56 protein-coding genes and 1 rRNA gene (1 of these 57 cut by a window edge) are annotated in these 55,384 nt (G+C 68.6%); 35 read left to right on the plus strand and 22 right to left on the minus strand.

Annotated elements, in window-relative coordinates:
* Nucleotides 1-24: 24 nt before the first annotated feature.
* A 5S ribosomal RNA gene (rrf, locus tag AB4070_RS16935) occupies nt 25-141 on the plus strand.
* 132 nt (nt 142-273) lie between these two features.
* On the opposite strand, the gene AB4070_RS16940 is transcribed toward rrf, so the two are convergent.
* Nucleotides 274-1,047: an IclR family transcriptional regulator gene (locus AB4070_RS16940; RefSeq protein WP_441981128.1), complete on the minus strand. Its 774-nt coding sequence runs from the start codon at nt 1,045-1,047 to the stop codon at nt 274-276.
* Between the two features lie 52 nt (nt 1,048-1,099).
* Between AB4070_RS16940 and hutH the strand changes: the two genes are divergently transcribed.
* From hutH to hutI, 3 genes are read left to right on the plus strand one after another with little or no spacing between them, the layout of a single operon-like run.
* Nucleotides 1,100-2,641 carry a histidine ammonia-lyase gene (gene hutH, locus AB4070_RS16945; RefSeq protein WP_441981129.1) on the plus strand — a complete coding sequence of 514 codons (1,542 nt, stop codon included), beginning with the start codon at nt 1,100-1,102 and terminating at the stop codon, nt 2,639-2,641.
* The gene (gene hutU, locus AB4070_RS16950) at nt 2,634-4,331 is read left to right on the plus strand and encodes a urocanate hydratase (protein WP_441981130.1); all 1,698 of its coding nucleotides are present in this window, start codon (nt 2,634-2,636) and stop codon (nt 4,329-4,331) included. The genes hutH and hutU overlap by 8 nt, the downstream gene beginning before the upstream one ends.
* A 12-nt stretch (nt 4,332-4,343) precedes the next feature.
* Nucleotides 4,344-5,507 carry an imidazolonepropionase gene (hutI, locus tag AB4070_RS16955; protein ID WP_441981131.1) on the plus strand — a complete coding sequence of 388 codons (1,164 nt, stop codon included), beginning with the start codon at nt 4,344-4,346 and terminating at the stop codon, nt 5,505-5,507.
* A gap of 43 nt (nt 5,508-5,550) precedes the next feature.
* On the opposite strand, the gene AB4070_RS16960 is transcribed toward hutI, so the two are convergent.
* The 4 genes from AB4070_RS16960 to AB4070_RS16975 are packed head-to-tail and all read right to left on the minus strand — an operon-like array spanning nt 5,551 to nt 10,599.
* On the minus strand, nt 5,551-7,416 hold the full coding sequence (locus AB4070_RS16960; protein WP_441981132.1) for a glycogen debranching N-terminal domain-containing protein: 1,866 nt from the start codon (nt 7,414-7,416) through the stop codon (nt 5,551-5,553).
* Complete coding sequence (locus AB4070_RS16965; RefSeq protein WP_113680247.1) at nt 7,413-8,255, minus strand: carbohydrate ABC transporter permease; 843 nt, start codon at nt 8,253-8,255, stop codon at nt 7,413-7,415. The genes AB4070_RS16960 and AB4070_RS16965 overlap by 4 nt, the downstream gene beginning before the upstream one ends.
* Nucleotides 8,252-9,346 (minus strand): carbohydrate ABC transporter permease, encoded by a 1,095-nt coding sequence (locus AB4070_RS16970; RefSeq protein ID WP_441981133.1) that lies wholly within the window; start codon nt 9,344-9,346, stop codon nt 8,252-8,254. Before AB4070_RS16970 ends, AB4070_RS16965 begins: the two co-directional genes overlap by 4 nt.
* A 2-nt stretch (nt 9,347-9,348) precedes the next feature.
* Complete coding sequence (locus AB4070_RS16975; protein ID WP_441981134.1) at nt 9,349-10,599, minus strand: sugar ABC transporter substrate-binding protein; 1,251 nt, start codon at nt 10,597-10,599, stop codon at nt 9,349-9,351.
* A 181-nt stretch (nt 10,600-10,780) separates the two neighbouring features.
* Between AB4070_RS16975 and AB4070_RS16980 the strand changes: the two genes are divergently transcribed.
* Nucleotides 10,781-11,785 (plus strand): LacI family DNA-binding transcriptional regulator, encoded by a 1,005-nt coding sequence (locus tag AB4070_RS16980; RefSeq protein WP_441981135.1) that lies wholly within the window; start codon nt 10,781-10,783, stop codon nt 11,783-11,785.
* A 14-nt stretch (nt 11,786-11,799) separates the two neighbouring features.
* Here AB4070_RS16980 and AB4070_RS16985 read toward each other — a convergent pair whose 3' ends face one another.
* Entirely contained in the window at nt 11,800-13,020 is a 1,221-nt protein-coding gene (locus AB4070_RS16985) for an MFS transporter (protein ID WP_441981136.1), read from the minus strand.
* A gap of 82 nt (nt 13,021-13,102) precedes the next feature.
* Between AB4070_RS16985 and AB4070_RS16990 the strand changes: the two genes are divergently transcribed.
* The 7 genes from AB4070_RS16990 to AB4070_RS17020 all read left to right on the plus strand — a co-directional run bounded on the left by AB4070_RS16990 (nt 13,103) and on the right by AB4070_RS17020 (nt 19,678).
* Nucleotides 13,103-13,408: an ArsR/SmtB family transcription factor gene (locus AB4070_RS16990; RefSeq protein ID WP_045262331.1), complete on the plus strand. Its 306-nt coding sequence runs from the start codon at nt 13,103-13,105 to the stop codon at nt 13,406-13,408.
* Between the two features lie 60 nt (nt 13,409-13,468).
* Nucleotides 13,469-14,035, plus strand: coding sequence for a TetR/AcrR family transcriptional regulator (locus tag AB4070_RS16995; RefSeq protein ID WP_441981137.1), 567 nt, complete (start codon nt 13,469-13,471; stop codon nt 14,033-14,035).
* 109 nt (nt 14,036-14,144) lie between these two features.
* A complete protein-coding gene (locus AB4070_RS17000; RefSeq protein WP_441981138.1) occupies nt 14,145-15,569 on the plus strand; it encodes an MFS transporter in 1,425 nt (474 codons plus the stop codon).
* Nucleotides 15,570-15,784: 215 nt separating this feature from the next.
* Nucleotides 15,785-16,561, plus strand: coding sequence for a DUF2520 domain-containing protein (locus tag AB4070_RS17005; RefSeq protein ID WP_441981139.1), 777 nt, complete (start codon nt 15,785-15,787; stop codon nt 16,559-16,561).
* Nucleotides 16,558-17,442 (plus strand): pantoate--beta-alanine ligase, encoded by an 885-nt coding sequence (gene panC, locus AB4070_RS17010; RefSeq protein WP_441981140.1) that lies wholly within the window; start codon nt 16,558-16,560, stop codon nt 17,440-17,442. Before AB4070_RS17005 ends, panC begins: the two co-directional genes overlap by 4 nt.
* Nucleotides 17,439-18,308, plus strand: coding sequence for a 3-methyl-2-oxobutanoate hydroxymethyltransferase (gene panB / locus AB4070_RS17015; RefSeq protein ID WP_441981141.1), 870 nt, complete (start codon nt 17,439-17,441; stop codon nt 18,306-18,308). The genes panC and panB overlap by 4 nt, the downstream gene beginning before the upstream one ends.
* Nucleotides 18,309-18,430: 122 nt before the next feature.
* Complete coding sequence (locus tag AB4070_RS17020; protein WP_441981142.1) at nt 18,431-19,678, plus strand: hypothetical protein; 1,248 nt, start codon at nt 18,431-18,433, stop codon at nt 19,676-19,678.
* 89 nt (nt 19,679-19,767) lie between these two features.
* Here AB4070_RS17020 and AB4070_RS17025 read toward each other — a convergent pair whose 3' ends face one another.
* Nucleotides 19,768-21,411, minus strand: a complete 1,644-nt coding sequence (locus tag AB4070_RS17025) for a glycosyltransferase family 2 protein (RefSeq protein WP_441981143.1) — start codon at nt 21,409-21,411, stop codon at nt 19,768-19,770.
* Between the two features lie 130 nt (nt 21,412-21,541).
* Complete coding sequence (locus tag AB4070_RS17030; protein WP_441981392.1) at nt 21,542-21,820, minus strand: helix-turn-helix domain-containing protein; 279 nt, start codon at nt 21,818-21,820, stop codon at nt 21,542-21,544.
* Nucleotides 21,821-21,886: 66 nt separating this feature from the next.
* On the opposite strand from AB4070_RS17030, the gene map reads away from it, so the two are divergent.
* From map to AB4070_RS17045, 3 genes are all read left to right on the plus strand, one after another.
* Nucleotides 21,887-22,660 (plus strand): type I methionyl aminopeptidase, encoded by a 774-nt coding sequence (gene map / locus AB4070_RS17035; protein ID WP_441981144.1) that lies wholly within the window; start codon nt 21,887-21,889, stop codon nt 22,658-22,660.
* Nucleotides 22,661-22,749: 89 nt separating this feature from the next.
* Nucleotides 22,750-23,385 carry a PadR family transcriptional regulator gene (locus tag AB4070_RS17040; RefSeq protein WP_282847414.1) on the plus strand — a complete coding sequence of 212 codons (636 nt, stop codon included), beginning with the start codon at nt 22,750-22,752 and terminating at the stop codon, nt 23,383-23,385.
* 45 nt (nt 23,386-23,430) lie between these two features.
* Nucleotides 23,431-25,125, plus strand: coding sequence for an ABC1 kinase family protein (locus AB4070_RS17045; RefSeq protein ID WP_441981145.1), 1,695 nt, complete (start codon nt 23,431-23,433; stop codon nt 25,123-25,125).
* Between the two features lie 3 nt (nt 25,126-25,128).
* Here AB4070_RS17045 and AB4070_RS17050 read toward each other — a convergent pair whose 3' ends face one another.
* The gene (locus AB4070_RS17050; protein ID WP_441981146.1) at nt 25,129-26,073 is read right to left on the minus strand and encodes a hypothetical protein; all 945 of its coding nucleotides are present in this window, start codon (nt 26,071-26,073) and stop codon (nt 25,129-25,131) included.
* 194 nt (nt 26,074-26,267) lie between these two features.
* Between AB4070_RS17050 and AB4070_RS17055 the strand changes: the two genes are divergently transcribed.
* Nucleotides 26,268-28,259: a BCCT family transporter gene (locus AB4070_RS17055; RefSeq protein ID WP_441981147.1), complete on the plus strand. Its 1,992-nt coding sequence runs from the start codon at nt 26,268-26,270 to the stop codon at nt 28,257-28,259.
* Nucleotides 28,260-28,304: 45 nt separating this feature from the next.
* Here AB4070_RS17055 and AB4070_RS17060 read toward each other — a convergent pair whose 3' ends face one another.
* The gene (locus AB4070_RS17060) at nt 28,305-29,945 is read right to left on the minus strand and encodes an SDR family oxidoreductase (protein ID WP_441981148.1); all 1,641 of its coding nucleotides are present in this window, start codon (nt 29,943-29,945) and stop codon (nt 28,305-28,307) included.
* A 169-nt stretch (nt 29,946-30,114) separates the two neighbouring features.
* Between AB4070_RS17060 and AB4070_RS17065 the strand changes: the two genes are divergently transcribed.
* The 3 genes from AB4070_RS17065 (at nt 30,115) to AB4070_RS17075 (ending at nt 32,428) form a co-directional block, all read left to right on the plus strand.
* Complete coding sequence (locus AB4070_RS17065) at nt 30,115-31,338, plus strand: MFS transporter (protein ID WP_441981149.1); 1,224 nt, start codon at nt 30,115-30,117, stop codon at nt 31,336-31,338.
* Between the two features lie 293 nt (nt 31,339-31,631).
* Nucleotides 31,632-32,114 carry an SRPBCC domain-containing protein gene (locus tag AB4070_RS17070; RefSeq protein WP_441981150.1) on the plus strand — a complete coding sequence of 161 codons (483 nt, stop codon included), beginning with the start codon at nt 31,632-31,634 and terminating at the stop codon, nt 32,112-32,114.
* On the plus strand, nt 32,111-32,428 hold the full coding sequence (locus AB4070_RS17075; protein ID WP_045262318.1) for an ArsR/SmtB family transcription factor: 318 nt from the start codon (nt 32,111-32,113) through the stop codon (nt 32,426-32,428). The genes AB4070_RS17070 and AB4070_RS17075 overlap by 4 nt, the downstream gene beginning before the upstream one ends.
* A 9-nt stretch (nt 32,429-32,437) precedes the next feature.
* Here AB4070_RS17075 and AB4070_RS17080 read toward each other — a convergent pair whose 3' ends face one another.
* On the minus strand, nt 32,438-32,992 hold the full coding sequence (locus tag AB4070_RS17080) for a MarR family winged helix-turn-helix transcriptional regulator (protein ID WP_045262317.1): 555 nt from the start codon (nt 32,990-32,992) through the stop codon (nt 32,438-32,440).
* The gene (locus tag AB4070_RS17085) at nt 32,992-33,231 is read right to left on the minus strand and encodes a hypothetical protein (protein WP_441981151.1); all 240 of its coding nucleotides are present in this window, start codon (nt 33,229-33,231) and stop codon (nt 32,992-32,994) included. Before AB4070_RS17085 ends, AB4070_RS17080 begins: the two co-directional genes overlap by 1 nt.
* Nucleotides 33,232-33,380: 149 nt before the next feature.
* On the opposite strand from AB4070_RS17085, the gene AB4070_RS17090 reads away from it, so the two are divergent.
* Together AB4070_RS17090 and AB4070_RS17095 are read left to right on the plus strand one after the other, a co-directional pair.
* Nucleotides 33,381-33,803 carry a MarR family transcriptional regulator gene (locus AB4070_RS17090; protein ID WP_441981152.1) on the plus strand — a complete coding sequence of 141 codons (423 nt, stop codon included), beginning with the start codon at nt 33,381-33,383 and terminating at the stop codon, nt 33,801-33,803.
* Nucleotides 33,804-33,874: 71 nt separating this feature from the next.
* Entirely contained in the window at nt 33,875-34,201 is a 327-nt protein-coding gene (locus tag AB4070_RS17095) for a DUF7882 family protein (RefSeq protein WP_282847437.1), read from the plus strand.
* Between the two features lie 144 nt (nt 34,202-34,345).
* Here AB4070_RS17095 and AB4070_RS17100 read toward each other — a convergent pair whose 3' ends face one another.
* Both AB4070_RS17100 and AB4070_RS17105 read right to left on the minus strand, forming a co-directional pair.
* Nucleotides 34,346-35,098 carry an SDR family NAD(P)-dependent oxidoreductase gene (locus tag AB4070_RS17100; protein WP_441981153.1) on the minus strand — a complete coding sequence of 251 codons (753 nt, stop codon included), beginning with the start codon at nt 35,096-35,098 and terminating at the stop codon, nt 34,346-34,348.
* Between the two features lie 123 nt (nt 35,099-35,221).
* Nucleotides 35,222-36,256, minus strand: coding sequence for a LacI family DNA-binding transcriptional regulator (locus tag AB4070_RS17105; RefSeq protein WP_441981154.1), 1,035 nt, complete (start codon nt 36,254-36,256; stop codon nt 35,222-35,224).
* Between the two features lie 198 nt (nt 36,257-36,454).
* Here AB4070_RS17105 and AB4070_RS17110 point away from each other — a divergent pair, with 198 nt between their 5' ends.
* Genes AB4070_RS17110 through AB4070_RS17130 form a run of 5 tightly spaced genes read left to right on the plus strand, consistent with a single transcriptional unit; the run spans nt 36,455 to nt 42,092 of the window.
* The gene (locus AB4070_RS17110; protein WP_441981155.1) at nt 36,455-37,837 is read left to right on the plus strand and encodes an extracellular solute-binding protein; all 1,383 of its coding nucleotides are present in this window, start codon (nt 36,455-36,457) and stop codon (nt 37,835-37,837) included.
* Nucleotides 37,837-38,772: a carbohydrate ABC transporter permease gene (locus AB4070_RS17115; protein ID WP_441981393.1), complete on the plus strand. Its 936-nt coding sequence runs from the start codon at nt 37,837-37,839 to the stop codon at nt 38,770-38,772. Before AB4070_RS17110 ends, AB4070_RS17115 begins: the two co-directional genes overlap by 1 nt.
* A 7-nt stretch (nt 38,773-38,779) precedes the next feature.
* The gene (locus AB4070_RS17120; RefSeq protein WP_441981156.1) at nt 38,780-39,613 is read left to right on the plus strand and encodes a carbohydrate ABC transporter permease; all 834 of its coding nucleotides are present in this window, start codon (nt 38,780-38,782) and stop codon (nt 39,611-39,613) included.
* A gap of 35 nt (nt 39,614-39,648) precedes the next feature.
* Nucleotides 39,649-41,160, plus strand: a complete 1,512-nt coding sequence (locus tag AB4070_RS17125) for a glycoside hydrolase family 32 protein (protein ID WP_441981157.1) — start codon at nt 39,649-39,651, stop codon at nt 41,158-41,160.
* On the plus strand, nt 41,154-42,092 hold the full coding sequence (locus tag AB4070_RS17130) for a PfkB family carbohydrate kinase (protein ID WP_441981158.1): 939 nt from the start codon (nt 41,154-41,156) through the stop codon (nt 42,090-42,092). The genes AB4070_RS17125 and AB4070_RS17130 overlap by 7 nt, the downstream gene beginning before the upstream one ends.
* 112 nt (nt 42,093-42,204) lie before the next feature.
* Here AB4070_RS17130 and AB4070_RS17135 read toward each other — a convergent pair whose 3' ends face one another.
* From AB4070_RS17135 to AB4070_RS17145, 3 genes are read right to left on the minus strand one after another with little or no spacing between them, the layout of a single operon-like run.
* Nucleotides 42,205-43,440, minus strand: a complete 1,236-nt coding sequence (locus AB4070_RS17135; RefSeq protein ID WP_441981159.1) for an RNA polymerase sigma factor — start codon at nt 43,438-43,440, stop codon at nt 42,205-42,207.
* Nucleotides 43,437-43,805, minus strand: a complete 369-nt coding sequence (locus AB4070_RS17140; RefSeq protein WP_282847441.1) for a YciI family protein — start codon at nt 43,803-43,805, stop codon at nt 43,437-43,439. The genes AB4070_RS17135 and AB4070_RS17140 overlap by 4 nt, the downstream gene beginning before the upstream one ends.
* 33 nt (nt 43,806-43,838) lie before the next feature.
* Complete coding sequence (locus AB4070_RS17145) at nt 43,839-44,510, minus strand: DUF998 domain-containing protein (protein ID WP_441981160.1); 672 nt, start codon at nt 44,508-44,510, stop codon at nt 43,839-43,841.
* 214 nt (nt 44,511-44,724) lie between these two features.
* Between AB4070_RS17145 and AB4070_RS17150 the strand changes: the two genes are divergently transcribed.
* The 6 genes from AB4070_RS17150 (at nt 44,725) to AB4070_RS17175 (ending at nt 49,266) form a co-directional block, all read left to right on the plus strand.
* Nucleotides 44,725-45,204, plus strand: a complete 480-nt coding sequence (locus AB4070_RS17150; protein WP_441981161.1) for a hypothetical protein — start codon at nt 44,725-44,727, stop codon at nt 45,202-45,204.
* A gap of 31 nt (nt 45,205-45,235) precedes the next feature.
* Nucleotides 45,236-46,078: an alpha/beta fold hydrolase gene (locus AB4070_RS17155; protein WP_441981162.1), complete on the plus strand. Its 843-nt coding sequence runs from the start codon at nt 45,236-45,238 to the stop codon at nt 46,076-46,078.
* A complete protein-coding gene (locus tag AB4070_RS17160; protein ID WP_441981163.1) occupies nt 46,075-46,374 on the plus strand; it encodes an ArsR/SmtB family transcription factor in 300 nt (99 codons plus the stop codon). Before AB4070_RS17155 ends, AB4070_RS17160 begins: the two co-directional genes overlap by 4 nt.
* Before the next feature lie 11 nt (nt 46,375-46,385).
* Nucleotides 46,386-46,775, plus strand: coding sequence for an ArsR/SmtB family transcription factor (locus tag AB4070_RS17165; protein ID WP_282847449.1), 390 nt, complete (start codon nt 46,386-46,388; stop codon nt 46,773-46,775).
* A 2-nt stretch (nt 46,776-46,777) separates the two neighbouring features.
* Nucleotides 46,778-47,755 (plus strand): SRPBCC family protein, encoded by a 978-nt coding sequence (locus AB4070_RS17170; RefSeq protein ID WP_441981164.1) that lies wholly within the window; start codon nt 46,778-46,780, stop codon nt 47,753-47,755.
* A gap of 158 nt (nt 47,756-47,913) precedes the next feature.
* Complete coding sequence (locus AB4070_RS17175) at nt 47,914-49,266, plus strand: FAD-dependent oxidoreductase (RefSeq protein ID WP_441981165.1); 1,353 nt, start codon at nt 47,914-47,916, stop codon at nt 49,264-49,266.
* On the opposite strand, the gene AB4070_RS17180 is transcribed toward AB4070_RS17175, so the two are convergent.
* The 5 genes from AB4070_RS17180 to AB4070_RS17200 form a co-directional block, all read right to left on the minus strand.
* Nucleotides 49,257-49,982 (minus strand): Pr6Pr family membrane protein, encoded by a 726-nt coding sequence (locus tag AB4070_RS17180; protein WP_441981166.1) that lies wholly within the window; start codon nt 49,980-49,982, stop codon nt 49,257-49,259. The genes AB4070_RS17175 and AB4070_RS17180 overlap by 10 nt on opposite strands.
* A gap of 81 nt (nt 49,983-50,063) precedes the next feature.
* Complete coding sequence (locus tag AB4070_RS17185) at nt 50,064-50,453, minus strand: DoxX family protein (protein ID WP_046746984.1); 390 nt, start codon at nt 50,451-50,453, stop codon at nt 50,064-50,066.
* 29 nt (nt 50,454-50,482) lie between these two features.
* Nucleotides 50,483-51,262 (minus strand): ribonuclease H family protein, encoded by a 780-nt coding sequence (locus AB4070_RS17190; protein WP_441981167.1) that lies wholly within the window; start codon nt 51,260-51,262, stop codon nt 50,483-50,485.
* Between the two features lie 34 nt (nt 51,263-51,296).
* Nucleotides 51,297-52,079: an ABC transporter ATP-binding protein gene (locus AB4070_RS17195; protein WP_441981168.1), complete on the minus strand. Its 783-nt coding sequence runs from the start codon at nt 52,077-52,079 to the stop codon at nt 51,297-51,299.
* Nucleotides 52,080-52,157: 78 nt separating this feature from the next.
* The gene (locus AB4070_RS17200; protein WP_441981169.1) at nt 52,158-53,111 is read right to left on the minus strand and encodes an ABC transporter substrate-binding protein; all 954 of its coding nucleotides are present in this window, start codon (nt 53,109-53,111) and stop codon (nt 52,158-52,160) included.
* Nucleotides 53,112-53,151: 40 nt separating this feature from the next.
* Here AB4070_RS17200 and AB4070_RS17205 point away from each other — a divergent pair, with 40 nt between their 5' ends.
* The 3 genes in view from AB4070_RS17205 to AB4070_RS17215 are tightly spaced (each overlapping or abutting the next) and all read left to right on the plus strand, a layout consistent with a single transcriptional unit that may run on beyond the window.
* Nucleotides 53,152-54,201, plus strand: a complete 1,050-nt coding sequence (locus AB4070_RS17205) for a FecCD family ABC transporter permease (RefSeq protein ID WP_441981170.1) — start codon at nt 53,152-53,154, stop codon at nt 54,199-54,201.
* The gene (locus AB4070_RS17210; protein WP_441981171.1) at nt 54,198-55,247 is read left to right on the plus strand and encodes a FecCD family ABC transporter permease; all 1,050 of its coding nucleotides are present in this window, start codon (nt 54,198-54,200) and stop codon (nt 55,245-55,247) included. Before AB4070_RS17205 ends, AB4070_RS17210 begins: the two co-directional genes overlap by 4 nt.
* Nucleotides 55,240-55,384, plus strand: the start of a protein-coding gene (locus AB4070_RS17215) for a siderophore-interacting protein (RefSeq protein ID WP_441981172.1). The gene runs 662 nt beyond the window's last position; 145 of the gene's 807 nt are visible here — the first part of the coding sequence; the start codon lies at nt 55,240-55,242; its stop codon lies off the right edge, out of view. The genes AB4070_RS17210 and AB4070_RS17215 overlap by 8 nt, the downstream gene beginning before the upstream one ends.

The following is a 55,384-nucleotide window of genomic DNA, read 5'->3' on the forward strand; positions in this document are numbered from 1 at the left end:
GTTTGATTGAAACATCAATAGTGTTTCGGCGGCCATAGCGTGAGGGAAACGCCCGGTTACATTCCGAACCCGGAAGCTAAGCCTCACAGCGCCGATGGTACTGCAGGGGGGACCCTGTGGGAGAGTAGGACACCGCCGGACTCCTTTTAAACAGGAAAGCCACCCAATGCTGGGTGGCTTTCTTGCGTTACGCCGCAACAGCGTTGCGTACACAAGAAGAGCCATCCCTCGTGGGGTGGCTCTTCTGCGTTAACGCACCTCTCGACGCCACCCTCACCGCTTCAAGCGCGCCTCGAGCATCGTCGCGCACTCCCGCACCGCGTCAGCGATCTCGTCCTCGTCCAGATCTTCGCGACCCCAGGTCACCGCGACTGCCGCAACGGGCCAGCCGGCAGCGTCGAGCACCGCTGCTCCCACGCTGCGCAGCCCCTCGGCGATCTCGCTGTTCTCCGTCGCATATCCCCGCGCGCGCACGTCCCGCAGGAGCTCCCGCAGCTCCCGTGGCGTCTGCGGACCCAACCCGGTGCGGTCGGGGAACGCGGACACGTCAGGATAGAGAGCCCGGACCTGCCCGCGGGGGAGTGCCGCGAGTATGGCCCGACCCGACGCGGTGAGGTGGGCGGGAAGTCGCACCCCCACGTCCGTCACCAATGCAGGCCGGCGCGGCGCACGTTCTTCGACGACGTACAGCACATCCCCGCCGCTCATCACCGCCAGATGCGCGCTCTCACCCAGGCGGTCGGACAGCGCAGCCACCAGAGGGCGGCCTCTTCGCGCCAACGGCTGCTGGCGTGTGTATCCGCCGGCGAGCTCGAAGGCGGAAGTGCCCAGTCCCCACCGTCGCTCCTCGCGCAGATGCAGAACGAACCCGTGCGCGGCGAGCGTGGTGAGCAAGTGGTACACCGTCGATCGCGGCAGCTCGAGTTCGCGCGCGATCGCAGACGCCGCGACCGGAGCGGGCCGTGCAGCCAAGTAGCTGAGTATGCGGAGCGTGTTCTCTGCGGCCGGAACCTGCGACGTCTCGGCCTTGTCTGGGATCACAGACACAGCATCCCATGAACGGGTGTCCTGCACGACACGTCGGGTGTGGAATCGAAGCATGACCGAACTCGCCCCCGTGCTGGTCGGAGCGGCCCCGCTGTCGCCCGCCGATGTCGTCGCCGTCGTCCGTCACGATGCCCCCGTGCAGCTCGACACCGAAGCTCTCGCCCGCGTCGCCGAGACCCGCCGTGTGATCGACGGCCTCGCCGCCGACCCGAACCCGCACTATGGCGTCTCGACCGGATTCGGCGCGCTGGCGACCACCTTCATCGCCCCCGACCGCCGCCTGCAGTTGCAGGCCAGTCTGATCCGCTCGCACGCCGCGGGCACCGGTGCCGAGGTCGAGCGCGAGGTCGTCCGCGGACTCCAGCTGCTCCGCCTGCAGACCCTTGCCTCCGGACGCACCGGCGTACGCCCGGTCGTGGTCGAGACCTACGCCGCCCTGCTCAACGAGGGCATCACCCCCGTCGTGCGCGAGTACGGATCGCTCGGCTGTTCGGGTGACCTCGCCCCTCTCGCGCACATCGCCCTGGCCGCGATGGGCGAAGGCGACGTGCGTGACGCATCCGGCGCACTGGTCCCCGCTGCCGAGGCTCTGGCCGCCGCGGGCATCGAGCCGCTGACCCTCGTCGAGAAGGAGGGGCTCGCCCTCATCAACGGCACAGACGGCATGCTCGGCATGCTGGTGCTCGCCCTGCACGACCTGGAGACGCTCCTGCTCACCGCCGACATGGCTGCGGCCATGTCGGTCGAGTCGCAGCTCGGCACCGACGCCGTGTTCGCCGCCGACCTGATGGCCCTCCGCGCACAGACGGGCCAGGCCGAGTCCGCGGCCAACCTCCGCGCCTTCCTCGGCGACTCCCCCATGGTCGCGAGCCACAAGGGACCGGACGACGGCCGCGTGCAGGACGCCTACTCGCTGCGCTGCTCTCCCCAGGTGCACGGCGCCGCCCGCGACACCCTCGCCCACGCGACGCTGATCGCCGGACGCGAGCTCGCCAGCGTGATCGACAACCCCGTCATCACGCTCGACGGTCGCATCGAGTCGAACGGCAACTTCCACGGTGCTCCGGTCGCCGCAGTTCTCGACTTCCTCGCCATCTCTGTCGCCGACGTCGCCTCGGTCTCCGAGCGCCGTACCGACCGCGCACTGGACCCCGCCCGCAGCCACGGACTCCCGCCCTTCCTCGCGGACGAGGTGGGCGTCGACTCCGGCCTCATGATCGCGCAGTACGCGGCAGCCGGCATCGTCTCCGAGCTCAAGCGTCTCGCGGTCCCCGCCTCGGTCGACTCGATCCCCTCGTCCGCCATGCAGGAGGACCACGTCTCGATGGGATGGGCCGCTGCCCGCAAGCTGCGCCGCGCCATCGACGGGCTCGGACGGGTGCTCGCCATCGAGATCCTCACCGGCGCCCGCGCGCTCGACCTGCGAGCACCGTTGCAGGCGGGACCCGCGACCGGCGCCGTGCGCGACCTGGTCCGCACCGTCGCCGCCGGTCCAGGCCCCGACCGCTTCCTCTCCCCGGACATGGAAGCCGTCACCGCCCTCGTCCAGTCGGGCGACGTCGCCCGCATCGCAAAGGAGCACACTCATGGTTGAGAACGTCGCATCAGAGGCCACCGCATCCGACACGACCGCCACCTCCGGACCCCGCGTCGTCCGCGCTGCCCGCGGCAACCAGCGCACCGCGAAGAGCTGGGGCGCCGAAGCCGCCAAGCGCATGCTGATGAACAACCTCGACCCCGAGGTCGCCGAGCACCCAGAAGACCTGGTCGTCTACGGCGGCACGGGCAAGGCCGCCCGCAGTTGGGAGGCGTACGACGCGATCGTGCGCACCCTCGACGAGCTCGAACCGGACGAGACGCTGCTCGTGCAGTCGGGCAAGCCAGTCGGCGTGTTCCGCACGCACGAGTGGGCCCCGCGCGTGCTCATCGCCAACTCGAACCTGGTCGGGGACTGGGCCACGTGGCCCGAGTTCCGCAAGCTCGAAGAGCTCGGGCTCATCATGTACGGCCAGATGACCGCCGGATCGTGGATCTACATCGGAACCCAGGGCATCCTGCAGGGCACGTACGAAACGTTCGCCGCCGTCGCCCGCTCGCTCGGTCGCGACTCGCTCCGTGGCACGCTGACCCTCACCGGTGGTGCCGGGGGAATGGGCGGCGCTCAGCCGCTCGCCGTGACCATGAACGACGGGGTGGTGCTGATCGTCGACGTCGACGAGTCGCGTCTCACCCGCCGCGTGGAGCACGGCTACCTCGACGAGTACACGACCGATCTCGACGCGGCCGTCGCGCGCGTGGTTGCCGCCAAGGACGCCGGGGAGGCCCTCTCGGTCGGCGTGGTCGGCAACGCGGCCGAGGTGTTCCCCGAGCTGCTGCGTCGCGGCGTGCCGATCGACATCGTGACCGACCAGACCAGCGCCCACGACCCGCTCGCCTACCTCCCGCTCGGCACCACGGTGGCGGAGTGGAAGGCCGAGGCCGAGCGCGACCCGGAGGACTTCACTCGCCGCTCCCGCGCATCGATGGCAGCGCACGTCGAGGCGATGGTCGCGTTCCAGGATGCGGGCGCCGCGGTGTTCGACTACGGCAACTCGATCCGCGCCGAAGCGCAGCTGGGCGGATTCGACAGGGCATTCGAGTTCCCCGGATTCGTGCCGGCCTACATCCGCCCGCAGTTCGAAGAGGGACGAGGGCCGTTCCGCTGGGCTGCGCTGTCGGGAGACCCGGAAGACATCTACAAGACCGACCGGGCGATCGCCGAGCTCTTCCCCGAAGACGCGGCCCTGCACCGCTGGCTCGAAAAGGCTGGGGAGAAGGTGCACTTCGAAGGGCTGCCCGCCCGCATCTGCTGGCTCGGCTACAAGGAGCGCCACCTCGCCGGACTCAAGTTCAACGAGATGGTCGCCTCGGGTGAGCTCTCGGCTCCTATCGTGATCGGTCGCGATCACCTCGACTCCGGCTCAGTGGCATCGCCCTACCGCGAGACCGAGGCGATGAAGGACGGTTCCGACGCCATCGCCGACTGGCCCCTGCTGAACGCCCTGCTCAACACGGCATCCGGCGCCTCCTGGGTGTCGCTGCACCACGGCGGCGGCGTCGGCATCGGCCGCTCGATCCACGCCGGTCAGGTGACGGTCGCCGACGGTTCTGACCTCGCCGCGCAGAAGCTGGAGCGCGTGCTGACGAACGACCCCGGCACCGGGGTGATGCGCCACGTCGACGCCGGCTACGAGCACGCGCGCGAGGTCGCCCGTGAGCGCGGCCTGAACGTGCCGATGCTCTGAGAGGGTGAGGACATGTCCACGCTCATCACGAACATCGCGGAACTGACGACGAACGTCGCGACGGCTGATGACCGCACCGGGACCCTGGCCGACGCAGCGGTGCTGATCGAGGGCGAGCGGATCGCCTGGGTCGGCCCCGCCGCGGACGCTCCGGCCGCCGACGAGGTCGTGGACGCCACCGGACGCGCGATGATCCCCGGGTTCGTCGACAGTCACAGCCACCTCGTCTTCGGGGGCGACCGCGCCGCCGAGTTCGAGGCGCGCATGGCGGGGCAGAAGTACGCGGCCGGCGGCATCCGCTCGACCGTCGCCGCCACCCGTGCCGCGACCGATGCCGAGCTGCGCACGCGCCTCCGCGGCTTCCTCGACGAGATGCTCGCGCAGGGCACGACAACCGTCGAGATCAAGAGCGGCTACGGGCTGAGCGTCGTCGACGAGGAGCGACTCGTGCGCCTCGCGGCAGAGGTCACCCCCGAGGTGACCTTCCTCGGCGCACATGTCGTGCCCGCGGAGTATGCCGACCGGCCGGACGCATATGTCGATCTGGTGACCGGGCCCATGCTCGATGCGTGTGCCCCGCACTCGAAGTGGATCGACGTCTTCTGCGAGACGGGCGCCTTCACGGTCGCGCAGTCGCGGCGGGTGCTGGAAGCCGGCCTCGCCCGCGGCCTCGCCCCCCGCGTGCACGCGAGTCAGCTCGGTCCGGGCGAGGGTGTGCGGCTGGCCGTCGAGCTCGGTGCGGCCTCGATCGACCACGGCACCTATCTGACGGATGCCGACATCGATGCGCTCGCCGGCTCCGACACCGTGCTCACCCTGCTGCCGGGGGTCGAGTTCTCCACGCGACAGCCGTATCCGAACGCCCGACGTCTGATCGACGCGGGAGTGACCGTGGCGCTGGCCTGCGACACGAACCCGGGGTCGAGCTTCACCTCGTCGATGCCGTTCTGCCTCGCCGTGGCCGTGCGCGACATGGGGATGACCCCGGCCGAAGCGGTATGGGCGGCGACGGCTGGCGGGGCGAGGGCGCTGCGCCGCGACGACATCGGCGTGATCGCACCCGGCGCCAGAGCCGACCTGGTGCTGCTGAAGGCGTCGACCCGCATCCACCTCGCCTACCGCCCGGGCGTTCCCCTCGTCGACACCGTCTGGAAGAACGGACGAGCGATCGGCTGAGGCCTGAAGGCACTCGCTCGATCACCCGTACGATCCGTCCGGGTCAGCCCAGGGCTTGCGTCACGACGACCGCGGCGGCGGCCGACCACGCCTGCGGGCGGCAGGCAGCGGGGTAGGGAAGGGGCGCGCCGCCGGGTACCCGCGCGTCGCCCGCATGCAGCTCGGGCACGCGGTAGCCGAAGCCCTCCGCCAGGTCGAGCAGCTGCTCGGCGACCACTCGCGCTTCGGAGTCGAGCCCGGCACGCATCATGCCGTGCACGGCGATCGCGGTGTCATGCGCCCACACGCTGCCGCCGTGATAGCTGAGTGGCCAGTAGCCCGCCGCTCCGGTCGACATGGTGCGGATGCCGTAGCCGCTCGACATGCTCGGCGCGGTCAGCAGTGCGGCGCAGGCCCGCTCCTCCTCGGGGTCGAGGATGCCGGTGCCGATCAGGTGTCCGATGTTGCTGGTGAGGGTGTCGACCGGGGCACCGTGGGCGTCGAGGGCGATCGCGGGGTAGCGGCCCTCTGGCGTGGTGATCCAGTACGCAGCCCGGAAGCGTTCGCGCAGATCGGCAGCCCACGCCCGCAGCTCCTCCGCACCGGGTTCGCCGAACGTGTCGAGCAGATCCGCGCCGCGCACAGCAGCCTCGTAGGCATAGCCCTGAACCTCGCTGAGCGCGATCGGGCCCTCGGCCAGGCGTCCGTCTCGCCACTGGATCGAGTCGCCGGAGTCCTTCCAGCCCTGGTTCGCGAGCCCGTGGCCCGACTCGTCCGCGTAGTCGATGAAGCCGCTGCCCGAGGCGTCGCCGTGCACCGTCATCCAGGTCAACGCGGCACGAAGGGCGGGGAGCAGCGCCCGCACGTCGCGCTCGGGCATCCCCTCCGCGCTGGCGTCGGCGAGCAGGCAGATCCAGAGCGGAGTCGCGTCGACGGTGCCGTAGTAGAGCGGCGGCAGGTGCACGCCCTCGTTCGGCAACGACAGGGTGCCGCTGCGCAGCTCGTGCGCGATCTTGCCCGGAGCCTCCGCCGTCGATGGGTCGTGCTCAGCGCCCTGGAGTCGAGCCAGCACGCGCAGCGTCGAGGCCGCCATGTCGGGATCGACGGCGAGGGCGAGCCGGGCCGCCCAGAGCGAGTCCCGTCCGAAGAGCGTGAAGAACCAGGGGGCTCCTGCGGCGTAGAACCCATCGTTCGGATGGTCGGGCAGAGCGAGGCGGAGTGCCGAGAGATCGGCGGTCGCCTGCGCCATCCAGCGGGCAGCGCGCGAGTCCGCGGGGACGGCGGGCTGAGGCGCCTGCGACGGTCGGGCGGCGGTGACGACGAGCGTCGGGTCGTCGAGGTCGACCGTCCAGCCGAGGGCGACGGATCCGCGCGGCGGCACGACCGCCTCCCATCGCAACACGAGGGCGTCTCCGTCCTGCGCCACGGCGGCTTCGGGAGCGGTGAGCGTGAACGACGCCTCGCCCGCACGGCAGACGGATCCGTCCCAGCTCCACGTCGCATCGGTACCCAGCCCCGCCTTGACCTCCTGCATCGGCGCGAAGTCCGGGACCACGCGCACGGTCACCGCTGCGGCGACCGGGGTGTCGAGGTGCGAGGTGACCGTGATCCGCTCCGAGAACGCACCGGCGGCAACCCGGCGATCACGGTCCATCCGCACCTTCGGGTCGGCCGATTCGTCGTCGAGCCCGCGCAGCAGGTCGGTCAGCACCGTCTGCTGCGGTACTGCCGACACGCACCCGATGGACTCGAGCGCGGTGCCGTCGACCGCGATCTCGATGCTCCGGATGTGCCGGACGTCGCCGTGGTAGATCCCGTGGATCGGTGCGGTACCCATGCGGCCGATGTCGTCGGACCAGGCCTGGGTCGGCGCCTCGAGCATGATCATGGCGTCGTCCAGCAGCGGCTGGAGGGGCGGGGTGGGGGTCATTCCTTGACGGCTCCTTCTGTGGAGTTCATGATGCGGCGCTGGAAGACGAAGAACATCACGGCGACGGGGATCGTCATGATGAGCGCGGCCGCCAGCTTGAGCGGATACTGGGTGCCCTGGCTGAGTCCGCCGCTGGCGAGGGATGCGACGCCCTTGGTCAGGGTGGTCAGCGCAGGGTCGTTGGTCGACACGATGAAGTGGCTGAGCTCGTTCCAGGAGCCCTGGAACGACAGGATCACGATCGTCACGAGTGCGGGCGTCGCCATCGGCAGCACCACCGACCAGAACAGTCGGAACGTGCCGGCGCCGTCGATGCGCGCCTGCTCCTCGACCGACTCGGGGATCGACTCGAAGAAGTTCTTCATGATGAACACTCCTGCCGCGTCGACGAGCAGCGGCAGGATCATCCCGGCATAGGAGTTGAAGATGCCGAGCTGGTTGATCACGAGGAACTTGGGGATGAGCAGCACCACGGTGGGCACCGACATCACGGCCACGAGTGCCGCGAAGACGACACCGCGTCCGCGGAAGCGCAGTCGGGCGAGCGCGTACCCGGCGAGCGAGTTGAAGAACACCCGACCCGCGGTGACGAAGATCGTCACGATCGCGCTGTTCACGAACCACGACGGGAAGTCGGAGTTGCGGAACAGGCGCTCGTACGCCGCGAACGTCCAGACGTCGGGGATGAGCGTGATGCCGCTGGACGCGGCATCTTCATCGGTCTTGAAGCTCGTCGCGACCTGGATCAGGAACGGATAGATGTAGATGATCGCGAGGATGATCAACAGCGCGTAGAGCGCGATCTGCCAGGTCAGCTGCTTCGACGAGAGCCGTCTCATGACGATGCTCCCTTCGACGACTGGTAGGCGCGGATACGACGCTTCGACACCGGCCGGTCGCGCAGCACCCAGCGCTGCAGGAGCGTGAAGATCACGATGATGACGAACAGGATGAACGCGATCGCCGCACCCTGCCCCCACTCCTGGTTCTGGAACGCGGTCTGGTACGAGAGGTAGGCGGGGGTGAGCGTGGTCTTGCTCGGTGCTCCCCGCGTGCCCGTGTAGATCTGGTCGAACACCTGCCAACAGCCGATGAGGCCGAGGGTGAGCACGGTGAACAGGGTCGGGCGCAACTGGGGGAGCGTGATGCGCCAGAAGCGCTGCCACCCGTTCGCGCCGTCCATCATGGCGGCCTCGTCGACGTCGGCACCGAGGTTCTGCAGGCCGGCGAGGAAGATGAGCATGAAGGTGCCGGAGGTCGTGAAGATGGCCATCAGGATGTACGCGCTCATCGCGACGGACGGACCGGCGAGCCACTCCCACCACGACACTCCGAGTGTGCCGCCCTGCGTGAGCGCCGCGGGACCGGCATCGACGCCGACCGTGCCGAGTGCCAGGTGGAGGATGCCGCGCGGATCGTTGAACCAGTTGGGGCCGTTGATGCCGAACCAGGAGAGCACGTCGTTGACGGCGCCGCTGGAGGTGAAGAGGAACATCCACAGCACCGTGATCGCGACGGTGCTGGTCACGGAGGGGAAGTAGTAGGCGGTGCGGAAGAACCCGCGACCGCGGAGCATGGCGCGGTTGACGAGGATCGCGAGGAAGAGGGCGAGCGCGGTCTGCAGCGGGACCACGAGCAGTACATACCAGGCGTTGTTGCGCAGGGAGGTGCCGAAGTCCTTGGTCGCGAGACCGCCGTCGGTGAGGACGGCCGAGAAGTTGTCGGCGCCGACGAACGAGACCGATCCGGAGAGGGGGCTGCCGCGGCCGCCCCAGTCGGAGACGCTCACCCAGAGGGCCATGAGCACCGGGATGAGGAGGAAGACGCCGAGGATCACGATCACCGGCGCCGTGAACAGCCATCCGGCTGCCGCCTCGCCGCGGCGGAGCCCGGAGGCCCCACCGCGGCGAGACGCTGCCTTGACCGCCATGGTTACTCGACGACCGCTTCGAGGTTCGACTGCACGGAGTCGAGGATCGTCTTCGGGTCGGCCGTCTTGAGCGACTCGAGCTGCGAGTTGAAGTCGGCGATCACGTCGGCGGTGCCGGCCTGGTTCGGCGGGAACTGCGCGTACTCCGCGCCGGCGAGGAACGGTGCGAGCTCGGGGTTCGCGGCGGTCCACTCGTCGGCGGCCGACTTGATCGACGGCATCGGGCCGAACGCCTTCGAGAACGCCAGCTGGCTGTCGGCGCTCGTGAGGTACTCGACCAGGTCGAGCGCAGCCTGCTGGTTCGGGCTGTCGGCGGCCATGCCCCAGCAGTTCGTGAACTGCAGCGTGCCCTTGCCGCCCGCGCCCTCGGGGAGCTCGGCGACCGTGTACTCCAGGCTGCTGTAGTCGTTCGACAGCGCTCCGGTGATCCAGTTGCCCTCGATGACCATCGCGGCGGACTGCTTGCCCAGGGCCTCGCCGCCCCAGCCGGCCCCGACGTCCTTGGCGTAGGCGAAGGTGCCGTCGACCAGGTGCGACTTCACGTAGTCGAGCGCCTCGACGTTGGCGGGGTCGTCGGCGATGGCCGTGCCGTCGTCGACGAGACCGCCACCGGCCTGGGCCATGAACACGCCGACGCGCTGGTACTCGGCGCCGAAGGCCAGGCCCACGTGGTCGGCGGTGGTGAGTTTCTGCGCCACCTCGGAGAGGTCATCCCAGGTCTTCGGGAGATCGGCGTCGGTGAGGCCGGCGTCGGTCCACATCTGCGTGTTGATGATGAGAGACAGCGTCGAGAAGTCCTTGGGCGCGCAGTAGAACGTGCCGTCGACCGTGAAGTTCTCGACGAGCGACGGGTAGAAGTCGTCCTTGTTGGAGAGCTGGTCGCCGTAGGCCTCGAGCGATCCGTTGGCGGCGTAGCCGGAGGCCTGGTCGGTGGAGAGGTAGAACAGGTCGGCGGGGTCGCCGGCGGCGAAGCCCTGCGACAGCTCCTGGTCGAGGTTGCTCGCGGTCTGCAGCTTCACCTTCGTGCCGGACTCCGCCGACCAGGCGTCGACGGCCGACTGCACGGCGGCGGTCTCGGCGTCTCCGGACGAGCCGATCAGCACCGTGAGCGCGTCGTCGGACGAGGTGAGCCCCTCGCCGTCGGCCTTGGTGTCGTCTCCGGCGAAACCGGAGCCGCAGCCGGTGAGCACGAGTGCGCTCGTGAGCAGCACCGCCCCGGTGCCGAGGACTGCGCGAGTGGTGTGCCGTGTCATGGTCTCTCTCCTTTGATGAGTCACTGCGGGTTCGATGAAGTGGTGCGGACGACGATCTCGGGAGGACCGTCCAGGCTCCGTGGCAGAAATTTGAACGATCAAACTCTGCGTGGAATAGGCTAAGCGGGAGTCGCGGGAGGTGTCAACCCGGACCGGACCCGAACGTGGACGAGGAGGTGCGATGGCGAAGGCGCCGACCGTCGAAGACGTCGCCCAGCGCGCTGGCGTCTCGCGGCAGACGGTCTCGAACGTGCTCAACACTCCGGAGATCGTCCGCCCGGCGACCAGGGAGCGCGTCCTCGCGGCGATCCACGACCTCGGCTACCGCCGCCATGCGGCCGCCCGACGACTGCGGCTACGGCGCAGCTCGACCATCGGGATCCGCCTCGATCCGTATCTCGGTGGTATCTCGGGTGTCGTGCTCGACCGGTTCGTGCACGCGGTCACCGAGCGGGCGAGCGAGCGCGGCATGCGCATGCTCGTCTACGCCGCACGCACGCGGGAAGAGGAGATTCAGCGGCTGTCGGAGCTGTGGGAGGGGTCGGAGATCGACGCCGCGATCATCACCGGCACCTCGCGCGACGATCCGCGTGTACGCAGCCTCGACCAGGACGGGCTGCCCTTCATCTCGTTCGGCCGGCCGTGGGGCGAAGACGACATCGCCGATCCGCGCCATCTCTGGGTCGACGTCGACGGTGCCGCGGGAACGCGGGCTGCGACCGAGCATGCACTGACGCACGGCCGAAGGGTGGCCTTCCTCGGATGGCCGACGGGATCGGGCACGGGCGACGATCGTGAGCGCGGCTGGCGTGAGGCCATGGCTGCGGCCGGAGCGCAGGGCGAACGGCTCACGGCGGAGGAGGGCGTTCCCCTCGGGCGTGCCTGTGTCGACGCGGCGCTCGCCGCGGGACATGTGCCCGACGCTCTCGTCTGCGCCAGCGACTCACTCGCGGTCGGTGCGCTGCTGGCCGTCGCCGCTGCCGGACTCTCGCTTCCCGTGATCGGCTTCGACAACACCCCGACGGCCGAAGCGCTGGGCTTCTCGAGCGTCGAGCAACGGCCCGAGGATGTGGCGACGGCCGTCCTCGAACTCCTCATGGGCCCGACGGGGGAGATCGTCGCCCCGCGAACCCTTCAGGCCGGCTCTGCGCACGCGCTGATCACGCCGGAACTCGTCGTGCGCTGACGCGCCACCCGCTTCTATGCCGCGCGGCGCATACGCAGCGTGAATGCGATCCCTGCCAGTGCGATGACGACGATCCCGTAGCCCACGCACACCGCTTCCAAGCCGACGACTCCGACCAGTGCACCCGCGATGACAGCCGGTACGCCGAAGGCCAGATACGCCAGCAGGTAGATCACGGCGAAGGTGTCGGCGCGCTGGGTCGCCGGGATCCGCGGGGCCAGCGAGGCGACGACTCCCGAGAACGCGGTGCCGAACCCCATGCCGGTCGCGGCGGCGGCGACGAGATAGAACGGCAGCGAGCCGAGTCCGAGGGCTATGAGAGACAACAGGGTTCCGGTCGCCAGGGCCGAGGTGCCGAACAGCACCATCGACCGTGCTGCGAGCTTCCGGAGCGTGAACGCGGTCAGGGCTCCGACGCCGGCGAGCAGCACCACACCGAGCCCCTGCCAGATGTGCGCCTCGCCCCCGAGCTCGCCTCGGACGATGTTGGCTCCGAGCGACAGGAACAGTCCACCCGTGGCCCACCCGGCGATGACCGCCGGGGCGCCGCGCCAGAAGTCGGCTCTGATCGCGGTCGGGATCGACAGCCGGAAGCTCAGCGATGCCCAGACGCCGGGCTTGCGCGGTGCGGTCTCCGGAACGAGGAAGAACAGTGCCGCGAGCGCGATGTACGCCGAGCTCAGCGGCGCGAACACATCGAGCAGCGCCTCACCGCTGACATCGAGCATCACTCCGGAGGCGAGTGCTCCGAGCGCGAGACCGATCCCGGGGCTGAGCGCGTTCCACAGGGCGGCGGTCCCCGCGCGGCCGCCGGGTGCGAAGTCGAGCACCGTGGCCGAGAGGGCCGAGATGAGCAGCCCGCTCGCGACGCCCTGCAGGATGCGCGCGAGGAACAGTGTCGCCACGGCATCCGCGTGCCAGAACAGGAACATGCTTCCGGCGAGCAGTAAGAACCCCGCGATCGCGACGGGTCGGCGTCCGACATGGTCCGACAGGGAACCGGCGGTGAGGAGAGTGAGCAGCAGCGCCACCGCGTAGACCGCGAACACGGCACTGATCACGACGGGAGCGAAGCCGATCTGCTGAGCCAGCACCGGATAGAACGGCGACGGCGCGCTCGCACCGACCATCATCAGGATCTGCGCGATGATCGCCAGCACGAAACCGAAGCGGGTGCGCGTCTGCGGGATGGTCGTCGGCAGGGGGACGGCGACGATCGGCTCAGTGGTGGTCATGGCGTCTCCTCGTTTGGTTCGAGAATCATCGAACTATCGGAGCGTACGCGCGTTTCGCCAATTGTTCAACTATTATCGAACCATGCCTGGCGACCTTCCTCACCCGGAGCGCTCCGAGATCCAGCTCACCGACGTGCTCTTCGCACTCAGCGACCCCGAGCGCCTCGCCATCACGCGCCAGCTCGCGGACGGACCGCTCGACATGGCGGCCTGCCACGCCACCGACCCCAACCTCCCGAAGTCGACCAAATCGCACTTCATGAAGGTGCTGCGCGAAGCGGGCGTCATCCGCAACGAGCCGAACGGGCGCCGGCGGATGCTCACGCTGCGACGCGACGACCTCGATGCCCTGTTCCCCGGACTGCTGGACTCGGTGCTGCGCGACTGACTCCGCCTCGCACCAGAAGAACTCTTGCCGACCCGAGAGAGTGAGTGTACAGTCACTCATATGTCCACGACGCGCAGTTCGATCCTCTCCACGGCAGACGCCCGCAAGCCCGTCGTCGCCGCGGCGGCACTGGCGGCCTTCGCCCGAGGCGGGTATCACGGCACGACCGTCGCCGACGTCGCCCGCGAGGCCAAGATCTCACCGGCCTACGTCTTCAAGCTCTATGCCGGCAAGGAGGCGCTGTTCGTCGTCGCCCTCGAAGCCTGCTTCGACGCGATCCTCGCCGCCCTCGAAGAAGGCGCGGACGCGGCGGACGATACCTCACCCGAGGGTGTGCTCGATGCGATGGGGGATGCCTACGCGCACCTCATCTCCGACCGGAAGCTGCTCATGCTGCAGGTGCATGCGCAGTCGGTGGCGGAGATCCCGGCCATCGGTGAGGCGCTTCGCGCGGGGCTGGAGCGCATCACCGTCTTCGCCCGGCAGCGCTCTCGCGCCGAGGATGACGACGTGCAGCGGTTCATCGCGTACGGGCAGCTCTGCCACCTGATCGTCACCACCCAGCTCGACGGGCGCCCGGGGGATTGGGTCGCTCTGCTCACGAAGGGGATCACCCACCCCGACTGACGTCGATCCTCGGAGGGGGCGCATTCGCGTGCCCGCAAGAGTGAGTGAGTAGTCACTCATGTCTCCACCGAACCGAACACACCCACCGAACAAGAACCAGGAGCATCCCATGACCTCTCCCATCGCCACCACGACAGGAGCCACCGCCGCACCACGCAGCTCGAGGCGTTGGCTCGCCCTCAGCGTGCTCGCCCTCGCACAGTTCCTCGTCGTGCTCGACGCCTCGATCGTGAACATCGCGCTCCCCGTGCTCGGCGCCCAGCTCGGCATGAGCACGGCCGCCCTCGCCTGGGTGATCACCGCCTATGTGCTGGCCTTCGGCGGGCTTCTCCTCCTCGGAGGGCGTCTCGCCGACCGTTATGGACACCGCCGCGTGTTCCTGATCGGCACGGGCGGCTTCGTCGCGGCCTCCGCGCTCGCCGGGTTCTCCGTGTCGAGCGAGATGCTTCTCGGCGCGAGGGCTCTCCAGGGCGCTTCGGCCGCGCTCCTCGCCCCCGCGGCGCTGGCACTGCTCACCCATCTCTTCCCTGACGACAGGGAGCGCACGAAGGCTCTCGGCGTATGGGGGGCTGTCGCCGGGATCGGGTCGGCGGCCGGAGTCCTGCTCGGCGGTGTGCTCACGGCAACCCTCGGCTGGCAGTCGGTGTTCTTCGTGAACGTTCCCGTGGGCGCGCTCGTGCTGATCGCGATCCCGCTGCTCATCACCCGCGACGGCGCCCGCACCCCTGGGCGTCTGGATGCGGCCGGTGCCGTCACTGTCACGGCGGCTCTGGTGGCTCTGGTAGGAGCCCTCAGTGCTGTCGAACAGCTCGGATTCGTGCATCCGCTGCCGATGGTCCTGTTCGCAGCGGCGCTCGCGCTGGGTGTCGCGTTCGTCCTGATCGAGCGGCGCGCTGCAGAGCCCCTGGTGCCGCTCGCGGTCTTCCGCAACCGCAACCTGGCACTCGGGAACATCGTGATGCTGCTCGGCGGGGCGGCGATGGTGGCGCTGTTCTTCGCCCTCTCCGTCTACATGCAGGCCGTGCTCCATTACGACGCGCTCACCGCTGGCCTGTCGCAGCTGCCGCTCGCCGGCGTGCTCGTGCTCGTCGCGGGCGGTGCGCCCGCCCTCATCGCGCGCGTCGGCACCCGACCGGTCCTGATCGGTGCTCTGCTCGTCCTGGCCGGAGGGCTCACCTGGCTGGCAGCTGCGCCGTCCGATGCCACGTTCCTCGCGCAGCTGCTCGGGCCGACGATCCTGGTCGGAGTCGGTCTCGGCGGGGCGGTCGTGGCGACGACCCAGCTTGCGGTGGACGGCGTCGACGGCGGCGAATCCGGTCTCGCCGGGGGCCTGATCAACACGAGTCAGCAGATCGGTGGCGCGGTCGGACTCGCCGTTCTCGGGACCGTGGCCGGACTGCGCACCGCGGCGCTCTCCGCGGAGGGAGCCCCCGCAGCGATCGCCCTCACCGGTGGATTCTCCTGGCTCTTCCTCGGTGCGGCGGTGCTCGCCGTCATCGGAGCGGGGATCGTCGCGGTCTGGCCGCGCGACTGAGCCCGGCGGGCGGGTCCCTGGGGTTCGTCCGTGCACCTCAGGGGCTCGTCGATTCCGTCGGAGAGCGAAAAGACAAATATACGCGGACAACACTAAACAGAATGTCATCCCTATGTAGTATCAGACTGGGCGTACTGCTCTCCGATTTGGATCGTGCGCGGTGCCGGGCAGATACTTCTGGCACCCGAACCGCGTGATCCGGCCCGGGAACCGATATGCACACATCCGCCTCTCTCGCACCAGGGACGACCATCGCCATCGTGGGCGCCGGCCGTCTCGGAGGCGTACTCGCGCGGGCTCTGCGGGCAGCGGAACTCGACGTCGTCGGACCTCTCGGACGGGATGAGCGGATTCCGGATGTGGATGTCGTCCTCCTCGGCGTTCCGGACGAGGCCATCGCCGAGGCTGCGGCCGTCGCCCGGCCCCGTACGCGCTTCCTCGGACATGTATCCGGCGCGACGGCGCTCACGGGTGTGGATTTCAGCCTCCATCCGCTGCAGACGTTCACCGGAACGGAAGGCGCCGAGGTGTTCCGCGGCATCGGTGCCGCGATCGCCGGTCGTACGGCCGCAGCTCGTGAGGTCGCGGAACAGCTCGCCCTCGCACTCGGTGCACGTCCGTTCGAGGTCGACGACGCCCACCGTGCGAGCTATCACGCGGCCGCGTCGTTCGCCTCGAACTTCGTCCTCACCGTGCTCGACGCCGCGGAGGGCCTGGCCTCGAATGCGGGGATTCCCCGCGACGTCGCCCGGTCGATCCTGGCCCCGCTCGTCCGTCAGACGGTCGAGAACTGGGCGAAGAACGGCGCTGCCGCTGTGCTGACCGGACCCATCGCCCGAGGCGACGAGGAGACGGTCGCACGCCAGCGTGCTGTCGCCGAAGGTCTGGTGCTCGACGACCTGTTCGATGCACTCGCCGCTGCCACGCGCGAAGTCGCTGCCCGACCGGCCGCCATCGCCCCCGCCACCGCACGAGAGGAGCCCCCGGCATGAGAATCCTCCGCACGATCCGCGAGGTCCGCGCTGCGATCCGAGACGCCAGAGCCGCGGGTGAGACCATCGGCCTCGTGCCCACCATGGGCGCCTTCCACGATGGCCATCTCTCCCTCATGCGCGCTGCGCGCGAGGCATCCGACCTGGTCATCGTGTCGCTCTTCGTCAACCCGACGCAGTTCGGCGCGAACGAAGACCTCAGCGCATATCCGCGCGACGAGGCCCGCGACGCCGGGCTCGCGGAGGCCGCGGGCGTCGACATCCTCTTCGCTCCCACCGCGTCCGAGATCTACCCCGACGGGTTCGCGACGAACATCCACGTCGCCGGTCTCACCGACGTGCTCGACGGCGCGAGTCGTGGGGCGCACCACTTCGACGGCGTCGCCACGGTCGTCACCAAGCTGTTCGGGATCGTCCGACCGGACGCCGCGTACTTCGGGCAGAAGGATGCGCAGCAGGTGCTCGTCGTCCGCCGCGTCGTGCGGGACCTCGACCTCGACGTGCGGATCGTCGCCTGTCCGATCGTGCGGGAAGCGGACGGCCTCGCCATGAGCTCCCGGAACGTCTACCTCGACGCCGACGCCCGCGTGCAGGCCTCCGCTCTGAACCGGGCGCTCGATGCCGGGGCGGCGGTGTGCGAGGCGGGTGACCCGGACGCGGGGAGCATCCTCTCCACGGCGCGACGAGTGCTCGCTGACGCCGGGATCGATCCCGAGTACCTCGAGCTCCGAGATGCCGAGACGCTGCGCCCCCTCGCCCGCGTCGATCGAGGCGCCCTGCTCGCGGTCGCCGCACACGTCGGGGCGGCCCGCCTGATCGACAACCACGTCCTGCACGTCGCCGAGGCGTCGGCGGCAACCGATACGGAGGTCAGCGCATGAGCGCTCATACCGCTCCCCGCACCCAGATCACCCTCGCCGCCCTCGCTGCGAAGAAGGCGGCCGGTGAGCCCATCGTCATGGTCACCGCATACGACCACCCGAGCGCGCAGATCGTCGAGGCCGCCGGCGTCGATGTGGTGCTCGTCGGCGACTCGGCGGCGATGACCGTGCTCGGCTATGACAGCACGGTGCCGGTCACGCTCGACGAGATGCTGATGCTCACCAAGGCGGTGCGGCGCGGGCTCACAGCACCTCTTCTCGTCGGCGACCTGCCGTTCGGCTCGTACGAGGCCTCCGACGAGGTCGCGATCGCAACCGCGCAGCGCTTCATCAAGGAGGCCGGGTGCGACCTGGTGAAGATCGAGCGCGGCGGGGCGACGGTCCACCGCGCCAGGGCGCTCGTGCAGGCAGGCATCCCGGTCGTCGGGCACGTCGGGCTCACGCCGCAGACCGCCACCGCGCTCGGGGGCTACCGTGCGCAGGGGCGCTCCGCCGAAGCGGCGCTGGCCGTGATCGACGATGCGCTGGCGCTGCAGGATGCCGGGTGCTCGATGATCGTCGTCGAGGCCGTGCCGTCCGAGGTGACGGCTGCGCTCGTGCCGCTGCTGGACATCCCCGTGATCGGTATCGGAGCGGGCGGTGCGGCGGACGGACAGGTGCTCGTCTTCCACGATCTGCTCGGACTCTACGACGGGGCTGCCGCCAAGTTCGTCAAGCGGTATGCCGAGCTGCGGACGGACGCGATCTCGGGGGTCGGGGCGTACGCATCGGAGGTGCGCAGCGGTGCCTACCCTGCACCCGAGCACGGGTATGCGATGTCGGAGGGGGAGGCCGCGCGCCTCGAGCAGCTGCTCGCGAGTCGGTAGTTCGCGCCTGCCGACGGCCCGTGCTCGCAACTCTTCTGCACCGAAGACGGCTTCGTCGAGTTCTCGACATTCAGTGGCTTCCGGCCCAGACGTGATGCCGGAGACGACCTAGCGTTGCGCGGATGGAACTCTCCGAGCACGTCCACGTCACGTGGGCACTTCATATCGAGATGTCGGTCGCAGGTCGCCCCGAGCTCACCCGCGTCATCGGTGTGCCACGGGATGCCCCCTCCTATTGGCTGATCGAGGCCTATCGCTTGAGCCTCGGTCTCGAGCCGGAGGTGACCGAGTCCGACGCGGACGCGGATCCGACGCTGCACGTCGACCTGTGTCCCTGGCGTGCCCCGACACAGCAGGTGCCGGTCCCCGGTGTCGCCGATGTGGTCGACGTGGTGATCAGCGGGCCCTACGCGACACGGATGGGCGACCCACGGGTCACCGTCGTCGACGCGGAGTCCGTCCTGGTGCCCCCGTCGCCGGTGGGAAGCTGGCAGACACAGCGACCCGCATTCCGCGCAGAGCATGTGGGGTTCGAGCTCGCCCAGCGGTTCGGCCTGGTGCAGCCGCGCCTCGACCCTGCGGCTTGCGGGGTGGCCGGCGATGCTCTCCGCCCGTTCTCACCGCTGGCGGCATTGTGCCAAGGGCTGTCCCCGGTGCGTCGACTCGCCCTCCTCGCGCACCTCGACGATGCGGGGCTCATCGACGCGGTGCCCTTCGAGGAGACCCCGGCGGGCTCGGAGTTCGCGGAGTCGGCGACGGCCGGCATCCGAATGCTCGTCGCGCGGATCGGCCCCGATGGTGTCGATCAGGATCCGACCGACGGGTGGCTGCCCCGCACGATCGTCTCCGATGCCGTCGACGCCCTCGACTGGCCGGACGTGGCGATTCCGGGCCTTCCCGACCCTGCCGATGCTCTCGCGTCGCTCGCCCGTCGGGCCAAGGCAGTGCGCAGGCTGCGCGGGCAGGTCGTGGTCACGAACCTCGGACGCGGGCTGGCGGAAGGTGAGGTGCGGGCATTCCTGCGGATCATCGACGGCGTGCGGGCGCTGGGGAGGGAGAGGCTGTTCCCCACCGCCTGGCCGCGTGCCGTGACCCTCGCCCTCCTTGCTGTCGCCGATGGATCCGCCTCGACTTTCGACGAGCTGGCCGGCGTCGTCGCGCGCGGTGAGGCTGCGATGGAGGAAGGGCGAGGCGACGGAAGGTTCTCCGAGTGGTCCTCTCGGGTGCATCGGGAAGGCGGCCTCGGGCGCGCAGGCGAAGGGTCGGCGGTGCAGCGGGTGGTCCAGAGTCTGTGTGCGCTCTCGTCGCCGAGAGCGTTCGGCTCGATCACCCCCGCGATGCGCGCCGTCGCGCGCGCGGCCCTCCAGTGACACGGCGGCGTGTGTCGACGGCTGTGGGCGCCTTCGGATGCGCGGCGTCAGCCGGTCTGTGTCAGCTCTTGCGAGTCAGCTCTTCCGCGTCAGGTCTTCCTGGTGAGGGCGCGCAGGCGGCGAACCGCCCGTCCGGCGAGATCCTTCACCCGACCGCCGGGCCACTCGCGGTGCAGTTCGACCGTGCCCTGTTCGGTTGCCAGGAGGGTGCAGGACCGGCCTGCGAGGAGCGGGGACCGACCGGCGCGGGCGAGCACGGCAGGCGAGGCTTCGAGGGGGGTCTCGAAGGTCCACCCCGCGTGCCGGACCTTCACGGTCAGCGCTCCTCCGCGGGAGTCGTCGTCGGGACCGAACACCTTGACGGGGTCGATCGCCACGCGGGCGGAGTCGAGCTTTCGGGGCAGTCGGCCTCCGAGACGGCGCTCGGCACCGGTGTCGCGGTCGCGGAGGAAGAGGTCCACCCGGTCGTTGCGGAGCTCGCGGTTGGCGACCACGAGGTTCTCCGGGAGTCCTTCGGTCGTCGAGGCCGGGAGCGAGATGAGTCGCGTGACCTTCTTGGAGCGTGCGGCCCCGGACTCGGCGTCCCTCGACTCTTCGACCGTGGATTCGAAGACGAACGCGTCGTGACCCTCTCTCGTGAGCGTGACGCGGATCGTGAAGTGCAGACCGCCGCCGCGAGACCAGTGCGCCTCGGTCACGACGGCGCGACACGTGATCTCGGATTCGAACCGTGCGAGCTCCAGCAGGTCGTCACGTCGCCCGGCGCGCAGCAGAGCGGCGCGGATCCGATGCGGGAACCCCAGGCCGGCATCGACGCCGGGGCCGAAATGCTCCTGCGCCAGGGGCGTGACCACATCGAGCAGGCGTTCACGGTAGTCGTCGGGGTACCTGGCCATCTGTCGGCCCGAGAGCCGCTTGAGGATCTTGCCTCGGAACCAGTGCCGCAGAAGACGATCGCGCAGCTTCCCCGGCTCGGTGTGCGCCTCGACGAGGTCGAGCACCGTTTCGAGGTGCGGGAAGTACGACTCGGGATCGATGCGCGAGGAGCTCGCACTTCCCGGCTCCTTCACCCAGGCGTAGCACGGCTCACTCGCCAGGACCGAGATCCTCGATGCGGCGAAGTACGCCTGCATCACGAAGAGGTGGTCTTCCAGCCGCACCTTGCCCTCGGGGAAGCGGATGCCGTTGGCCCGAAGGAACGAGGTGCGGAACATCTTGTGCGGCGTCAGCATCTCGAGCAGCGGGTCGGTTCCGAGGACCGCGTTCGGGATGTCGTGGCTGAAGATCCGACTCGGAAGGCGGCGGCCGATGCCCACCTCCTTGCCGATGATCACATCGGAGGAGTGCAGGTCGGCGTAGTCGCACAGCTTCTCGAGCGCCCGGTCGAACAGGTAGTCGTCCTGATCGACGAACTGCACGTACGTTCCACGAGCCGCATCGACACCATGATTGCGCGGCATGCCGGGCCACCCGGAGTGCGCCAGCGACAGCACGCGCACGTGGGGGCGGTCGCGGGCGATGTCGGCCAGCCGAGCAGACGTGGGCTCGCCGGAGCCGTCGTCGCACAGAAGCACCTCGAACGACGCCGTTCCCAGACTCTGGCGATCCAGTGACGCGATGAGGCCATCGAACGAGGGGCCAGGTCGGAATACCGGCACGACCACGCTCACACGGATGGTGCCTGTCTCGCTGCTGTTCTTCTCCGGCCGATCACTCTGTGACAAACGTCTCACTCCCCCAAGTCGACAACTCCCAGAGCTAACCACGTCTTCCTGTGTGCGTCACCGGGCTTGCGCGACGGCCGGGCGTGTGCGCGAGGGACCTCTCGTGAGCTGTCGGTCGCGGATGACGCGGCGGCGCGCGTCAGGATGCGATGCTCGGGGTGCGGTCGCTGTCCGTGCGAGAACCGATCTCCGCCCACACCGAGTCCAGGGAGAGGCCAAGGACGTCGGCCACGGCCGCGATCGTCGAGAAGGCAGGTGTGGCCACGCGCCCCGACTCGATCTTCCGCAGTGTCTCGGGGGAGATCCCGGCTTCCAGCGCGACCGACAGCATCGACCGATCTCCGCGCGCCCGACGCAGCACGGTTCCGAGGCGCTCACCGCGTTCGATGTCTTCGGGGCTGAGGGGCAGGCGGACCATCATGGCACCTATTGTATTACCGGGATAGTATTACCGGGATTGTTATTGGAGCAACGAGGGAAGATCGTGATCGAGATACTGAACGCCGACGAGCTCGGCCGTGCACGGGCGACGGGCGCCCTCGTCGGCGACATCCTCCAGGAGCTGAAAGCGCGCGCTGCCGTCGGCGTGAACCTGCTCGCCCTCGACCGATGGGCCCGCGAGCTGATCGAGCGCGCCGGCGCTCAGTCCTGTTACGTCGACTATGCGCCGTCGTTCGGCCGCGGACCCTTCGGCCACTACGTCTGCACGGCGGTGAACGACGCGGTGCTGCACGGCATGCCCCACGACTATCGGCTCGTCGACGGAGATCTGCTCACGCTCGATCTGGCCGTCACGCTGCGAGGAGTCGCCGCCGATGCGGCCATCAGTTTCGTGGTCGGCGGGAATCCTGCCGCCGAAGACCTGGCGATGATCGCGACGACCGAGCGCGCGCTCGCCGCCGCCATCGCCGTCGCGCGTGCCGGGGCGCGTATCGGCGACCTCTCCCAGGCGATCGGAGCGGTCCTGAGTGCTGCCGGTTACCCGATCAACCTCGAGTTCGGCGGGCACGGCATCGGATCGACCATGCATCAGGATCCTCACGTCGCGAACGACGGTCGACCGGGCAGGGGATACGCGCTGCGCCCCGGCCTGCTGCTCGCCCTCGAGCCCTGGGTCATGGCCGACACGGATGAGCTCCGCACGGATGCCGATGGCTGGACTCTGCGCAGCGCGACCGGATGCCGCACGGCGCACAGCGAGCACACGATCGCCATCACCGAGTACGGCGCCGAGATCCTGACGCTGCCGTCCCGCTGATCCGGTGTGCCGATCGAAGACTCCCACCCCGCGCCCAGGGTTAACGATATATCGTTGAGTATCGTTCACACCTACAGCAGGAGGTCATCATGAGCAACGCATTCCCCTCCAACCCGTTCGGCGGCAACGGCGGTTCCGGAAGCAGCGGAGGATCCGGCGGGTTCTTCGGCGGACCCGGCTTCGGCGCCGGCTCCGGTGGCCCGGCATCCGCGATCTTCGAGGCGATGGACCAGCTCCGGAAGTCCTTCGAGTCCCGTCCCTCCGGCGGCTCACGCATGGCCCGCGGCGATGTCCGCACGGCGGTGCTCTCCCTGCTGGCCGAGAAGCCGATGCACGGCTACCAGATCATCAACGAGATCGCCGAGCGCAGCGGCGGCACGTGGAAGCCGAGCGCCGGTTCCGTGTACCCGACCCTGCAGCTGCTCGCCGACGAAGGGCTGATCGAGGCGGAGGAGCAGAACGGCCGCAAGACCTACTCGCTCACCGAAGCCGGCCGCGCGGTCGCCGACGAGAGCTCGGAGACCCCGGCCCCCTGGGTGTCATCGAACGGCAAGGACGGTCAGCGCGACAACGCCCGCTTCCACGCGCTGCCGAAGGCGGGCGTCGACCTCGCCGCCGCGGCCGCCCAGGTGGGTCGCAGCGGGTCCGCCGAGCAGGTGCAGCAGACGATCGAGGTTCTCGACGAGGCCCGCCGTAGGCTGTACACGATCCTCGCGCAGGACTGACCGCGCAGTGCGGCATCGAGTGGGGGTCTGCGAAGGGACCACGCGATGACGGAGGCTGCGGCACAGGGCGTGCACCGCGCCAGGTACCGTCGCATCCTGTCGTTCGCCGGTCGCGAGTTCCTCAAGATCTGGTGGTTCGAACTCGTCCTGCCCCGCTTCGGCATGAGCCGGATCGCGGAGCGGACGCGCGGGCAGCGGATGCAGACGTTCGCGCGTCGGTTCCATGTGCTCGCGGTCGAACTCGGCGGACTCATGATCAAGGTGGGACAGTTCATGTCGTCGCGCCTCGACGTGCTGCCGCCGGAGATCACGAAGGAGCTCGAAGGGCTGCAGGATGAGGTTCCGCCCGTGCCAACGCCGGCGATCCGTGCGCTCGCCGAAGCCGAGCTCGGGATCCCGCTCGAACGCGCCTACGCCTGGTTCGATGAGAACCCCGTCGCCGCGGCTTCCCTCGGCCAGGTGCACCGCGCCCGGCTGTCGGCGCTCGATGCGGCAGACACGGGGCTCGGCGAGGTCGTGGTCAAGGTCCAGCGACCCGGCATCGATGAGATCGTGGCGGTCGACCTCGCGGCGCTCCGCCGGGTCGCGCGCTGGCTGACGCGCGTGCGCATCGTCGCCGACCGCGTGGACGCGCCCGCGCTCGTGGAGGAGTTCGCCGCGACCAGCCTCGAGGAGATCGATTACCTGCACGAGGCCGCGAGCGCGGAACGCTTCCGCGAGAACTTCGCCGACGATCCCCGCGTCGACACCCCCGAGATCGTCTGGGAGCGCTCGACCCGTCGGGTGCTGACTCTCTCGGACGTCACGGCCATCAAGATCAACGACACCGAAGCCCTCCGCGCCGCAGGCATCGACCCGTCCGAGGTCGCCGCGGTGTTCGCCGAGGTCATGTTCGATCAGGTGTTCACGCACAGTTTCGTGCATGCCGACCCCCACCCCGGCAACATCTTCGTCACGCCTACGCCGGTGGTCGAGGGCAGCACAGGGCGTGGTTTCCGCCTCACGTTCATCGACTTCGGCATGATGGCCGAGATCCCCGCGAGCCTCCGCGACGGCTTGCGCACACTCCTGATCGCGGTGGCCGGCCGTGACAGTCGTGGCCTCGTCGCCGCCGCGCAGGAGATCGGCGTGCTGCTGCCTTCCGCCGACACGGCCGAGCTCGAGCGGGCGCTCACCACGTTGTTCGCCCGGTTCGGTGGGATGGGGTTCGCCGAGCTGAGCAAGGTCGACCCGCGCGAGTTCCGTGACTTCGCCGAGGAGTTCGGCGACATGGTGCGCTCGCTCCCGCTGCAGTTGCCCGAGAACATGCTGCTGCTCATCCGTGCCGTCTCGCTGACCTCCGGCATGTGCAGCGGTCTTGATCCGGCGTTCAACGTGTGGGACGCGGCAGAGCCCTACGCCGGCCGTCTGCTGCGCGACGAGAGCGGCAACATCGTGCAGGCCTTCGCGAACCAGGCGATGGGCACGATGTCCACGACCTGGGCGTTGCCCGGCCGCATCGACAAGATCATCACGCGCCTCGACGACGGCAACGTCACCTTCGACACCTCACGACTCGAACGCCGCCTGGACCGGCTCGAGGGCATCGCGCGCCGCATCGGCTCCGGCGTCCTGTTCGCGGCGTTCCTGGTCGGCGGGGCGCTGCTCGTGCCGTCGGTGCCGCCCCTGGGCATCACCCTGGTCTGCGTCTCCGCACTCCCGCTGCTGCATTCGCTGTTCGGGGGACGTCGCCCGCGCTGACCGTTAGCCCTCCGACCGCCGACGGAGAAGCCGTTTCAACCATCGTGATGGGGCTGTCGCCGCAGGGTTCACAGAGCGGGCGGCCAGCGCTTCCAAGTCGGACGCTCGAGCGGCGAATTCGTCTGCAAGCGCTCGGTAGCTGCGCGCACGCCGCTGCAGCCAGAACCCCAGAGCCGCGAATCCGAGAACGACATAGACGGTGATCATGGTGCCGGGGCCTGGTTTCTCCCAGCTCGCCGACAATGACGTGCCGACGAAAGCTGTGAAGATCAAGATGATCCCGGCCCCGATCCACACGTGCAACTCGGCGATGTCCTTCGCACGTCGCTCATACCTGCTGGCATCTGCGGCGACCTTCACCGACTTGGGGTCTGGGAAGCTCGGGCGGCTGCTCGTCGGCCAGGGGCGGTCGGCGATGCGTTTCTCATCCTCGTTCATACCCTCGTAGAAGGGCGCGGCGCGGCTCGTGCGCGAGATCTTCGTCAGTCCGCGCAAGGTCAGGATGTCGAGGGAGACGAGTGCAACGGTGAGGCCGATGATTACGAAAGCGCGGGCGCTGCCGAAGGGGTACTTCATCACGGGCAGCATCACGATGCCGACTCCGGCGGCGAGAGCCGCGTAGCGTCCGGTGTTGGACTGTGCCAGGGCTCTGAGGTGGTTGCGGACATTGCTCTGGGGGCCGACGAAAGCTACGAGATAGCAGCAGGCGGCGCCCGCGCGGATGATCACCTGCAGGCCCAAGACGGACACAGCGAAGTACAGCGCGGCGGGCAGCAGCTCCTTCATCGATACCCTCGCTTCGGGCCATAGCAGCCAGACGGCGAAACCGACTGCGACGGCAACCGGGGCCGCCAGCCCGAGGAAAGAGACCAGCATCAGGACGATACTCGTGCTCATCGACCCCGTGCCGATCGCGGCCGTCCGTCCAGTGCGAGTGGTGAATGCCATGCGCCGAGAGTATGCACGAGAACCGACATCGGCTGTTTCTATCCGCTCGCCCGCGCTGACCGCGACGCGCCCGAAAACCCAGAGCAGACAGCGTGCGCCCGGCGCTTCGCAGCGCGACGCGCCGCGGTGAGCGCAGACCATCTGGGTTTCGGCTCCGACACGGTCGGCCACCTCGCATGACAAAATGGACTCTCATGGACACTCCTGACGAGAAGCCCGACGAACGCTCCGCAGGATCGAACCCTCCCCGTCCGCGCACGGACACCGTCGGAACCGGTGTTAACCGCCTCCCGGCCAAGGCCTCCGAGACCGCGCGCAAGATCGTCCGCGACATCACGACAGTCCCGCCGCGCAGTGTGCATCCGGCGCTCGTCCCCGGTGTCTCGGTCGAGGAGACGGGGCGCACCTACCGCACCGACCCGCTCGTCTTCGGTGTCGCCGCCGCCTTCGCCCTCGCCTTCATCGCGTGGGGCGTGTTCGCCGGTGACAATCTCGCCGGCACGACGAGCACGGTGCTGGCCTGGGTGGTGGAGTACTTTGGCTTCTTCTTCACCACGATCGCCACGATCATCCTCGTCTTCATGCTGTTCGTCGGCTTCAGCAAGTACGGGCGCATCCCACTCGGCCGCGACGACGAGGAGCCCGAGTTCTCGATGTTCTCGTGGATCTCGATGCTCTTCGCCGCGGGCATGGGCATCGGCCTGGTGTTCTGGGGCGCCGCGGAGCCGCTGACGTTCTTCGAGAACCCGCCGCCCGGCACCGTCGAGGCGAACACCCTCGAGGCCATGCACACTGCACAGACCCAGGTGCTGTATCACTGGGGCCCGCAGGCCTGGGCGTTCTACGCGCTCGTCGGAGGAGCCATCGCGTACGGCGCCTACCGTCGCGGCCGCACACCGCTGATCTCCTCGATTTTCGCTCCGCTGCTGGGCGAGAACCGCACCACGGGTCCGATCGGCCGCACGATCGACATCTTCTCCATCATCGTGACGCTGTTCGGCACTGCCGCCTCACTCGGCCTCGGGGCCCTGCAGATCGGCCACGGCGTCGAGATCGTCAGCGGTGCCGGACCTCTCGGCAACGGCGTCCTCATCGCGGTCATCGCGGTGCTCACCGCATGCTTCATCGCCTCCGCCGTCTCCGGCGTCTCCAAGGGCATCCGCGCGCTGTCGAACATCAACGCCGTGGTCGCCATCCTGTTGGCGTTCTTCGTGTTCTTCGTCGGTCCGACGCTGCTCATCCTCAACGTGATCCCGTCGGTCGCCGTGCAGTTCATCGGCGATCTGCCCACCATGATCGGCCGCTCCGCGTCGCAGGGCGAGACCGCGCAGGCCTTCCTGTCGAGCTGGACGATCTTCTACTGGGCGTGGTGGATCTCCTGGTCCCCCTTCGTCGGCATGTTCATCGCGAAGATCTCCCGTGGCCGCACGCTCCGTCAGTTCGTGTCGGTCGTCATCGTCGTGCCGTCCGCCATCTCTCTCGTGTGGTTCGCGATCTTCGGCACCACGGCGATCCAGCAGCAGATGGACGGCGCGGGCCTCGTGGTCGACCCGCCGGAGGAGGTGCTGTTCGGCGTACTGGAGAACCTGCCGTTCCCGCTCATCACCAGCATCGTGCTGATCATCCTCATCGCGATCTTCTTCATCACCGGCGCCGACTCCGCCTCGCTCGTCATGGGCACGCTGTCACAGCAGGGCCGCCCGGAGCCATCGCGCTGGGTCGCCGTGGTCTGGGGCGTGCTCGTGGGCGTGATCGCCGCCGTGCTGCTCGTGATCGGCGCGGAGGGGAGCGGTCTGCAGTCGCTGCAGAACGCGACGATCATCGCGGCACTGCCGTTCGCGATCATCATGACGTTCATGATGATCGCGTTCATGAAGGACCTGCGACGGGATCCGCTGATCCTGCGGGACCGCTATGCCCGCGCCGCCGTCCGCCACAGCGTCATGGCCGGGCTCGAGGAGTACGGCGACGACTTCGCCCTCGTGCCCGTCGAGTACGACCACTCGGAGGACGACCTCGCCTGGATCGACGAGGACACCGTCGACGACACGTTGGCCGAGGTGTATGAGGCCGCGACCGAGGCGATCGACATCATCCCTCCCGCGGAAGTGGATGCCGTTGTCGATGCCGCGTTGGAAGACGGCCCGAACGACCCGGACCCCGCGCCGCAGCCGCGCGTGGATTGAGGCATACCCCCGGCTCGGGGCGTCGGGGGGCGTCGGATCAGGCGCTCACGCGGGATCAGGTGACTTCTCGGCGCGCTCGCCTTCGGCGCGTTCGCCCGACTCGTCGGGTTCGCTGGTTCCGGCTGGGCGGGGCGGTGCCGAGGTAGAGGTCTCGAGGTCCTCGGCGGCGGCGGTGATGCGCGCGGCCATGCCGGCGAAGATCGCGCCGTGGAAGGGCAGCACGGCGAGCCAGTAGAGGCGTCCGGTGAGACCGCGCGGGAAGAAGATCGCGCGCTGCTCGTAGCGGGCACCCTTCGCATCGGGCACGGCACGCAACTCGAGCCATGCCTCGCCCGGGACCTTCATCTCGGCGCGCAGGCGCAGCAGCGATCCGGCATCCGTCGTCTCCACCGCTTCGACGCGCCAGAAGTCGATGGCGTCACCGACACGGGCGGCGGTGCGGCTGCGGCGTCCGCGACGGAGGCCGACGCCGCCGACGATGCGGTCCATCCATCCGCGCACCGCCCACAGCAGCGGGGAGGAATACCAGCCGTTCTCCCCGCCGATCCCGAGGATCACGCGCCACAGCTCGGCAGGGGAGGCGCTCGTGGTCACGGAACGGGAATCGGTGAAGACCGTGCGGCCGGCCCAGTCCGGGTCGCTCGGGAGCGGATCGCTGGGCGCCCCGGACACCTCGGAGTCCTGCCAGCTGGTCTCGATGGTGTCGCCGCGCACCCGTCCGAGAGCGAGATCGACGGCGCGCCGATAGGGCGTCAGGCCGTCTTCGGGACGGGGGATGAGCTCGTCGACCTCGTGGTCCTTCATGATGCACTCGTTCTGCAACGACGCCACGAGGGGCCGGGCGATCGAGCGAGGCACCGGGGTCACCAGGTTCACCCAGTGCGAGGCGAGTCCGGGGGTCAGCACCGGGAGCGCGGCGATGGCACGCTGCGGGAGGCCCGCCTCGACCGCGTAGCCGTTCATCATCTGGCCGTAGCGCAGCACGTCGGGGCCGCCGATGTCGACGGCGCGGTTCACGTCGGGTGCCACCCGTGCCGCACCGAGCAGGTAGTGCAGCACGTCACGCACGGCGATCGGCTGGATGCGGTTGCGCACCCACTTCGGCGCCGGCATGTACGGCAGCACATCGGTGAGGTGGCGGATCATCTCGAACGACGCCGACCCCGAGCCGATCACGACGCCCGCCTGCAGCACGAGCGTCGGCACTCCTGAGTCCAGGAAGATCTCGCCGACCCGCACACGCGAGCGCAGGTGCGGGGAGAGCTGCGCATCGTCCGGGTGCAGACCGCCGAGGTAGACGATCCGACGCACTCCCGATCGTGCAGCCGCACCCGCCACCGTCTGCGCCGCGCGCTCGTCGCTCTCCTCGAAGCCCTTGCCGGCCGACATCGAGTGGATCAGGTAGTAGACGACGTCGACGTCGTCCATGGCCGCGGCGACGGCATCCGCATCATCCGCCGAGCCCTCGACGATCTCGCAGTCGCCACCCCATGGGAAGGAAGCCGCCCGCGCCGCGTCCCTCGCCAGCACGCGCACGCGGTATCCGGCATTCAGCAGCCGCGGGGTCAGCCGTCCGCCGATGTATCCGGTCGCGCCGAGCACGAGGGCGCGCGGGGCGGATCCGTCGTCGCGGCGAACCGCGCGCAGCGCCTCTTCGCGACCGGTGGGCTGGGTGAGTTCTGGCATGTGATGAGCGTAGGCCGGGATGGAGGCGGGAGGAACGGGGTTGCGGGGTGGGGGCGTGGTCAGTAGGAGACGTCCGCGTGCGCGGAGCACCTCACTGGTCCGTGGTTCGTCAGGCGGAGCCGCGGATCCGTGTCGGCTGCACCCTCTCCCGCACCGTACGATCGTAGACATGGCCTCCATCGAATCGATTCGACGATCTGTGCCCGACCAGGCATCCCGCCGCGCGCGCATCGCCGTCTCCGCTCTCTTCCTGACCAACGGGGCGCTGTTCGCGAACATCCTCCCCAGGTATCCGGAGATCAAGTCCGCGCTCGGGCTGGACAACCTCGGTTACGGCTTCGCGATCGCGGCATTTCCCGCGGGAGCGATCGCCGCCGGGCTGCTGGCCGCCGTGCTGATCCGTCGGTTCGGTTCCGCCCGCATCGCCGTGATCGGCACAGTGCTCACGAGCCTCGGCCTGCTGTCGGCTGCCCTCGCGCCGTCGGGGGTGCTGTTCGCGGTCGCCCTGTTCCTCGGCGGGGCGTCCGACGCCATCACCGACGTCGCCCAGAACGCCCACGGCCTGCGGGTGCAGCGTCGCTACGGGCGTTCGATCATCAACGGCTTCCACGCCATCTGGTCCATCGGTGCGGTGCTGGGTGGGGCGATGGCCGCAGTGGCGATCGCACTGGAGCTGCCGCTGGCCGTGCACCTGGGCATCTCGACGGCCGTGTTCGCCACGGTCGCGCTCGTCGCCCTGCGCTTCTGCCTCCCCGGCCGCGACGACGAGGTCGACGAGGAGGCCACGGCCGAGCCGGCCGACCTCGCCGGAACACTGCGCCGCGGAGTGACGCCGCGCACGGTCATCGCGATCATCGCCCTGACTCTCATCGCCATGGCCGGCGCTATCGCCGAGGACGCGGGCAACTCGTGGGCGACTCTGTATCTCGCCGACTCGCTCGGAGCCGCTGCGGCGATCGCTCCTCTCGGTTTCATCGCCCTGGTCGGTGCGCAGTTCATCGGTCGGATCATCGGCGATCCGCTCACGGACCGCTTCGGCCAGAGGTGGGTCGCGCGGTTCGGCGGTGCCATCGCGGCGGTCGGCATGACGCTGGCGCTCGCGTTCCCGTCGGTGCCGGGCACGATCCTCGGGTTCGCTGCCGTCGGTTTCGGCATCGCCACGCTCATCCCCGCCGCGATGCATGCCGCGGACGAGCTGCCGGGGCTGCGGTCGGGCGTCGGGCTCACCATCGTGTCGTGGCTGCTGCGCCTCGGGTTCCTGCTGTCTCCGCCCTTCGTGGGGTACATCGCCGAGAACGAGAGCTTGCGGGCGGGGCTCCTCGTCGCGCCGGTGGCCGCCCTCGTCGCCGTGGTGCTGGCGGGCTTCCTCGAGAAGCGGCGTCCCCGCGGCTGAGGCCGGCGCAGGGCCTCACGGCTGAAGTGCGGGTGTGCGTCCGTGGGTCCGGCGGGTTCCGGATGGCGGAAGGAAACACGGATGCCGGGCGGTCTTCCGGAGATTCCTCATGCATTCGTGAATTCTTCCGACAGGTGACGCCGGCGTGAGGCGGTGTGGAGTAAGCGGTGTGGAGTGAGGGGTGAACTTACTGCAACTCCAGGGTTGCGCATGGTGTCAAGAAGTGCAACTCTAGAGTTGCAGTCGGCCGACCCGGCCGGCAGGACATGCAGGAAATCCCGAGAGGACCCATCATGGTGAACATGACCCACAACGAGGCATCCGTCGTCGACGAGGAAACGTTCTCGGTACGGCGGAGCATCCAGATCGCGGCATCCGTCGACAAGGTGTGGCGAGCCGTGGCAGAGCCGCAGCACATCTCACGCTGGTTCGGGCGCACGGTGCTCGACGGCAGCGGCGTCGGAGCGACCGGCACGATGACGTTCCCCGACTACGACGTGATCCCCCTCCGCGTCGAGGAGTTCGACGAGCCGCGCCGCATCACCTACCGCTGGAACAACGACGACGCCCTCGGCGCGCTGCCGGACAGCATCGACGAGTCGACCTCGACCGTCTTCACCTTCACGCTCGAGGAAGCGGACGGCGGCACGCGGCTCACGGTCGTCGAGAGCGGGTTCGAGCGCACCTCCGACCCCAAGGCCAACCTCGAGTCGCACCGCACCGGCTGGGATCTGGAGCTCGACAAGATGGTCGCGCTCGTGGAAGGCGAAGCGTGACGACCGAGACACTGCTTCCCGTGTTCGCGGCACTCGCGGACGAGACGCGCTGGAGCATCCTGACGGCCCTCGGCGAGGGGGATGCCTCGGCGTCCGCCCTCGCCGGGCGCCTTCCGGTGTCCCGTCAGGCGATCGCCAAGCACCTCGCCGTACTGCAGGAGGTGGGACTCGTCGAGCCGGTTCGCGTAGGGCGTGAGGTGCGCTTCCGCGTCGTCGGCGCCGAGCTCTCCGCCACGGCTGCGAAGCTCGACGTGATCGGACGCGAGTGGGATCGCCGCCTCGCCGCGATCAAGGAGATCGCGGAAGGGCTGTAGCGCGCGCGATCACTCCGCCGCGTGGGGGCCCTTCTCGTCCCGGATCACGTTCCGGAGCTCCTGGTCGAGGTCGGAGGCCTCTTCGATCGACGCGGTCATGCCGGCGAGGAACCGTGTGACCACCGCACGTTCCTGGTCGGAGAGCTCGTCGACCAGGGTGAGCATGCGGCGATGCATGGCACCGAGGGTGGCCCTGACCTCCTCGTCACTGCTCACGCTCGGAACCACGACTCCGGCGCGGCGGTCCGTCGGATGCGCCTCGCGACGGACGTGTCCGCCCTTCTCGAGGCGGTCGATGAGCGTGGTCGTCGACGCCGTGGAGATGTCGAGCATCCTGGCGATGTCGATCGGACGTACGATGCGGCCCGCACGCTGCTCGCGCAGCAGGAAGCGCAGCGCCATCAGGTCGGTCTCGTTCATGCCCATCGATGCTCGGGTGCGGGCACGCATCGCGGTCTCGGCCGCGCGGTAACGCCGCAGCATGTTCAGGACATCGACGGTGCTGGCGCTCTCGGAGTCGGGGTACCAGTACCCCGAGCGTGCGTACTCCTGGGGCTCGCTCATCAGGCCACCGCCTCTCCGTCTGCCACGGGAGAGGACTCCCGCGTCAGCATCTCGATCGCACCTGTCGCGACCCCGGCGGGGACGACCAGGAGGAAGCCGCCCGTGATCGCGTCGTTCTCGGCCACGATGATCTGTTCGATCCGGTCGCGGGAGACCGTGGGGAACTGTCGTTCCAGGCGCTCGAGGAGGGTGGCGTAGCCGATGTACTTCTCGTCCTCGAGTGCGGATCGCTCGACCATGACGTCCTTTCGTGCGGTACATCCATCCTCTCACCGGCGGGATGGTGTCACGGACGCGGGATTTTGCTAGTCAGACAGATAAAAAGACTTCCAAGCTAAGATGGGATCCGGAATCGATGAGGGGTGTGATGGGGAACAGTCTGGGGGTCATGGCGTCTCGGCTCGACCGCGACGTCGATGAACTGCTGCGCGTGGAGGCGCGGCTCGCGCGGCGCCTCGTGGCGGGGCGTCAGCCCAACGAGACCGATCGCTCGGCCCTTCGCTTCATCGCAGCGGCCCCGATCGATGCGCCCGTGACTCCGAGTGATCTCGCTGTTCACCTGGGGGTCAGCACCGCGGCGATCACCTCCGTGATCCGGCGTCTGTCCGATCGTGCGCAGATCGTGGTGACGGCGCATCCGGACGACAGGCGCTCGAAGGTGATCCGTCCTTCGCTCCGCGACATCAACTCCCCGGCGGACGAGATCTCGCGGCGGGTGGCGCGGGTGGAAGAGGGCTTCACCTCCGACGAGCTCGCCGTGATCTCGAGGTTCCTGCGACGTCTCGCGTCGGAGATCGACGCGATCGAATAGTCGGTTTGGCATTTAGCTAGCTAAACTAGTAATCTATTTCCTGTACAAAATACACAGGAAACGAGGTACTCATGGGCCAGCTCAGTTACGCCGGGGAATCGCAGATCGTGGAGATCGACGATGCGACACTCGCCCATCTTCGCCTCGTCACCGTGACCAAGCTTCGCCGGGGAGAGTCGTTTCCGCTCACCCTGCGTACGTCGCGATCCGGCACGGAGACGCTGTGGATGCACGCGTCGATTCCCGTGCGCTTCGCCGTCGCGGAGGAGATCGAACTCCAGCGCCCACTGCTGGTGAAGATGATGGCCGCAGCGAGTTCTGCGCACGGCCTGGACCTGACGGACATGGAGCTGGCACCGCTCCTCTCGGCGGTTCCGCCGATGCACGCGGTCGCCTGACGGCTCGCCTCTGCCGCCGACGCGCTCCTGGGCAAAGCGGGCGCGACGGACGGAGGTGCGCAGCGACGACATGGGGGGTGTCTGCGTCGCTGCTGATGGCATCCGACCACCGGGAATCGGGTCCCGGGGTCGGATGCCATTCGATCACAGGGCGGTGTAGCCGCCGTCGACCAGGTGGTAGCTGCCGGTGATGAAGCTCGCGGCGTCGCTGGCGAGGAACGCGATCAGGTTGGCGACCTCGTCGGCCTGACCGAGGCGTCCGATCGGGTGCTTCGACACGAGGAAGTCCTTCGCCTCGGGTCCCATGTTCGCGAGCAGTGGGGTGTCGATGAAGCCGGGGCCCACGGAGTTCACGCGCACGCCCTGTGCCGAGTACTCGAGCGCTGCCGACTTGGTCATGCCGACCACGCCGTGCTTGGCGGTGACGTAGGCGGGGGAGTTGGCGAAGCCGACGCTGCCGAGGATCGATGCGATGTTCACGACGGAGCCGCCGCCGTTCGCGAGGATCGAGGGGATCTGCGCCTTCATGTTGCGGAAGACCGCGTTGAGGTTGATCGCGATGACCTTGTCCCAGGCCTCGTCCTCGTACTCGGCCGTCGGAGCGGATGCGCCGCCGATGCCGGCATTGTTGACGCCGATGCGCAGCGGGGCGAGAGAGTTCGCCAGTTCGATGGAAGAGGCGATCCACGCGGAGTCGGTCGCGTCGCCGACCGAGGCCTCGGCCGTGCCGCCGGCTGCGCGGATCTCCTCGACGACCGCGTTCGCGTGGTCCGCGTTCAGGTCGTTGACCACGACGGATGCGCCGTTCTTCGCCAGCAGGAGGGCGGTCGAGCGACCGATTCCGCTGCCTGCTCCCGTCACGATCGCCGAGCGGTTCGAGACGTCGTACTGAGCCACGAGGGGACTCCACTTCCGGGCGGGCACGGTGCCGGGAGATCTTCTCGGACGGTCCGTCCTTCACTCCAGCCTACGCCTGAAAGGCGGGGGTGGATTCACGTGAATGGAAACAGCGCATCGGCGTCACGTGCGTTGGCTCGGGTGTCGGATCGAGGCGCGGACGATGACGGGCATGGGGATCAGCATCGCTCCCAGAGGGCGATCGCCGAGGAGCATCTCGACCGCGTTGCGCCCGATCACGTCGTAGGGCAGGCGCGCGGTCGTGAGTCCCGGCCGTTGGAAGCTCGCCAGCTCCTCGTCGTCGAACGACGCGACGGAGATGTCGTGCGGCACCGTGAGTCCGCGCTCTGCGATCGCCTGGTACGCCCCGAACGCCACCCCGTCGTTTCCGGCCAGGATCGCTGTGAGATCGGGGTGGGCATCCAGTATCCGCATCGTCTGCGTATAGCCGACGTCGGGATTCCAATCGGAGACGTCGACGACGACCGGCTCCACTCCTGCCTCGGCGAAGGCGGCGTGGATGCCGTCGAATCGGGGACCGATGGTGACCGAGTGGCGCGGTGACGATACGGCCAGGGGGTTGTTGCCGATGACGCCGATCCGTCGGTGTCCGGCATCGGTGAGCAGCTTCGCCATCGCGTGCCCCGCGGTGCGTTCGTCGGGGAGGACCGAGGCGTGTCCCGTCGTCGACGTGCCGTTCACGATCACGACCGGCACGTCGTGCGGTGTCTGCGGCACGTCGATCATGCGGGCGCCGAGCAAGCCGATGAGGATGCCGTCGACGCGCCGATCGATCATCGCCTGGATCTCATCCGCGATCTTCGCGTCATCGCCCTCGGTCTCGGCGATCAGAACGGTGTAGTCGTGCTCCTTGGCGGCGGAGAGGAGGCCGCGGATCATCTCGGATGCGTAGCGCGTCACCGTGATCTGATCGGAGATGAAGCCGAGCGTCTTCGTCTTGCCGAGTCGCAGACTCTGAGCTGCGGGATTGGGTCGGTATCCGAGCTCCTCAGCGGCGGCGCGGACCCTGCGCACGGCATCGGCGGAGAGGCGCGAGCCCGGCCGGTCGTTCAGGATCATGCTGACGGCGGTCTTCGACATGCCCGAGAGCGCGGCGACGTCGGCGAGCGTCGGCCTGCGATCGACGTTCTTCGGCACCTGCGTCCTCCTGTCGTGACAGCTCCAGCTTAGGCAGTGCGGGTGCTCCCGCGGAACCAGGCGCGTTGAATTGATTTAGCAAATCGCTTGCAGCCCCCGATCCGCGATGCTAGCCTCGGCGTGCTGAATCAATTCAGCACCTCCCTGCGGCTACTGCTTACCGTCCGCGGCGGAGTCACGAAAACAGGAGAGAACATCGTGGTTGATCTCACTCGTAGGGCGCTGTTCGGCGCGATCGGACTGGGTATCGTCGGCACCGTGGTCTCGTGGCCGCGGCTCACCGGGTCCGACATCCCCGGTCGCAGCACCGACACTCTGACGGTCGCCCTCTTCGGCACGGCGCAGGACGCGGTGGCGCGCCAGTCGTTGATCGACGGATTCCAGCGGAAGCATCCCGGCATCGAGGTGCGCATCGTCGCCATCCAGGGGCAGGACTGGAGCGAGTACTTCGCGAAGATCCTCACGATGATCGCTGCGGGTACGCCCCCGGACGTCGTCACGGTCGCGACCGAGGGCTCGCAGCTCTTCGCCTCACGCCTCGCGCATCCGCTCGATGATTTCGTGCGCAGGGACGCGTCCGAGATGCAGGAGTACTTCGATGATGTGAATCCGACTCTCATCGAGGCGTTCATGTATCAGGGCAGCCTGTTCCAGATGCCGGACAACTTCAACGCGGCCAATGTCTTCTACAGCACCCAGGCCATGGAGCGTGCGGGGCTCGCACGTCCCGCAGACAACTGGACGCTGGAGGACTTCCTCACAACGGCACGCTCGATGAAGAAGAGTGCTCCCGAGCAGTTTCTCCCGTACTTCTGGAACAACCGGCTCTGGGGCGGTGTGGTGCCGTGGCTCTACGTCAACAACACGAGCTTCCTGCGCGAAGAGAAGGCAGGCGGAGGTGACTGGTTCTGGAATCGCTTCTACCCCGACCAGTCGTCCCGCAGCGGAGGGTACGTGTGGCAGCAGGCCGACGCACTGAACGAGCGTGCCATCGAGAGCTTCTCCGTGCTGGAGCGCATGGTCTCGGAGGGTCTTGCAGCGAACCCCGCCCAGGGTGGGGGAAACGAACTGGTCTCGCTGTTCTCCACGGGGGCGGTCGGGATGACACCCGCAGGAGGGTTCTGGGTGCGTGGACTCGAAGAGGCCGGCGTCGCGAACGACGCGTATGACGTCACCTACTTCCCGCGGATGTCGGGACAACGGCATCAATTCGGCGCGGGCGGCTACGCGATCATGGAGACCTCTCCGCGCAAGGACGAGGCCTGGGAGTGGCTCAAGTACTGCGTCTCGGTCGAGGGGATGAGGATCGCTCATCCTCGACCCGACTCCTCTCTGCCCCGCCGCTCGCTCAACGCCGAGCTGTATGGCGCCGGGGTGGGACCTGCCCACTGGGAGATCTTCTACGACACTCTCGACAAGTTTCCCGATACCGGCCCGATGCCGGCCCCGCCGCAGCAGGCCGCGGTCGAGTCCGCCCTGCTCAAGAACGTGGTGTCGACCATCACCAACGGTCCTTCGGGCGTCCGCCGGGGCCTGGAGACGATGCAGCGAGATCTCGAGATCGCGCTGGGAGGACGATGATGTCGGACAACACGCGAACCCTCACCGTCCCGCCGGGAGCACGCGGCGAGACCGGCACCACGGGTCGATCCGGGCGAGCGATCGTGTGGGTCTTCCTGGCGCCCACGTTGATCGGCCTCGGGCTCTTCAACCTCGTGCCGATCATCGGATCCTTCGTCCTCGCGTTCTTCCGCTGGGACATCATCTCCGATCCGGTATTCGTCGGAGTCGACAACTTCGTCGATCTCGCGATGAACCCGACGGTGCGCGTGTCGTTCCTGAACACCGTCGGCTTCGTCGTCGTGGCTGTCATCCTGCAACTCGCTGTCGCATTGGTGCTGGCGATTCTCGTGCAATCGAAGATGCCGACGTGGCTGCGCACCTTCTTCCGGTCGTCGCTGTTCTTCCCGCTGATCCTGTCGGCGGCATCCGTCTCGCTGATCATGGCGTACCTGTTCAACCAGGAATTCGGGCTCGTGAACCAGACTCTCAACCTGATCGGCATCGCCGACGTGGGGTGGCTGACGACCGGTCTGGGGGCGAAAGTCGTGGTGCTGCTGGTCTACGTGTGGCAGAACTTCGGGTTCACGTTCCTGCTCTTCATCGGAGGGCTCGCCGCGATCCCCAGCGAGGTCTACGAGGCATCGTCTCTCGACGGCGCGGCCGGGTGGACTCAGTTCCGCATGATCACGCTGCCCCTGGTGAGCCCGACCCTTCTGGTCGCATCGGTCATGGCGATCATCAACGCGCTGCAGATCTTCGATCAGCCGTGGGTCCTCACCCGCGGCGGGCCTGGTGATGAGACCCGGACCGCAGTGATGGTGATCTACGAGTCCGCCTTCCGGGAACTCGACTTCGGTGGCGCCTCCGCCATCGGAATCGTGCTGACGCTTCTCATCATGCTCGTCACGGCCATCCAGTTCCGGCTGAGCCGCCGATTCGTCTTCTACGGGTGAGGCCATCATGACTACGACAATGATCACGAAGCGCTCGTGGGCGCACAGCCTGAGCACGGGTGGCAAGTTCGTCATCCTCGGGGTGGCGGCCTTCCTCACCCTCGGTCCCGTGGTGTGGACGCTCATAACGGCGCTCTCGCCCACTGACAGTGTCACTCAAGAGGTCACGGTCGGCTTCGATGCCTTCGCCGACGTCTTCACCAAGATCCCGCTCTGGCTGTATGCCTGGAACAGCGCGCTCGTGGTGATGCTCGTCGCAGCGGGGCAGATGCTCTCTGCGGCGATGGCGGGTTACGTCTTCGCCAAGTTCGAGTTCCGCAGCAAGAAGATTCTGTTCGCTCTGATCCTCGCGACGATGATGGTCCCGTTGCAGGTCACTATCGTGCCCGTGTTCATGCTGGTCAGGGGTATGGGTCTCGCCGACACGCTCTTGGCACTCATCGTGCCCGCCTTGCCGACCGCGTTCGGCACGTTCCTGATGCGGCAGTACTTCATGGGGATCCCGACGGAGCTGGGGGAGGCCGCTCAGCTCGACGGTGCCGGACCCTGGCGCACGTTCTTCGGCGTGTACCTGCCGTTGGCGACACCGGCCCTCGCGATCGTCGGCATCCTCGCCTTCAACTATCACTGGAACGAGTTCTTCCGACCACTCATCATGACCATCAGCGATCAGAACTTCACCCTGCCACTGGGACTCGTCACGCTGCAGGGCAATCTCGGCACCGGCAGCATCTCGACGGTGCTCGCCGGTGTGATCCTCTCGATGATCCCTGCGCTCCTGGTGTTCTTCTTCGGGCAGAAGCCGCTGCGCGAAGGACTCACAGCGGGCGTCGGCAAGTGACGCACGCGCCCATCAAACAGAAAGTCGACTGCCCGGTGACGCCCACTGACCTTCCCCCGGTCCACACCACGAGCCCGCAGATGCACTTTGCTCCGCGCAACAACTGGATGAACGATCCGAACGGTCTCGTCTTCCACGACGGTCTGTACCACCTGTATTTCCAGTACAACCCGCAGGGCGCCGAACACGCCAACCTCAGCTGGGGTCATGCGACGAGTACCGACCTCATGCGATGGGCCGAGCGCGACCCGGCGATCCTGTGGGACGACACGGCGCAGATCTTCTCCGGCTCCGTCGTGGTCGATCTCGGGAACACCTCTGGGTTCGGCACCGACCATGATCCGGCTCTGGTGGCGCTCTACACGGCAGCTGCGCCCGGACACCAGACGCAGGCTCTCGCCTACAGCACGGACGGCGGGTACGTGTGGACGAAATACGACGGCAATCCGGTGCTCGACCGCGGCACGAGCGACTTCCGCGATCCGAAGGTGTTCCGGTACGACGACGGAGGAGACGGATACTGGGTGATGGTCGCGGTCGAAGCCCAAGACCGCCAAGTGCTTTTCCATCGATCCGACAACCTCACGACGTGGACGTTCCTGTCGTCGTACGGCCCCGCGGGCCCGGTCGGCGGTGTGTGGGAATGCCCTGACATGTTCCCGCTCGCGGTGGACGGCGACGACGAAGATGTGCGCTGGGTGCTGTTGATCAGCCTCAATCCCGGCGGCATCGCGGGCGGTTCGGGGACGCATTACGTCGTGGGCGATTTCGACGGCACGACATTCCGAGCTTCCGTCCCCCATCCCGCTCCGCCGCATGAACTGCTGAGCGACGCCGACCAGTCCCGCGACGAGCTCGAGCGATACGGCTGGATCGACTTCGGACCCGATTGCTATGCCGGTGTGACGTTCGACGGTCTCGCTCGCGACGAGCGGACGCTCATCGCCTGGATGGACAACTGGGACTATGCCGGTCGCATGCCGGACGGGGGCTCCGGTGAACACCGAAGTGCGATGACGCTCCCTCGCCGGCTCTCGCTCACGCGGGACGGGGCGGGGGTGGAACGACTGCGCCAGCGGCCGGCGGTCGATCTCGAGCCCGGCGAGAGCATCGACCTGGTCGGTGCGGCCGGCAGCGTCGCGCTTGCCGGGGAAGTCGCCGGAGCCGCACGGATCGGCTTCACCGCCACGTTGCGCGATGCGCAGAGCGTGGAGCTTCACATCGAGTCGGCATCGGACGATGGCCGGGTCGTGATCCGTCAGGACCGCCGGAGCGGACGCGTCGATCTCGTCCGCTCCGGCGAGAGCATGCCGCCGGGGTTCCGCAGGTCTCCGTCGATGCCTCTCGACCGGCCGCACCAGGTGGGATGGGACCTCTGGATCGACGACCTGAATGAGCGGGTGTCCTCCCTCGAGCTGTTCGCCCAGAACGGCGAGAGAGTGCTCACCGCGTTGATTCCCGTCGCGTCACCGCGCAAGTACACCCTGGTGGTCAGCGGAGGCACACTGCACGACGCGCACGTCGAACTCACGGAGCGGGGATGCTGACCACCCGCTGCCTCGTCGTCGGTGAAGCTCTCGTCGATGTCGTCGACGGCGTGCCCCACCCGGGGGGATCGCCCATGAACGTAGCGATCGGTCTCGCCAGGCTGGGCCTCGATACGAGGCTTCTCACCCGGATCGGCGACGACGAGTACGGTCGGCTGCTGGTCGACCATCTCATCCGCGAGGGCGTCGCCCTCTCGGCGTCGAGTCTCAGGGGTGGCGAGCGCACCTCTCGTGCCACCGCCGTGATCGGTGCCGACGGCGCGGCCAGCTACGACTTCGACATCGAGTGGGCCCTATCCGAGTCGGCTGCGATGGCAGAGGCGGCGGAAGCCGATGTCGTCCACGTCGGGTCGATCGGTGCCTCACTCGAACCCGGGGCGACTGCCGTCCACGCGATGTTGCGCATGGTCTCGAGCCGCTCTCTGCGCACGTACGATCCGAACATCCGACCGGCTCTCATCCGGACGCGAGCCGCAGCCGTGGCACGCGTCGAAGCGATCATGGCCTCATCGCATGTCGTGAAGCTCAGCGACGAGGACGCCGACTGGCTCTACCCCGGGCGCGGCATCGACGAGGTGCTCGCGCATGTGCTGGCTCGGGGAGCCCGAGTGGCCGTTGTCACACGGGGCGGCATCGGGTGCACCCTGGCGATCAGTGGTGGCGGGCAGCCGGTGGTCAAGCAGGCCATCCCGGTGAGCGTGGTCGACACGATCGGTGCCGGTGACGCCTTCATGTCCGGCCTCGTCTACGGTCTCGTCTCCGGGGGCCTCGTTTCGGCGCTCACTGCCGAGGTCTTCGCTCCCGCCGCCGATCTCCTGTCAGCGCTCGACCGAGTCGTCGATACGGCGCTCGCCAGTGCGGCTGTCGCGGTGTCCCGCGCCGGCGCCGCCCCGCCGCGCCTGGAGGAACTGGCGCAGAGGTCGGCGTCCTGACACCGAACGTCACTGGAGTGGGCGACCCCGGCCGTCACTGAGCGCGAGTCGTCGTGACACCTTCTCTCTCCCCCGGGATGATCAGTGCGCGAAGTGCTGCACCTGGGTGGCGTCAGTCGTCGGACGCCTTCCGGAAGAGGTAGCGGGATTCGGGTTCGTTCGTCGTCATCTCGGCGGCGGCGAGGAAGTCCCCTTTCGCCTTCGGATCACCCTCCGCTTCACGCAGGTGGGCGCGGATCGCATGGGCCCGATGCCGGGTCAAGGGGTGCTGGAGGAGTCCATGCTCGCGATCCAGTTCCTCGAGCAGGGCGCTGGCGCGCGCGTGCCCGAAGGCATGGGCTACGGCGACGACCCGTGCAAGCATGACCAGGCCGCTCGGTTCGACCTGCTCGAGCGCCAGATACAGAGCGGCGATCTGTGCCCAGTCGGTCTGCTCGGCGACCGCTGCGGACGCATGCACGGCGGCTATCGCGGCTTGCAGTCGGTATGTCCCCACGTTCCCCCGGGACCATGCGGCACGGATGAGATCCGATCCCTCTCGGATGGACTCCTGATCCCACCGAGTGCGGTCCTGATCCGGAAGAGGGATGAGCTCGCCATCCGCGCCGGCGCGCGTGGCCCGACGCGAATCGACCAGCAGCATGAGGGCGAGGAGGCCCGTCGATTCCGGGTCATCCGGGACGAGTGCGTGCAGCAGCCGCGTGAGTCGGATAGCCTCGCCGGTCAGGTCGGTTCGGGTGAGATCGGTGCCGGTGGTCACCGTGTATCCCTCGTTGAAGATCAGATACAGCACCCGCATGACCGCGGAGAGGCGGCCGGGGAAGTCCTCATCGGGCCCCAACTCGAATCGGGCACCGCTCTTGCGGATCTGCTGCTTCGCACGGCTGATCCGCACCGCCATCGTCTGCTCGGTCACCCCGTAGGCATGTGCGATCTCGGCGGTGGTCAACCCGCCCACGGCTCGCAGAGTCAACGCGACACGGGAGGCGGACGACAGGGCGGGGTGACAACACAGCAGTAGGAGATTCAGGCTGTCGTCGTGGTCCGCCAGGGCCAGGTGCGACGAGGGCTGGTTCGGTTCGGAGGCCACGTACTGCTCTTCTCGGCGGCGGTCAGCAGAATCGGCGCGCAGCGCATCGACCATGCGACGGTAGGCGACGCGGATCAGCCAGGATCGGGGCTGATCGGGGATCGCGTCCGGGCGCCACTGCCGGCTTGCGGCGAGCAGCGCATCCTGAGTGGCTTCCTCGGCGATGTCGAAGTGACCGAAGCGACGCACCAGGGCCCCGAGGACCTGCGGTGCCTCCGTGCGCAGCAGGTCCTCGATGGCGTCAGGCCGGGCAGTCACGCGAAGTCGTCACCCATGATGGGACGGATCTCCATCGGTTCGCCGAGCATGTCGACCATCCGTGCGACGATGTCCTGCGCACGCTCCACGCCCGACACCTCGATGACGGCGAACGACGCGAGGACCTCCTTGAGCTCCGCGAAAGGACCGTCGGTCATGACTATCCCTCCGTCGACCTTGCGGACGGTCGTTGACATGGCGGGGTGCCCGAGCCCCTCGGTGCTGACGAACTCCCCGCTGGCACGCAGCTCGGCTTCGAACTGCTGATACGCGGCGAAGGCGGCAAGCGCGTCCTCGGTGGGGGCATCCGCGGTGGCGGCGTCCCAGCTGCTGCTCGGCGTGTAGCCGAGAATGAGGAACTTCACGATCTCATCTCCTCGAGTCGGTGGCAGTCCAGGCTAGCGAGGGGCACGCGACGACCGCAGCAGGGAGACGGCGGTCGCGGTGCACCAACCGAAGGCGAAGAGTCCTGTGACCGCCACCTGGATACTCGCGGTCTCGGGAACGACGGGAGCAAGCAGGGCGATCGCCACGATCCCGCTCCCGATCGCTGCGGCCGCACGCCGTTCGCGGATGGCGCGGATGAGCGCGACGATGGCCGCCACCGCCAGGGCGGTGAAGGCGACGATCGCCGCCGCCGTGTGGACGACAGCACTCGCCGTGGGCTCGGCCGCGGGGCCGTCGGCGACCCCGAGGGGGAAGCCGTTCGCGGGGTCTTGCCGAAAGAGGCCGGCGGCGATGAAGCCCGCCCCACTGATCGCGATGAGGATCGGGATGGCGGCGCGCCCGAGCCCGTCGGTCACGATCCGCCGGTGACCGATCGCAAGGCAGATCAAGCCCAGTCCCGCCAGAACGAAAGTGAGGACCTGGATCCAGCCGAGGTCTCCGGTGGAGAGCTGGCTGATCGGGTGGATGCGGATGTCGAAGCCGGGACGCGTCAGCATCTGAGCGAGTGCGGACGCGTAGAACAGCGGTCCCGCGAGGGCTCCTGCGAGGAGGAAGGGGCGGGTCGAACGGGGGAGGGGGTGGACCTCCCTGTATGCGCGGTGGGTTGTCGAGTTCGTGATCACTGGGCGTGCTCCTCTTCTGGGTCTTCTGCGGCGAGTGCTTCTGCACTGATACCTCGGAGCCGCGCGGCGAACTTTGACATCACACTTTCGCGCCGTTCACTGGGGGCGCCCGAGGCGAAATCCGGTGAGGTCACGCGCGGATGTCAATGTGCAGGATTCGGTTCCGAGGTATCTGAGAACGCGGCCCGCCGGGCGGCAGGAGAAAGGACATCTCATGAACGAGAACCCGCTGGAGAACATCACCGCCGAGCAGATCGACGCCTACGGGCTCGGAGAGCAGCCCACGCCCGGCAGCGCCGTCGCGGCGCTCGACAGGCTCGTCGGCGAGTGGAAGGTCACGGGTGGCGCCGAGGGCGTCATCCGCTACGAGTGGATGGGCGGACGATTCTTCCTGCTTCAGCACGTCGAGCTCGAACAGTTCGGCCAGGCGATCACCGGTCTCGAGGTCATCGGTCAACTGCGCCCGTTCGGCGAGCCCGTCGGCGCCGATGTCGTCTCCCGGTTCTACGACTCGCTGGGCAACACGCTCGACTACGTCTACGAGCTCGAGGGAGACACGCTGACCATCTGGGCGGGATCGAAGGGGAGCCCTGCGTACTTCTCCGGCACATTCAGTGACGACGATCGTGTGCTCGACGGCGCCTGGGTGTACCCCGGCGACGGTGGCTATCCGTCCACGATGACCCGCCGTTGAGCCGTCCCATTTCGAAGAGAGCGGAATCACCATGCCGAAGAAGTCCTCCCCCGATCGCTCGCTCCACCAGGTCGTATCTGCGGATGGCACGGAGATCTCGTATGAACGGCACGGGGAGGGCCCGGTCGTCATTCTGGTCGCGCAGGCCCTCTCCGACCTCCGGGACAATCGTCGCCTCGCCGGGCTGCTCGCCGACGGTCGCACGGTCGTGAACCACGACCGTCGTGGCCGTGGCGGCAGCGGTGACGCCGGAGCATGGAGCGTGGCTCGCGAGATCGAAGACATCGAGGCGCTCATCGACGCCCACGGTGGCAGGGCGTCACTTGTGGGTACCTCATCCGGCGCGGTCCTCGCGTTGGATGCTGCCGCCGCTCTGCCTGACAAGGTCGAGGCTGTCGTCGCCTTCGAGCCGCCGGTGATCGTGGACGATCGCCGCGCACCCGTCCCCCGCGACCTCCCCGACCGTCTCGGGAAGCTGGTCGATGAGGGGAGGGGCTCGGATGCCGTTCGCGAGTTCACCCGCGTCGCCCTGGGCGCATCCCCGCTCATGATCGGTGCGATGCGCCTCATGATCGGCCCCTGGCGGAGCATGGTCGCGATGGCCAGGACGACGGTCTACGACACGCGTCTCTGCGCGGGGCTGCAGGACGGAAGACCTCTGACCGGTGAACGGTGGAGCCAGCTCCGGGCACCCTCTCTCGTGCTCGTCGGGATCAGGAGCGAACCGTTCGTGCTCAGCGGCACCCGGGAGCTGTCGTCGCTGATCGGAGCCCGCTACGAGTCGATCGAAGGGGTGCATCACGCGACGCCGATGATGAAGCCGGCCGCCCTGATCCCGTCCATGGTGTCGTTCCTCGGCGAGGTCCGCTCTTGATCAGCCCCGGAGACGCTGACAGGGTCTTCCGAGCCCTGGGCGATGCCACACGTCGCGACATCCTCGCACGCACGGTTCTCGAGGAGCAGTCGGTGACGGAGCTCGCGCGCCGCTACGACATGAGTCATACGGCGGTGCAGAAGCATGTCGCCGTGCTCGAACGTGCGGGACTCATCGTCAGGCACGCGCGTGGGCGGGAGCGCGTCGTGCGCGCAGACCGGGAGAGGATCCGGAGGGTGTCTCGGGTTCTTCGTAGTTCGGGCGGCCCTCTTGACACCCCCGCTTCGCAGGCATAACGTACAACCAAATGGTTGCACAAAGAGAACTGAGCGAAGCGGAGGTCGACCGTGTCTTCCACGCACTGGCGACGTCGACCCGGCGCGACATCCTGCGCCGGACGATCGAGCGGGAGCAGTCGGTCTCGACCCTCGCCTCCGAATACGAGATGTCGTTCGCCGCGGTGCAGAAGCACGTCGCCGTGCTCGAGGCCGCGAACCTCATCGTCAAGCGCGCCGAGGGACGCGAGCGGCTCGTCCGCGCGAACCCCGAGATGATCGCCCGCGCCAGGGCGCTCCTCGCCCGATACGAAGAGCTGTGGCGGTCGCGCATCGCCCGACTCGACGATCTGCTGGCCGAGACCCCTCGGTCCGGCTCCTCCGACAACAGCGATACCGAGAAGAACGCACAAGGAGACTGAACATGCCTGTCACCGACGTCATCACCGATGCCGACAACCTGACCATGACCGTGGTCGCCGACTTCGCCGCCCCCATCGAGCGGGTGTGGAGCGCCTACTCCGACCCGCGGCAGCTCGAGCGCTTCTGGGGTCCTCCCGGATGGCCGGCCACCTTCACCGCGTGGGACCACACCGTCGGCGGCCGTGCGCAGTACTCGATGAACGGTCCACGCGGGGAGAAGTCCTCCGGGTCGTGGGAGTTCATCTCGATCGATGCGCCGAACGCGTTCGAGGTCATCGACTCGTTCGTCGACGAGAACGGCACGCCACTCGACGGCTTCCCCGCGCAGCGGATGGCCTTCGCCTTCGAGTCCACCGCCGACGGCACCCGCATGACCACAACGAGCCACTTCGACTCGGTCGACGCCCTCGAACAGGTCGTCGAGATGGGTCAGGTCGAGGGGATCAAGATGGCCATGGCGCAGCTCGACGCCGTGCTGCAGGACCTCCGCGACTACGCGCAGGGCAAGGGCACGCGACTGGAACTGCTCGACGACACTCACGTGCGCATCACCCGCCTGGTCGATGGGCCGCGCGAGCTGGTGTGGCGCGCGCACTTCGAGCCCGAGCTCATCCGCAAGTGGATGCTCGGACCCGACGGGTGGGAGATGACGGAGTGCGTCGCGGCCACCGAGGTCGGCCAGTCGTACCGGAACGCCTGGGCGCCGGTCGGCGACACCGAGGGGCAGCCGTTCGGATTCGAGGGGGAGGCACTTCTGATCGATGCTCCGCGCCGCGCGGTGACCACCGAGCGGATGCAGGGCATGCCCACCGAGACCCTCAACGATCTGAACCTGTATGAGGAGGACGGCGCGACGCTGGTGACACTGCTCATCGAGTATCCCGACAAGGAGACGCGCGACATGATCCTCGCCACCGGCATGGTGGACGGCATGGAGTCGTCGTTCGCCCGTCTGGAGCGGGAGCTGCTCGCCGTCTGAGTGTGAATAACTCCTCAGAACCGGTCGGACCCGCGCGGTCCGGCCGGTTCTCCGGCGCTCGGCGCCCTGTTCTTGAGGAGTTGTTCACGCGCCGGCTGCCGCACCCGGCGCGGGGTCGGCAGGCGGAACCCGATGAGGCGGGATAGGGTGGCGTCACGATGAGGATCACGCGCCGCACTCTGCTCCTCGGCGCCGGAGCCGGTGTCGCTTCGGTGCTTCTCGCCTCCTGCACCCCCGAACCCGCTCCCACGCCGACCCCCACCCGCACGCGCGAACCCGAACCGCCACCCGGGGTTCCCGCCGCGGCAGGCAGCGTGCGCAGCACCTGGACCACGGACCCGTACTCGCTCGGCGCCGTCAGCTTCACCCCGGTCGGCGTGCTGTCCGATACCCGCTCCGCCTTGGCGCGGCCCGTCGGCAAGCGGCTGTTCTTCGCGGGCGAGGCGACAGACGTGGACGCTCCCGGCACGGTGCGCGGAGCCATCGCCTCGGGCACTCGCGCCGCCGAAGAAGTCATGGTCCCTGCAACTTCGGGCGAACGCATCGCCGTGGTGGGCGCAGGCCTCGCCGGCGCGACGGTCGCCGCGCTCCTCGCCGAGGGCGGCATGGAGGTCACGGTCTTCGAGGCACGAGACCGTGTCGGCGGACGAGTCCATTCGCGCCTCGACGACTCCTGGCCCGTACCGGCGCAGCTCGGGGCCTGGCTCTTCAGTGCGGACGACAGCGAGGTGCTCGATCGCCTGAGCAGCGGGGAGGTCGGGATGGTCGATCTCGCCGGCGAGCTCTGGCGCGGACCGGACGGCGACATCGATCCGGTCGACCCGCAGCCTTTCGACGCCGCGATCACGACGGCCCAGGCTGCGCCCGAGGACACCTCCGTGGCCGACGCGCTGACCGCCGCGGGCATCGACCCCGCAGATCCCGCGACCGCCGCATTGCTCGCGATCCTCGCCGCCCGCACCGGAGCCGGCGCCGACGAACTCTCGAGCTGGTTCGCACCGCCGCTGCCCGCAGGAGACCCGAAGGCGGCGACGGGCGACCTCACGCCGTTCATCGAGAAGACGCTCGACGGCGTCACCGTCGGCCTCAACTCGCCCGTCGCGAGACTGGCGTACGACGACTCGGGGGTGAGCGTGCGTCTCGGCACCGGGGAGGCGCTGTCCTTCGATCGCGTCGTCGTCACCGTGCCGCTCGGGGTGCTGCAGGACCGGAGCATCGAGTTCGACCCGCCGCTGCCCTTCTCCAACCGCGGCGCGGTCTCGGCTCTCGGCATGGGCGCGATCGAGACGGTGTGGCTGCGCTGGGACGAGGCGTTCTGGGACAGCGAGGAGGCGATCTGGCACGCTGTCGGTGCCGACGTGGCGATCCCGACCTGGATCAACCTGCGACCGGCGACCGGGGAGAACGTGCTCGTGGGGATCGTGGGCGGGGCGGCTGCCGCCGACTTCGCGCAGCTCGACGAGGACGAGGCCATCGAAGCCGCCCTCGCATCGCTCGCCCTCTACGTCTGACCGACGCGCTCGTCTATCGAGGCCTGCACGACCGTCGTCGTCTCCGCACTCTGCTCGCTCTCTTTGCGCAGCGTTCGCGGCAGCGGCATGCGGCTGATGAGCACGAGCACCGAGGCGACCAGAGCGAACGTGGCGAGGGCGATCGCGGACGACACGAGGAACTCCAGCGGTCCGCTCACCTGTCGCGGGTCGAGGAAGTAATAGGGGTACCAGCCGATCAGCGGCCCGCGGATCATCGTGAACACGCCCCAGAGCACGGGGTAGGCGAGCGTCACCGGCACCACCCGCCACGGCACGGAACGGTGCCCGGGGGCGAGCGCCCATGCCGCCACCGTCACTGCGGGCAGCCAGAAGTGGAGCACCTGATCCGACCACGGGACGTCGATGCGGATACCGCGGACTCCGGCCTGCCAGACGAGGATCGCGAACACGAGTCCGGCCGTGATCGTCCATGTCAGCACGAGAGCCAGTGCGACCGTGAGCCAGCGCGGATCGCGTGCCGTGCGCAGGGCGATCACACCCGCGATGCTCAACAGCACCACGAACGCGATGTTCGACTGGTTGGTCAGATAGGCGAAGAAGTTCTGGCTGGCGATGGTGTTCGACGCCAGGCCCCAGGCGAGTCGATGGATGAGCGCCACGAGGCAGACGGCGGCGGCGCCGAGGCGGAGCAGGCCGAAGACGGTGCGGGCCTTCACCGCTGCGTCACCACCCATTCCGTCATCCGCCGAGTCTACGGACCGCACCTCGGAGGACCCGCCGTGCCGCAGCGGGCGCCCCTCACGCGCGACGGTCGCTCAGCGCCGCGGCTCGCGGGTCGACCACAGTGCCAGAGCGACGAGCACGGGCTGGAAGAACAGTCTGACGAAGCGCTTCATGTCGGTGTCGAGGCCGAATCCGTCGCGGTGGTGCATCCACTGCGCCACGTTGCCGGGGAACACGGCGACGAAGAACAGGGCGGCGATCGTGCCGACCGTGCGCCGACGACGGCGTGCCAGCAGCAGAGCGGAACCGAGCGCGACCTCGGCCACGCCGGAGGCCAGCACCGTGGTGTCCGGGTCGAGCGGCAGTGACTCGGGCACCTGCGCCTGGAACTCCTCGCGGGCCACCGTGAGGTGGGAGACGCCGGCGAAGACGAGCGAGGCGCCGAGGAAGATGCGGCCGATGGTGCGGGCAGGAGTCGACATGGTGCGAGTGTACGCCTCGGCCACTGCGTTCAGATCAGTCGGCGGAGTGCCTCTTCGAGCGAGACGCCCTGAGCCTCTGCACGGTCTCGCAGCCTCGCGTGCTCGTCGGACGAGAGCGGGATGCGCAGCTCGATCGGGTCGTCCTCCGGCGCATCCAGCCCGTCGAGGAGATCGGAGGTCTCGGCCCACAGGGTCTCTGCGGCGGGGGCCGGTGCTGTGGAGGCCGGGGCGGAGGGAGCAGGGGTGGAGGGAGCAGGGGTGGAGGGAGCAGGGTTGGAGGCCGGGGTGGAGGGAGCCGAGGCTGCGACCGCAGCTGAGGCAGCGACCGCAGCTCCGGCATCCGTCGCCATCGTGAAGCCCGGTCCTCGCCGCGGTTCCTGCTTCGCCTGGTAGGCCTTCGCTGCGGCGTTCGCCCGCTCGTCGGCCGCCTCGTTCAGGGGGTGCCCTGCGTGGCCCTTGACCCAGGAGAACTCGACGTCACGGCCGCGGATGGCTTCGTCGATGCCCTCCAGCAGGTCGCGGTTCAGCACCGGGCCGCCGTCGGACTTGCGCCAGCCCTTGCGCTTCCACCCCGGCATCCACTTGGTCACGGAGTCGATCACGTACCGGCTGTCGCACTCGATCAGCAGCTTCTCGTCGGTGCCGGCCGTCGCGCGCAGCAGCTCCAGCACGGCGCGCAGCTCGCCCTGGTTGTTGGTGCCGTGCGGCGAACCGCCGGCCGCCCAGTTGGCGTCGTCGATGTACCAGGCCCAGCCGTTGGGGCCGGGGTTGCCCAGGGCGGAGCCGTCTGCGGCGGCGGTGATCGTCATCCTTCAACCGTAACGGTGGGGGACGACGCGGAATTCACCGCCGGACCACCATCGGGGTGCCGGTGACCGGATCGGGCGTCACCACCGCGTCGATGCCGAAGACGTCGCCGACGCGCTCTGCCGTGATGAGCTCGGACGGGGCCCCGGTGGCGACCACGTGGCCCTCCTTCATGAGCACGAGATTGTCCGCATAGCGTGCCGCCTGGTTGAGGTCGTGCAGCACCGCGATGACGGTCTTGCCCTGCGCGTTGAGGTCCCGCAGCAGATCGAGCAGCTCGTACTGGTGCGCGATGTCGAGGAAGGTCGTCGGCTCGTCGAGCAGCATCACCGGGGTCTGCTGGGCGAGCAGGAGCGCGACCCATACGCGCTGACGCTGCCCGCCGGAGAGCTGGTCCACGTAGCGCTCGGCGAGGTCGGTGGTGTTCGTCGCGGCGAGAGCCGCGCGGGTGGCGGTGTCATCGGCGGACGTCCACCGCTGCAGTGCGGAGTGGTGAGGGTACCTGCCGCGCGAGACCAGGTCGGCGACGCGCATCCCCTCGGGAGCGATGGCGTCCTGCGGCAGGAGTCCCATCCTTCGGGCGAGCTCCTTGGAGCCGTACTCGCCGAGCGCGCGACCGTCGAACAGCACGTCGCCGGATTCGGGCTTCAGCACGCGGGCGAGGGTGCGCAGCACGGTGGACTTGCCCGAGGCGTTCGGCCCGAGGATCACGGTGAACGACCCCTCCGGCAGCGCCAGGTCGACGCCGTCGACGACGACCTTGCCGTCGTAGGCGACGACGAGTCCACGGGCTTCGAGTGCCGGGTGCGGCGTGGTCATTGTTCCTCCGGGTGTTCGAATCGCCCGAATGGTTCCGTTTCCGGGTGGGAGGGAACCATCCGAGCGATTCGAGAGGTGTCAGCCGAGCAGGTCTTCGACCTGGTCGATGACCAGGTTGGCACCGATCACGCCGATGCCCACCATCCAGGTGTCGTCCTCCACCTCGAAGGCCTTGTCGCCGGCGGGGCCGGGCTGGGCGCCCCACAGTCCGGTGATCCGCTCCTGCGTGGTCGCGGTGGGGTCTCCGCCGGGGCTCATGTAGAACACCACGTCGCCGTCGATCTGCTCGTAGAGCTCGGGGCTGAGCTCCATCATCGAGTACTCGTTCCAGTCGCGGTCGGCGCCCAGATCGAAGCCCATGTCGGTGAGCAGCGAGCCCGAGAAGGTGCCGGGCCCGTACAGGCGGAAGTTGTCGGCGCGGAAGCGCGCGATCGATGCGGTGGTGCCGTCGGCATCGACCGCCGAGCCGACCTCGGACGCGCGGTCCTCGACGCCCTTGATGAGCTCGTCCATCTTGTCGCTCTGGTCCACGGCGGCGGCGGTCAGCACGGCCTGCTCGGTCCAGTTGGTGCCGGTGTCCTCCGAGAAGACGGTGGGCGCGATGGCCGACAGCTCCTCGTAGAGCGCCTCGTGCCGCACCTTCGAGCCGATGATCAGGTCGGGGGCGAGGTTCGCGATCGCGTCGACGTCGGGTTCGGCGATGAAGCCGATCGATTCGGTGCCGTCGAGGTCGTCGGCGAGGTAGGCGGGGAAGCCGCGTCCGGCCCCGATCTCCGGTGCGCCGACCGGAGTGATGCCCAGGGCGACCAGCGCGTCCATCTGCGGGGAGTCGAGCACGACGATCCGCTCGGGGACCGACTCGAACTCCGTCTCGCCCATCGCGTGCTCCACGGTATAGCTCGTGTCCGTTGCGGGAGCGGATTCCTCCGCTGCGGGGGTGCTCGAGCATCCGGTGGCGATCAGGGTGATCGCGGCCAGAGAGGCGACAGCGGTGGCGAGCGGACGGAAGCGCGTTCGATGAGGTCTGTTCACGTCTCACAACCCTAGTGATGTTTGGTTAGGCTATCCAAATATGAGTTCGGAACCCGTCGTCGTCGCGCGCCGTCGCGCCCCGCTCGCGGCATCTCGCTTCCCTGCGTGGTTCGGCGTCGCCCTGGTCGTGGCCCTGCTGGCGATCTCGCTGGCATTGAGTCTCGCCGTCGGCGCGCGGTTCGTGCCTCTGGACGAGGTGGTGCTCTCACTGTTCGGCACGGGTGACCAGAACGTCCTGAACATCGTCGGCGAGCTGCGCGTGACCCGCACCGTCAACGCCGTCATCTGCGGCGTCGCGCTCGGTGCTGCCGGTGTCCTGATGCAGGCGCTCACCCGCAACCCGATCGCGGACCCGGGGATGCTGGGCGTCAGCGCCGGCGCCTCGTTCGGCGTCGTCGCCGGCATGAGCGTGCTGGGCGCCCTCGGCGTCGGAGGCACGATCTGGCTCGCGCTCGCCGGAGCGGCTCTCGCATCCGCGGTGATCTTCTGGTTCTCGGGCACCCGGTTCGCCTCCGGTTCCCCCGTGCGACTGATCCTCGCGGGCGTCGCGTTCTCGGCCATCCTGGCCGGACTCTCACAGGCGATCGTGTTGACGGATGAGACGGTGCTCGACGCCTTCCGGTTCTGGCGAGTCGGCTCCCTCACCGCCCGACCGGTGGAAGAGGCGCTGCCGCTGGTCGCCTTCATCGTCGTCGGGGTGCTCCTCGCTCTGCTGCTCGGGCCCGCGCTGAACCTGATGGCACTCGGTGACGACAGCGCGATCGCGCTCGGGGTGAAGCCCGGTGTCGTGCGCGCGCTCGTGCTCGTCGCCGTCACGCTGCTGTGCGGCACGGCGACCGCGATCGCCGGTCCCATCGCGTTCGTCGGTCTCGTCATCCCGCATCTGCTCCGTAGCCTCGTCGGGCCCGACCTCCGCATCGTGCTGCCGCTGTCGCTGCTCGCGGCCCCTGCGATGCTGCTTCTGGCCGACACCCTCGGCCGCGTGATCGGCGGAGGTGGCGAGGTGCAGGTCGGCATCGTCACGGCTCTGATCGGCGGCCCGCTGCTCATCGCCTTCGTGGTCGGCAAGCGGACGGCGGGGATCTCATGAGCCTGCGCATCGTCGCACTGACGTCCGACGACCGTGTGCTCCGCGGAGAGCGCTGGTCATTCCGGTTCAGCCATCGCACGGCCCTCGTGTGCGGCATCCTCGCCGGCGTCCTGCTGGTGCTGCTGATCGCGGCGCTCATGATCGGGGAATATGTCGTCACCCCGGCTGCATTGATCGAGACGCTGCTCGGCCGCCCGCCGGAGCGACTGGACGGGTTCTTCGTGCTCGGGCGCCGTCTGCCGCGAAGCCTCGTCGCGATCGTCGTCGGTGCGAGTCTGGCCGTGGCCGGGGCCGTGTTCCAGAGCCTGACCCGCAACCCGCTCGCCAGCCCCGACGTGATCGGCATCAGCAGCGGCGCCTCGGTCGGCGCGGTGGTCGTGATGCTCGTGCTGGGCGGATCCCTGGCACAGGCGGCCCTCGGAGCGGTCATCGGTGCCCTCGTGATCGCGGGCGTGATCATGCTGTTCACCGCGCGTTCCGGGCTCCACGGCGTGCAGTTGATCCTCACAGGTGTCGCACTGTCGGCCACCGCCATGGCCGTGGTCGACTACGTGCTCACCCAGGTGTTCGTCGCGAGCGCGACTACGGCGCAGACCTGGTTGATCGGCTCGCTGCAGGGTCGGGGATGGGGCGATCTGCTGCCTGCGCTGATCGCGTTGCTCCTGATCATCCCGCTCCTCGTCCGGGCGGCACCGGCTGCGCGGATGATGGCACTCGGCGACAGTGTCTCGACCGCGCTGGGCGTGCGGACCGTGCGGGCGCGCTGGATCCTGCTCGTCGCCGCGACCCTGCTCGTGGCGGTCGCCGTCGCCACGGCGGGGCCGATCTCGTTCGTCGCGCTGATCGCCCCGCACATCGCCCGACGCCTGACCGGTGCGACGAGCTTCCTCGCCTCGGGTCTCGTGGGGGCGCTGTTGCTGCTCACGAGCGACCTGCTCGCGCAGAACATCTTCCCGGCGCCGATCCCGGTCGGCGTCGTCACCATCACCGTCGGCGGCGCATTCTTCCTGTGGCTGCTCTGGAGAGAGGGGGCTCGGCGTGGCTGAGCACACCGTCGACCGCATCCGTCCTCCACAGCGTCCTCGCCGTTCCGGAGCTCGCGTCTTCGCCGCCCGCGTCACGGCCGTGCGCGATCTCACCCCGCACATGCGGCGGCTGACCATCTCCGCGGAGGAGCTCGCCG

Source organism: Microbacterium sp. 2RAF4 (genome assembly GCF_052115285.1).
GTDB classification, from domain to species: domain Bacteria; phylum Actinomycetota; class Actinomycetes; order Actinomycetales; family Microbacteriaceae; genus Microbacterium; species Microbacterium oxydans.

Coding starts and splice junctions, on each gene's coding strand:
- AB4070_RS17150 (WP_441981161.1), top strand. CDS start 44,725: ATGAACGAGAACCCGCTGGAGAACATCACCGCCGAGCAGATCGACGCC.
- AB4070_RS17045 (WP_441981145.1), top strand. CDS start 23,431: ATGACGGAGGCTGCGGCACAGGGCGTGCACCGCGCCAGGTACCGTCGC.
- AB4070_RS17030 (WP_441981392.1), bottom strand. CDS start 21,820: ATGGTCCGCCTGCCCCTCAGCCCCGAAGACATCGAACGCGGTGAGCGC.
- AB4070_RS16965 (WP_113680247.1), bottom strand. CDS start 8,255: ATGAGACGGCTCTCGTCGAAGCAGCTGACCTGGCAGATCGCGCTCTAC.
- AB4070_RS17065 (WP_441981149.1), top strand. CDS start 30,115: ATGGCCTCCATCGAATCGATTCGACGATCTGTGCCCGACCAGGCATCC.
- AB4070_RS16975 (WP_441981134.1), bottom strand. CDS start 10,599: ATGACACGGCACACCACTCGCGCAGTCCTCGGCACCGGGGCGGTGCTG.
- AB4070_RS17120 (WP_441981156.1), top strand. CDS start 38,780: ATGACTACGACAATGATCACGAAGCGCTCGTGGGCGCACAGCCTGAGC.
- AB4070_RS17115 (WP_441981393.1), top strand. CDS start 37,837: ATGTCGGACAACACGCGAACCCTCACCGTCCCGCCGGGAGCACGCGGC.
- AB4070_RS17155 (WP_441981162.1), top strand. CDS start 45,236: ATGCCGAAGAAGTCCTCCCCCGATCGCTCGCTCCACCAGGTCGTATCT.
- AB4070_RS17130 (WP_441981158.1), top strand. CDS start 41,154: ATGCTGACCACCCGCTGCCTCGTCGTCGGTGAAGCTCTCGTCGATGTC.
- AB4070_RS16985 (WP_441981136.1), bottom strand. CDS start 13,020: ATGACCACCACTGAGCCGATCGTCGCCGTCCCCCTGCCGACGACCATC.
- AB4070_RS17000 (WP_441981138.1), top strand. CDS start 14,145: ATGACCTCTCCCATCGCCACCACGACAGGAGCCACCGCCGCACCACGC.
- hutU (WP_441981130.1), top strand. CDS start 2,634: ATGGTTGAGAACGTCGCATCAGAGGCCACCGCATCCGACACGACCGCC.
- panC (WP_441981140.1), top strand. CDS start 16,558: ATGAGAATCCTCCGCACGATCCGCGAGGTCCGCGCTGCGATCCGAGAC.
- AB4070_RS17060 (WP_441981148.1), bottom strand. CDS start 29,945: ATGCCAGAACTCACCCAGCCCACCGGTCGCGAAGAGGCGCTGCGCGCG.
- AB4070_RS17180 (WP_441981166.1), bottom strand. CDS start 49,982: ATGGGTGGTGACGCAGCGGTGAAGGCCCGCACCGTCTTCGGCCTGCTC.
- AB4070_RS17175 (WP_441981165.1), top strand. CDS start 47,914: ATGAGGATCACGCGCCGCACTCTGCTCCTCGGCGCCGGAGCCGGTGTC.
- AB4070_RS17165 (WP_282847449.1), top strand. CDS start 46,386: ATGGTTGCACAAAGAGAACTGAGCGAAGCGGAGGTCGACCGTGTCTTC.
- AB4070_RS17205 (WP_441981170.1), top strand. CDS start 53,152: ATGAGTTCGGAACCCGTCGTCGTCGCGCGCCGTCGCGCCCCGCTCGCG.
- AB4070_RS17005 (WP_441981139.1), top strand. CDS start 15,785: ATGCACACATCCGCCTCTCTCGCACCAGGGACGACCATCGCCATCGTG.
- AB4070_RS17085 (WP_441981151.1), bottom strand. CDS start 33,231: ATGGTCGAGCGATCCGCACTCGAGGACGAGAAGTACATCGGCTACGCC.
- AB4070_RS16960 (WP_441981132.1), bottom strand. CDS start 7,416: ATGACCCCCACCCCGCCCCTCCAGCCGCTGCTGGACGACGCCATGATC.
- AB4070_RS17190 (WP_441981167.1), bottom strand. CDS start 51,262: ATGACGATCACCGCCGCCGCAGACGGCTCCGCCCTGGGCAACCCCGGC.
- AB4070_RS16970 (WP_441981133.1), bottom strand. CDS start 9,346: ATGGCGGTCAAGGCAGCGTCTCGCCGCGGTGGGGCCTCCGGGCTCCGC.
- AB4070_RS17055 (WP_441981147.1), top strand. CDS start 26,268: ATGGACACTCCTGACGAGAAGCCCGACGAACGCTCCGCAGGATCGAAC.
- AB4070_RS16980 (WP_441981135.1), top strand. CDS start 10,781: ATGGCGAAGGCGCCGACCGTCGAAGACGTCGCCCAGCGCGCTGGCGTC.
- AB4070_RS17080 (WP_045262317.1), bottom strand. CDS start 32,992: ATGAGCGAGCCCCAGGAGTACGCACGCTCGGGGTACTGGTACCCCGAC.
- AB4070_RS17170 (WP_441981164.1), top strand. CDS start 46,778: ATGCCTGTCACCGACGTCATCACCGATGCCGACAACCTGACCATGACC.
- AB4070_RS17090 (WP_441981152.1), top strand. CDS start 33,381: ATGGCGTCTCGGCTCGACCGCGACGTCGATGAACTGCTGCGCGTGGAG.
- AB4070_RS17020 (WP_441981142.1), top strand. CDS start 18,431: ATGGAACTCTCCGAGCACGTCCACGTCACGTGGGCACTTCATATCGAG.
- hutH (WP_441981129.1), top strand. CDS start 1,100: ATGACCGAACTCGCCCCCGTGCTGGTCGGAGCGGCCCCGCTGTCGCCC.
- hutI (WP_441981131.1), top strand. CDS start 4,344: ATGTCCACGCTCATCACGAACATCGCGGAACTGACGACGAACGTCGCG.
- AB4070_RS17070 (WP_441981150.1), top strand. CDS start 31,632: ATGGTGAACATGACCCACAACGAGGCATCCGTCGTCGACGAGGAAACG.
- panB (WP_441981141.1), top strand. CDS start 17,439: ATGAGCGCTCATACCGCTCCCCGCACCCAGATCACCCTCGCCGCCCTC.
- AB4070_RS17095 (WP_282847437.1), top strand. CDS start 33,875: ATGGGCCAGCTCAGTTACGCCGGGGAATCGCAGATCGTGGAGATCGAC.
- AB4070_RS17040 (WP_282847414.1), top strand. CDS start 22,750: ATGAGCAACGCATTCCCCTCCAACCCGTTCGGCGGCAACGGCGGTTCC.
- AB4070_RS16990 (WP_045262331.1), top strand. CDS start 13,103: ATGCCTGGCGACCTTCCTCACCCGGAGCGCTCCGAGATCCAGCTCACC.
- AB4070_RS17195 (WP_441981168.1), bottom strand. CDS start 52,079: ATGACCACGCCGCACCCGGCACTCGAAGCCCGTGGACTCGTCGTCGCC.
- AB4070_RS17050 (WP_441981146.1), bottom strand. CDS start 26,073: ATGGCATTCACCACTCGCACTGGACGGACGGCCGCGATCGGCACGGGG.
- AB4070_RS17210 (WP_441981171.1), top strand. CDS start 54,198: ATGAGCCTGCGCATCGTCGCACTGACGTCCGACGACCGTGTGCTCCGC.
- AB4070_RS17185 (WP_046746984.1), bottom strand. CDS start 50,453: ATGTCGACTCCTGCCCGCACCATCGGCCGCATCTTCCTCGGCGCCTCG.
- AB4070_RS16995 (WP_441981137.1), top strand. CDS start 13,469: ATGTCCACGACGCGCAGTTCGATCCTCTCCACGGCAGACGCCCGCAAG.